We start from the raw sequence: 57671 nt of genomic DNA on the forward strand, positions 1-57671 counted from the left end.
CGTGGGTCCCGCCCGCCGAAGGCCTGGTCGAGGACGGCGTACTCGCCCCCGGCGTCGTCGCGTTCCGCACCCTCGACGACTGCGCCGAGATCGAGGCCAAGGCCCACCGGGGCGCTCCCGTGGTCGTCCTCGGCGGCGGCCTGCTCGGCATCGAGGCCGCCCGCGGCCTGGCCGGACGCGGCTGCCTCGTCACCGTCGTCCACCCCGTCGGCCACCTCATGGAACGCCAGCTCGACCCCGATGCGGGCCACGTCCTCGCCCGCACGCTGGGCGGCCTCGGCATCGAGTTCCGGCTCAACTCCACCGCCGCCAAGTACCTCCCCGGCGACGGCCTGGTCCTCGACGACGGCACCCACCTCCCCGCCGAGCTGGTCGTGGTCTCCGCCGGCGTGCGCGCCGAGACGTCGTTGGCGCGCAAGGCGGGCCTGACCGTCGACCGCGGCATCGTCGTGGACGACGCGTTGCGCACCAGCGACCCGCGCGTCCACGCGATCGGCGACTGCGCCCAGCACCCCGGAACGGTGTCGGGCCTGGTGCAGCCCGCGTGGGACCAGGCCGCCGTGCTCGCAGACCGCCTGACCGGCGCGAACCCCGCCGCGCGGTACCGGGGGACGTCCGTCGTCACGCGGTTGAAGGCGCGCGACGTGGACCTGGCGGCGCTGGGGGACGTGCACACCGGCGTCGACTGCCCCGACTCCGAGGTCCTGTGCTTCCAGGAACCCTCGCGCGGGCGGTACGCCAAGCTCGTGCTGCGCGACGACCGGGTCGCGGGGGCGATCGTGCTCGGCGCGCCCGACGCGGCGGCCACGATCACGCAGCTCTACGACCGCGGCATCCCCGCGCCGACCGACCGGCTCGCGCTGCTGCTCGGACGGGCGTTGCCGGCGGAGGCCGCGTCCCCCGCCGACCTGCCGTCCAGCGCGGTGATCTGCCGCTGCAACACCGTCTCCAAAGGACAGATCGTGTCGGCCTGGCGGGCGGGCGCGGAGTCGTTGCCGCAGCTCGCGGAGGCCACGCGGGCGACGACCGGGTGCGGTGGCTGCAAGGACGCGGTGTGCGGGCTGCTCGACTGGCTCGGCGCCTCACAGCCCGCCCCGGCGTGATGTGCGGCTTAGTTGCCTCCGCCGTCACGCGCCAGAACGCCCTGGTAATGCGCGGTTCCTAGGTTTTGCCGCAGTCGCCGAACCCTTGTGGAGGACTTTCATGAGCTGGATCGACCACTGGGAACCGGAGAAGCCCGAGTTCTGGGAGTCGACGGGCAAGCGGATCGCCCGCAAGAACCTCGCGCTCAGCATCTTCGCGGAGAACCTCGGGTTCAGCGTGTGGGTGCTGATGAGCATCGTGGTGGTGAGCCTGAGCTCGGTCGGGTTCGCCTTCAGCGTCGGCCAGCAGTTCTGGCTGCTGATCGTGCCGAACCTGGTCGGCGCCGTGCTGCGGGTGCCGTACACGTTCGCCGTGCCGCGCTTCGGTGGGCGGTTGTGGACGACGATCAGCGCCGGGTTGCTGCTGATCCCGTGCGCGATGCTCGCCTACGCCGTCTCCACGCCGGGCACGCCGTTCTGGTTCTTCCTGCTCACGTCGGCCGCGATGGGCCTCGGCGGCGGCAACTTCTCGTCCTCGATGGCGAACATCTCGTTCTTCTACCCGGAGGGCAAGAAGGGCCTGGCGCTCGGCATGAACGCGGCCGGCGGCAACCTCGGCGTCGCCGTCACGCAGCTCATCGTGCCGTTCGTGATCACCCTCGGCACCGGGATCCACCTCGCCTACGCGGCGCTGATCTGGATGCCGTTCATCGTGCTCGCGACCGCGCTCGCCTGGTTCTTCATGGACAGCCTCACGCAGGCCAAGCCCGACGGGCAGTCGTACCGGCTGGCGCTGTCGAACCAGCACACGTGGGTGATGTCGTTCCTGTACATCGGCACGTTCGGGTCGTTCATCGGGTACTCGTTCGCGTTCCCGTCGCTGATCAAGCTGAGCTTCGTCGACTACAAGGGCTGGGTGGCGCTCGCGTTCCTCGGCGCGCTGATCGGGTCGATCGCCCGCCCGTTCGGCGGCTGGCTGGCCGACCGGGTCGGTGGTGCGAAGGTCACGCTCTGGACGTTCCTCGGGCTCGCCGCCGGCACACTCGGCGTGATCGTCAGCGTGGACACCCGGAACTTCGCGCTGTTCTTCGGTTCCTTCATCGCGCTGTTCGTGCTGGCGGGCGTGGGCAACGGCTCCACGTACCGGATGATCCCGGCGATCTTCCGCACCCAGTCCGAGGACGACAAGTCCGCCAAGCGCCAGGCCGCCGCCGTGGTCGGCATCGCAGGAGCGATCGGCGCGGCCGGAGGCGTGCTGGTGAACCTGGTCTTCAAGTTCTCGCTGGAGGGCTCGAAGACCCTGACGCCCGCGCTGACCGCGATCCTCGTGTTCTACGCGCTCTGCCTCGGTACGACCTGGTGGTTCTACCTGAGGCGCACCGTGTTCGCCGCTCGTCCATCGCTCGCCTACGCAGGCGTTTAACACCGCGGACACGCGGCTGACCCAGGCACGACACACCGCCCGGTGACGATGCCGGGCGGAAGGAGGGGTTCCGATGACTCGAACGCTCGTCGTGATCGGCTACGGCATGGTCGGCCACCGGCTCACCGACCTCCTGCGCGACTCCGGGTGGCGGATCGTGGTGTTCGGCGAGGAGTCCCGCCCCGCCTACGACCGCGTCGCACTCTCGTCCTATGTGGACACGTGGAGTTCCGCCGACCTCGAACTGCCCGCGCTGACCGGGTGTGAGCTCCGCCTTGGCGAGAAGGTCGTGTCCGTGGACCGCGACCGCCGGGTCGTGGTCGGTGCCTCCGGCGTCGAGGTGACGTACGACGCGCTGGTGCTGGCCACGGGATCGGTGCCGTTCGTGCCCCCGGTCCCCGGCCGCGACCTGCCCGGCTGCCACGTCTACCGGACCATCGACGACCTCGACGAGATCCGGGCGACGGTCGAGGCGGCCTCACGTCCCGGCCGGAAGTCCGGCATGGTGCTCGGCGGCGGCCTGCTGGGGCTGGAGGCGGCCAACGCGTTGCGCGGCATGGGCGTCTCGCCGCACGTCGTCGAGCTCGCACCGCGGCTGATGCCCATCCAGGTCGACGAGGGCGGCGCCGGGCTGCTGAAGCGGCTGGTCGAGAAGCTCGACCTGACCGTGCACACCGGCACCTCCGCCTCCTCGATCGAACGCGACGGGTCGCGGTTGATCGCGAAGCTGGCGTCCGGACTCGAGCTCGACCTCGACGTGGTGGTGTTCAGCGCCGGCATCCGGCCGCGCACCGAGCTGGACCTCGGGCTCCCGCTCGGGCCACGCGGTGGGTACCTGGTCGACGAGGCCTGCCGGACGTCCGATCCGCACGTGTTCGCGATCGGCGAGTGCGCCGCGGTCGAGGGCGTGACGTACGGGCTCGTCGCTCCCGGCTACTCGATGGCCGAGGTGGTCGCGGACCAGCTCGCCGGTGGTGCGCGGGTGTTCCCGGGCGCCGACGTGTCCACCAAGCTGAAGCTGCTCGGGGTGGACGTGGCGTCGTTCGGCGACGCGCACGCCACCACCGAGGGCGCCTTGGAAGTGGTCGTGAACAACGCCGTCGCGGGCACCTACAGCAAGCTCGTGGTGTCGGACGACGCCCGGATCCTGCTGGGCGGTGTGCTCGTCGGCGACGCATCCTCGTACCTGTCGCTGCGGCCGTTGGTGGGCAAGGAGGTTCCCGCCGCCCTGCTGCAGCCCGGCGGTGCCGTGGACGTGGAAATGCCCGCTGACGCGCAGGTCTGCTCGTGTCTCGCGGTGACCAAGCAGACGATCACGGACGCGATCGTGTCCGGCGTGGCCTGCGACGTGGCCGAGCTGAAGGCGTGCACCAAGGCCGGCACGGGCTGCGGCTCGTGCGTGCCGATGCTGAAGAAGCTGCTGACGGAGTGCGGTGTCGAGCAGTCCAAGGCGTTGTGCGAGCACTTCACGCACTCCCGCGCGGAGCTGTTCGAGATCGTCCGGGCGACCCGCATCACGACGTTCTCCGCGCTCGTGGAGAAGCACGGCACCGGACGCGGCTGCGACATCTGCAAGCCCGCGGTGGCCTCGATCCTGGCGTCGCTCGGCAACGGGCACATCCTCGGCGCGGAGCAGGTGTCGTTGCAGGACACCAACGACAGGTTCCTGGCGAACCTGCAGCGCAACGGCACGTACTCGGTCGTGCCGCGCATCCCCGGCGGTGAGATCACGCCGGAGAAGCTGATCGTCATCGGTGAGGTGGCCCGCGACTACGGGCTCTACACGAAGATCACCGGTGGTCAGCGCATCGACCTGTTCGGCGCGACCGTCGACCAGCTGCCCGAGATCTGGCGCCGGCTCGTCGACGCCGGGTTCGAGTCCGGCCACGCGTACGGCAAGTCGTTGCGCACGGTGAAGTCCTGCGTCGGCACGACCTGGTGCCGTTACGGCGTGCAGGACTCCGTCGGCCTGGCGATCGAGCTGGAGCTGCGCTACCGGGGGCTGCGGTCACCGCACAAGCTCAAGTCGGCGGTGTCCGGTTGTGCGCGCGAGTGCGCCGAGGCGCGCAGCAAGGACTTCGGCATCATCGCCACCGAGAACGGCTGGAACCTCTACGTGGCCGGCAACGGCGGCTTCACCCCGCGTCACGCCGACCTGCTCGTGTCCGATGTGGACACCGAACAGCTGATCCGGGTGATCGACCGGTTCCTGATGTTCTACATCCGCACGGCCGACCGCCTGCAGCGCACCGCGGCGTGGCTGGAGGGGCTCGACGGCGGGCTCGACCACCTGCGCGAGGTCGTCGTGGACGACAAGCTCGGCATCTGCGCCGACCTGGAGGCCGCGATGGAGTCGCACGTCTCCGACTACGCCGACGAGTGGCGCGGTGTGCTGGAGGACCCGGAGAAGCTGGCGCGGTTCACGTCGTTCGTGAACGCGCCCGGCACCCCCGACCCCACGATCTCGTTCCGCGCTGAACGCGGTCAGCGCGTCCCCGTCTCCCTGGGCATCCCGGAGGTCGTCAGGTGATCGTCTGTGACTTCGACGTGTTGAGGCCGGAGCAGGGCGTCGCGGCGTTGCTGCCCGACGGCTCGCAGGTGGCGGTGTTCCTGACCGCCGACGGCTCGGTGCACGCGCTGGACAACATCGACCCGTTCAGCGGGGCGGCCGTGCTGTCGCGCGGCATAGTGGGCGACCGCGGCGGCGTTCCCGTGGTGGTGTCCCCGGTCTACAAGCAGGCGTTCGAGCTGGCGACCGGCAAGTGCCTGGACCAGCCGGACGTCGCCGTCACCGTGCACGGCGTGCGCGTGCGCGACGGTGTCGTGGAGCTGACGTGACGGGCCCGCTGGCGGGCTTCACCATCGGCGTCACCGCGGCCCGCCGCGCGGACGAGCTCATCGCGTTGCTGGAACGCAAGGGCGCCGCCGTCCTGCACGGCCCGGCCCTGCGGATCGTGCCGCTGCCCGACGACGCCACCCTGCACGCGGCGACGCTGGAGCTCGTGTCGTCCCCGGTCGACGTGGTCGTCGCCACGACCGCGATCGGCTTCCGCGGCTGGTTCGAGGCGGCCGAGGGGTGGGGACTCGCCTCGCGGCTGCACCGCGCGCTGGAAGGTGCGGTGGTCTTGCCACGCGGCCCCAAGGCGAAGGGCGCGGTGCGGGCGGCGGGGTTGACGGAGACCTGGTCGCCCTCGTCGGAGTCGAACGCCGAGCTGTTGCAGTACCTGCTGCGGATGGGCGTGTCCGGCAAGCGCGTGGCCGTTCAGCTGCACGGCGAACCGTTGCCGGACTTCGTGAACACCCTCGCCGCCGCCGGAGCCGATGTCGTCGAGATCCCCGTCTACCGGTGGGAGCCGCCTGCCGATCTCGGCCCGTTGCAGCGGTTGATCGACGCCGTGGTGGCCGGGCAGGTGGATGCCCTGACCTTCACGTCGGCGCCGGCGGCTGCCTCCGTGCTGCGGACCGCGCCGGATCACAGTGCGCTGGTGTCCTGCCTGAGGCGGGATGTCCTGGTGGTCGGGGTCGGAGCGATCACCGCCGGACCGTTGGTGGCGGCCGGGATCCCCGTGGTGCAGCCCGCCCGGTCGCGGATCGGGTCGATGGTGCGGGAGTTGGCCCTGGAGCTGCCTTCCCGTGCGCTGCGGTTGCGGATCGCCTCGCGGGACATGGAGATGCGGGCTCAGGCCGTGCTGATCGACGGCGAGCTCCGTCCTGTGGCTCCGGCTCCCATGGCCGTGTTGCGGACTTTGGTGGCCGCTCGCGGCCGGGTGGTGTCGCGGCAGGACCTGTTGGCCGCCTTGCCCTCCGGTGGGGAGGAGCACGCCGTCGAGACCGCTATCGGACGGCTGCGGACCGCCTTGGGGTCGCCGCAGATGGTGTGCACCGTGGTGAAGCGCGGGTACCGATTGGCGATGGAGCCCGTATGAAACTGGTGCTGGCGTTCCACGGGACGCGCGATCCCCGTGGTCTCGAGGTGTGTTCCGCGATCGCGTCCATGGTCGCTGCTTCGGTCGACGTGCCTGTCGACGTGGCCTACGCCGACGTGGTGCAGCCGGACGTGCGGTCCGTTGTGGACGGACCTTGTGTGGTGGTGCCGGTGTTCCTCGCCGCCGGCTATCACGTTCGAGTGGACATTCCCGCGCAGATCGGTGATCGCGACGGAGTGGTGCTGACGCCGCCCTTGGGGCTGGACGCGGTACCGGCCGTGCTCGACCGGCTGCGCGAGGCAGGTGTCCGCCGCGGTGACGCAGTAGTGCTTGCCGCGGCGGGATCTTCTGACGCGCGGGCGTTGGCGACCGTGCGGAGGGCGGCGGCTCTGGTGGGAGCCTCCGCCGTGGGGTACGTGGCCACCGCGACGCCCCGCGTGGCCGATGTCGTGGGTGCCTTGCGGGGGCGCCGGGTGGCCGTGGCCTCGTGGCTCCTGGCACCGGGGGCATTCCACGGGGTGCTGGCCGGGTGCGGCGCGGACGTCGTGTCCGAACCGGTCGGGGCACATCCTCTGGTGGTCGAGGCTTTGTTGCGCAGGTACTACGAGGCTCTCCGGGTGTTGCACCGGTCAGCTTGAGCCTCGGTGGTCGAGTTTCGCTCGCGGGTCGGGCTTGTGTGCGGGTCGGCCGCGGTTCCAGCGGGGTTGGTCGCGTTTGGTTGGGCGGGTCGCGTTGCGTGGCCTGGTTGCGCGGGTCTTGACGATTTTGGGGTGCGATTGGGGCTTGACCTTGAGCCTCTGGCGGGGTGCTGGGACGGCCGGAAAGGGCCGGGCTGAAAAGCGCCCGGCCGTGCCCAGAGGGGTAGCACCCCACCCCTCAAGGTAAAGCCCCAATCGCCAGTGCGGGTGTGCACCGCCTCTGAGAGCCCGAAAGGTCCAGACGGCTCGCTTCGCATCGCCACGCCAGGCTGCGTGCGTGGTTGGCCTTGTGCGGGTGGGCGCCGGTTGGCACCGCGCGCCTGGCCTGCGTGCGTGGTCGCCCTGCGAGGGCGACTGCGGTTGGTACCGCGCGCCTGGCCTGCGTGCGGGTCGCTTTGCGTGGCGAGTGCGGTTGGTACCGCGCGCCTGGCCTGCGTGCGGGTCGCTTTGCGTGGCGAGTGCGGTTGGTACCGCGTGCCGGGCCTGCGTGCGCGGTCGCCCTGCGAGGGCGAGTGCGGTCGTCACCGCTCCCTGTTCGCCCCGCCCGCGTCCCCGCGCTACCAGAGGCCCGGCGGCTCGGCCGGCTCCTCCTTGCGGGCGTCCTCCCAGCGGTAGTCCCGGAGGTTCACCTTGCCATCGAGGTTGGGCACGCCCTCCTCGTGCAGCATCTGGAGCTGCGTGTCGCGCAGGTGCGGCGCGCAGGTGCCGTCGGCCTTCAGAACTCGTTGCCACGGCAGGTCGTGGCCGTCCTCGTTGAGGATGCGGCCCACCAGGCGTGGCGACGGGGCCTTGGCGAGGTCCGCGATGTCGCCGTAGGTGGCGACTCGTCCGCGGGGGATGGCCTTGATGAGTTCACGGACTCGCTCGTGGATCTCCTCGTCCATCTCGCGAGTCTAGCCAGACGGTGCTCGGCCGCGGGGGAGGAGCGGGCGCTGCATCGGCCGCGTGGGTGCCGGTCTCCGTCGGGACGGGCGTCTCCTCGGCGATCGTGACCGCGAGCCGCCGCAGGTGGTCGTCGATGACGCGGATCTGGCCGGGGTGCCACCGCGCAGCCAGCGGAGCAGCAGCACGAGCCATCGTCGGGGCATGGGTTTCAAATCCGTTCGGGAGAGCTCGGACCGCTGCGGGACAGGAACTTCGTGAGTCGGCGAAGGACTCGTCACGAAGGCGGGCCGGTTGGGGACGGACCACCTCAGAGTCCGTTTGGGACGAGACGACAGTGCCTGAACGGGTGGATCGGCGTCACTCCGATGGTGCAGCGCGGTGGCTGAGCAACCGGACCTGCGGACTTCGCCGGCGAGGCGGCCCTGAGCGTGTTCTTGTACGCTTGCATTGGTCGTACGGACTGAAACCACGCTGTAGTGTCGGAGGATCACACGGTTGGCGCAATGGGTGTCGACCGCCGGTAGGTAAACTCCCGGACACTCTCCAACCCATACAGGGCAACGGGAATGACGAAACCGAGCCGAAGACCCGATGCCGCTCCACCCGCGGACACCGCCGCCGTCCGCGCGCGAGAAGCCTTGTCGCGCAAGTGGAGCTACCTGCTCAGCAGCGTAGTGGTGGTCGCGCTGAGCAGGGACGAGCTGGACGCCGAACTGGGCGCCCAGCTCGACGCGTTGTGCGCGGCGCTGCACCACGAGCCGTTCGACCCTGCCCCTTTCGAGGCGGTCGGTGAACGGCTCGTCGCTCTGGGTCACGTGAATGAGCCGGGCCTCAAGCGCACGGTCGACGTGCTCGGAAAGGGCTTGCTCGGGCTGGCCGAGTTCCGCTCGAACGACCAGCACACGGTGCGCGTCGTCGGCGGTATCGGGGCTCTGGCGTGCGGTTTCACCGCGGCGCGGGCGCGTTCGATCCTGGACCAGCAGGAGAGCATGCAGCGCTCGCTGCTCAAGGCCGCCCACGACGCGCAACGGGACCGGCGGCAGAGCGAGGCGAAGTTCGAAGGCATCGCGTCCTCGTCCACGAATGGCGTGCTGATCGTCGGTCTCGACGGCCGGCTCGCCTGGAGCAACGAGTCGATCCGCGCGATCGTCGGCCGCGAGCCGGAACCGGGCACGCGGCTGGTCGAGCTCATCGCGCCGACCTCGATCGTCGTGTTCCGCGAGATGATGGAACGAGTCCTCTCCGAGCGCGGCGAGTTCGAACGCGAGCCGATGCAGCTGGTGCGCGGCGACGGCGACTTCGCCAAGGTCACGCTCACCGCGTCCCTGCTGCGCGACGACGACGGCAAGGCGAGCCACGTCCTCGTGATGGCGGACGACGACACGGAACTCGCGCTGCTGCAAGGAGAACTGCGCCGCCAGTCACTGCACGACGTGCTGACCGGCCTGCCGAACAGGCAGTTCTTCACCACGCACCTCGAGACCGTGCTGCGCAGGGCGGACCCCGAGTTCGGCGTGACGCTCTTCCACCTCGACCTCGACGCGTTCGGCCTGGTGTGCAACAGCCTGGGCGCACGGGTCGGCGAACACCTGCTCCAGCACGTCGCCCGCAGGCTCAGGGCCGTGATGTCCCACGAGAAGGCCATGGTCGCCCGGTTCGACGGCGACGAGTTCGGCATCGTCGTCGAGAACACGTCGCTGACACCGGACGTCGCGACCACGATGGCGAGCATCAACGCGGACCTGGGCGAACCGACCTATGTGGACGATCACGGCCTCGCGGTCTCGGTGAGCGCGGGCGTCGTGCACAAACCGGCCCCCGACGTGGACCCGGTGGAACTGCTGCGCACCGCGGACATGGCCCTGCGCCAGGCGAAACGCGACCGCCGGGGCCAGTGGGAACTGTTCCACACCAACGAGGACTCCGCCGGCCGCCGGGACGCGGCACTGGCCGTCGTCATGCCGGGCGCCTGGGAACAGGGTGACATCGGCGTCGTCTACCGCCCGGTGCGGGAACTGGCGACCGGAGCCCTCGCGGGCGTGGAAGCCCTGCTGCACTGGGAACTCTCCGACCGCTGCGCCGCGCTGGCCGACGAGAGCGGCCTGATCCTGCCGATGGGCGAGTGGCTCATCAGGATCGCCGCGGGCCAAGCGCAGTGGTGGCGCCAGCGGGGTGAGATGGACCAGCAGTTCGGCATCCGCCTGACCCACCACCAGTCGACCGACGCGGACCTCGTGTCCCGGGTGGCGCAGGTGCTGGAGGAGACGGCGATGCCCGCCGCCAGGCTGACCCTGACCATGCCGGTGGGCGTCCTGGGCGTGGCCGACGCGGCCGACAACCTGGGCACCCTCGCCGACATGGGCGTCCGCATCGCGCTGGACGACTTCGGCCTCGGCCCGCGGGACCTGGCTTGGCTCTCCGAACTGCCGATCGTGTCCGTGCTCGTGCCGACGGACCTGGTGAAGCGCCAGGACCCCCGTTCGGCCGCGCTCATCCCGGCCGTGCACGAACTCGGCGTGAACCTCTGCGTCGACGGCATCGAGACCGCGCAGCAGGCGGCGTGGTGGCAGGAGAGGGGCGCCGACCTGGCGATCGGCCCCCTCTACGGCACGCCGCGCGACGCGGGCGAGTTCCTGCGCAAGCTCAGCTGAGAGAACGCCTGTGGCGCCTCGGGCGAGGCGCCACCCGTTCGCCCGCTAGAAGCCGCGCTGCCACCCGACGACCGCCGCGTGGTACTGGTTCGCGGTCCGCGTGTCGAAGTTGAACACGTGCCCGTACCCGTTGACGACGAACCCGTCCACACGAGGAGCCTTGGGGTAGAACGGCTTCTCCGACCGGACCAGCGCGTCCGCGGACGAGCAGTCGGCTCCGAGGGGCGGGGTGCCGCAGAAGTAGTCCGCCGACGTCTGGACGGTCATCACCGGTACGTTGATCAGCGCGCTGACGGGCAGGACCAGGTTCGACATCAACGTCGTCGTGACGAACTCGCCCGCCGAGACGACGTCCTTCGTGGCCTCGTCGAGGTTGATCACATCGGGGATGTTCGGCCCCGGCGCGTGGAACATGGTGTAGCGCGTGCCCGGCACCGTCGTCAGGTAGCCGACGTCGAGGCCGCGCAGGCTGAGCTTGGAGTCGAGCGGCGCGGGGATCAGGTTCGTCAGCGCGGGCACGGCCCGGACGTAGTCCCACTGGTGCGTCATCCCGGTGACCAGCACGCCGTCGACGTCGCGGTAGGTGCCGGCCTCCGCCATCGCGATGGCCGAGCCGATGGAATGCCCGCCCACCAACACCTTCGAGAACCGCGGCCGCAGGTTCTGGATGACCTGGTGCACGGCCTGGGCCTGGTTCGGCACGTCGACGAGGATGCTGAGCGGCTTCGAGCTCTTGCCGGAACCGATGCGGTCCACCGTCATCGTGGCGATGCCCGCGCTGTTCATGGCCTTGGTGACGGAACGGGTCCCGCCGTCCACCGGGATGTCCCAGTAGCCACTCGTGTACGTGCCGCCGGGGACGAGCACCTGGACGGTCCTGGCTCCCTGCGGGACGCAGAGCCTGCCGTACATCGTCTGCCGGATGAGCCCGAACTGAACGGGGGTGTAGACGTCCTCGCAGGTGGTCGGAGCGGCGGCGTTCGCGGGCGTGGGAACCGGCAGGAACGCTGCGAGCAGCACGGCGGCACAGAGCCGACGGAAACGCATGGGGGAACAACCTCCAGCTAGCGGGGGACGACCTTCATCATCAGGTCGTGGGGGTAGGCCGCGTTCGTGAACGTGGTGCGCACGGGCCGGTCGGGGACCAGCCGGTGGCGCGAGCAGACCGTCGCCACGACGATGGCGATCTCGGTCAGGGCGAAGTGGTTGCCGATGCACTGGTGGATGCCGCCGCCGAACGGGACGAACGCGCCCTTGGGCAGCTGCTTCGCGCGTTCGGGCAGCCAGCGGTCCGGGTCGAACCGCTCGGGGTCCGGGAAGTGCGCCGGGTCGTGGTGCACGGTGTGCGGGCTGACGATCACCTCGGTGCCCGGAGGCAGGACGGCGTCGCCGAGCCGCACCTCCTCGGCGGTGCGGCGCATGACGAGCCAGAGCGGGTACTTGCGCAGGACCTCCTGCGCGACACGGCCGATGTACGTCAGCCTCGGCACGTCGTCGACGGTGACCTGACGGCCCGCCAGCACCTCGTCGACCTCCGCCAGCACCCGTCGTTCGACCTCGGGGTCGGCGGCGATCTCGTGGAAGATCCAGGCGAGCGCGAGCGCGGTGGTCTCGATGCCCGCGGTCAGCAGCGTCACGACCTCGTCGAAGACCTGCTCGTCGGTCATCGGTTCGCCGGTCTCGGGATCCCTGGCCTGCAACAGGGTCGACAGCAGGTCGCCGTGGTCGGTGTCGTCGCCGCGGCGGCTCTCGACGACCTCGTGCACGATCGCGCGCATCCGGGCGATGGCCTCGTCGAACTCGCGGTTCGCGGGGATCGGCAGCTTCTCGACGAACCCCGGCGACAGCGCGCGCAGGATGCCGTTCTTGATGATCACGAACACCGAGCGGCGGGCCTCGGCGATCGCCTTCTGGCCGATCTCGGTGGAGAACAACGACTCGCCGACGATCGAGACGGCGAGGCCCTGCATGTCGGCCTCCAGCTGCCGCACCTCGCCGGGCCGCCAGCTCCCGGCGAGGTCGAGGGTCGCGCGGACCATCGTGGTCGCGTAGCCCGCGATCCGGTCCCGGTGGAACGCCGGCTGCATCATCCGGCGCTGGCGCAGGTGGAACGCGCCGCTGGAGACCGCCAGCCCGTTGCCGACGAACGCGCGGAACTTGTCGTACATCCGGCCTTTGTGGAACTTCGGCGCGTCCGTGACCAGCACCTGGTGCGTCAAACGGGCGCTGGCGACGAAATAGGCGCGCATCGGGCCGAGGTGGACTTCGACGAGTTCGCCCCGGTCCCGTAAATTCCCGGTGAAAGCGAATCTTTTCCTGAGCATCGGTAACGAATGCCCGAGAAATGGCAGCCGGCCGGGCGCCACCGGGACGGACATCATCGCTCCTCGTGAGCCGGAAAGAGACCGCGCCACCCTATGAGTCGTTCGGGCGACCGTAACAGTGCCCGATCGGGTGGTGCGCGTTCACACTAGCGGCGTAGTCGAGCGCGCTTTGTGCATGACTAAGCTAGTGTGTCCGCAACCTGAAGAGGTGGGTCGTCGTGTCCGACGGGCAGAACTGGATTCCGCAGAGCGTCGATGTTTCCGTGCCCAGTGCGGCGCGCGTGTACGACTACCTCCTCGGGGGCGCGCACAACTTCGCGGTCGACCGCCTGATGGGCGACAAGGCCGAGGAGATGATGCCGAACTCGCGCAACGCGGCCAGGCTGAACAGGGCGTTCCTGCGGCGTGCCGTGCGGTTCATGACCGATCAGGGCGTGCGCCAGTTCCTCGACATCGGTTCCGGCATCCCGACCGTGGCGAACGTGCACGAGGTCGCGCAGGACGAGGCGCCCGAGTGCCGGGTCGTGTACGTCGACCGCGATCCCGTCGCGGTGGCACACGGTGAGCTCATCGTCGCGGGCAACGACCGCGTCGGCGTGCTGCAGGCCGACATGCGCGACCCCGAGAGCATCCTGGCCAGCGGCGAGGTGAACCGGCTGCTCGACTTCGACCAGCCGATCGGGCTGCTGATGCTGTTCATGGTCCACTGGGTGCCGGACGAGGCGGACCCGCAGGGGCTGCTCAAGCGCTACCGCGAGGCGTTGCCGAGCGGGAGCTACCTCGCGATCTCGCACATGGCGGGCGACCACGTGAACGAGGACGCCAGGTCCGTGACGGACCGGATGTCGAAGTCGGGCGGTGGTGACGTCACCTATCGGGACCGCGCCGAACTCGAGTCGTTCTTCGGTGATTTCGAACTGGTCGAACCCGGTCTTGTCAAGTTCGCCGAATGGCGTCCGACAGGCCCCGGTGACATCTCGGACGACCCGGCTGTGAACAAGATCGCGTTCGCGGGTGTCGGTCGAAAGCCATAGGAGTTGTCGATAGGGTGAAGTCGATTCACGCTGCCGGTTGAGGTGGGATCGACTGTGCGTGGGTAAGCTCCCTGTCCTCAGAGCCGATGTGAGGCTGCCCCGAATGTCCAACCCGAGTCGAATACCCGGCGCATCGCCTTCGCCTCAGGACAATGCGCGGGCGCGGGACACACTTGCCCGGAAATGGTCGTATCGCCTGCTCGGAGCAGTCGCGATTCCGATGGGGCGAGAGGATCTGGACGCGGAACTGGGCGTCCGGCTGGACGCGTTGTGCTCGATGCTGCACGCGGAGCCGTTCGCCACGGCCCCGATCGAGGCGGCGGGCGCGGACTTCGCGACACTCGGTCACCTCGGCAGGCTCGGCCTGCGCTGCACCGCGGAGGTGCTCGGCAAGGGCCTGCTCGCGCTGCCGGAGTTCCAGCCGCTGCAGAAGTACGCCGAACGGATCGCGCTCGCCCTGGGCGCGCTCGGCGCCGGCTTCACCGCCGCCAACGCCGAGTCGGTGCTCGCGCAGCAGGAGAGCATGCAGAGGTCGCTGCTCAAGGCCGTGCGCGACGCGAACTGGAACCTGAAGGAGAGCGAGGCCCGCTTCAACGAGGTCGTGACGTCGTCCACCAACGGCGTGCTGATCGTCGACCTCGAAGGCCGCCTGCTGCAGGTGAACGCGGCCATCGGCCAGATCCTCGGCCGCACCCCGGAGGAGCTCACCGGCACACCCCTGCTCGACCTGATCGAGCCCTCCTTCACCGAGATGCTGCGGGAGGCGCTGACCGACCTCGCCGCGGGTGCCACGGACCGGGCCCAGCAGTCGCAGCGGCTGCGGCGCGACGACGGCGAGTCCGCGCGGGTGACGCTCACGGTGTCGTTGCTGCGCGGCGCTGACGACAAGCCGATGCACTTCGTCGTGGTGGTAGAGGACGGCACCGAGCTCGAGCTGCTGCAGAGCGAGCTCCAGCGGCAGGCGCTGCACGACCCGCTGACCGGCCTGCCGAACCGCCAGTTCTTCACCACCCAGCTGGAGATCGCGCTGCGCAAGGCCGATCCCGAGCACGGCATCACCGTCTTCCACCTCGACCTCGACGCGTTCGGCATGCTGCGCGACACGTTCGGCGGCCGGGTCGTCGAACGGTACCTGCAGCACGTCGCGGGCAGGCTGAAAGCGTTGCTGGCGGGCGAGAAGGTCATGATCGCGCGCTTCGGCGGAGACGAGTTCGGCGTCCTCGTGGAGAACTCGGCGACCACGCCCGGCATCGACACGATCATGAAGAGCATCAACGAGGACCTGATGTCCGAGCCGACCTTCGTGGACGGCCACGGGCTCGCGGCGTCGATGAGCGCGGGCGTCGTGCACCGGCCGCCAAGCGGTGTGGAACCGCTCGACGTGCTGCGCTCGGCGGAGAGGTCGTTGCGGCGCGCCAAGAAGGGCAGGCGCGGCCAGTGGGAGCTGTTCCACGCCGGCCAGGACGCCGAGGAACGCCGCGACGACGCGCTGGCCGTGGCGATGCCGGCCGCGTGGGAGGACGGCGAGATCACCGTGCGGTACCGGCCCGTCGTCCGGCTGTCCAGCGGTGAGGTCACCGGCGTCGAGGCCGAGTTGCACTGGGACAGGCCGGATTCCGGTGAGCTGGACCACGACCGGTGCGCGGGCCTCGCCGAGCAGACCGGGCTCATCCTGCCGCTCGGCGGGTGGCTGCTGAAGGTCGCGGGCGGCCAGGCGACGTGGTGGCGGCAGCGCGGCCAGTTCGACCTGCCACTGGCCGTGCGGCTCACCGCGCACCAGGCGTCCGACGCGGACCTGGTCTCGCGGGTGGTGGCGGTGCTCGACGAGATCGGCGTGCCCGCGGAGAAGCTGATGATCAGCGTCCCCGGCGGCGTGCTGGTGCTGGCCGACGCGGTGGACAACCTCGCGGTCCTGACCCGCATGGGCGTGCTGACGGCGATCGACGACTTCGGCATGGGACCGCTGGACTTCGGCCTGCTCGCGTCCGACGTGCCGGTGCGCGCCGTGCGGGTCGCCCGCGAGCTGGTGGCGTCGCGATCCCTTTACGTGGCGGCGTTGTTGCCGTTGCTGCGGGAGCGGGGCGTGCGGATCGCCGTCGAGGGCATCGACAGCGCCGAGCAGGCGTCGTGGTGGCGCGTCGCGGGCGCGGACTTCGCGACCGGTGACCACTTCGGGAAGGCGCGCACGCCGGGGGACTTCCTGCAGGCGTTGGAACCCCGGTGACCGGGCGGGGCCGGGGTCGCGTCCGGCCCACCGGCGCGGACCGTCCGCTCCGGAACTGATCACCGCATCACCGCGGCGACGTACGGTCGACCGCCCCACCGGTCCGGGGCGGCGGTGGGGTCTGGGGCCCCGCCTGGCTGGCGGTGATGTGCGTTCACGGCCCTGACCAGCGCCGACCCGCGTGCCGCGGCGGCCCGGAACGATCTTGTCGGTGCCGCGTGGTGCAATCGGTGCGTGGCACTTCCACCCCAGCTGGTCCGCCGGAAGCCGGAGACGCGCCCGCGTCCCCGGTGGGACGCCGCTGCCCAGCGGGTCTTCGAGCACGAGGGCTTCGTCCGCGTGCTCGGCGGCCCCGGCACCGGCAAGACGACGCTGCTCGCCGAACTGGCCGCGCACGTCGTGCTGGAGGGCGGGGCCGACCCGGAGAACGTGCTCGTGCTGACGGCGAACCGGCGCGCGTCGGTGGCGTTGCGCGCGCAGATCACGTCGTTGCTGACGGGGCACCTGTCGGCGATCCGCGAGCCGTTGGTGCGGACCGTGCACTCCTACGCGTTCGCGGTGCTGCGCAACCAGGCGGTGCTGCTGGGCGAGCCGCCACCGCGGCTGTTGTCCGGGCCGGATCAGGACGCGATGGTGCGCGAGCTGCTGGCCGGTGACGTCGAGATGGGCGCGGTGAAGTGGCCGGAGAGGCTGCGGCCCGCCCTGGAGCTGCCGGGCTTCGCGCACGAGCTGCGGGATCTGCTGCTGCGGGCGGCGGAACGCGGTCTCGGGCCGGAGGACCTGGTCGAGCTCGGCGAGCGGCACGGGCGTGACGAGTGGGTGGCGGCCGGGCGGTTCGGGGCGCAGTACGAGGCCGTGAACCTGTTGTCGGGCATGGACTCCGCGACGGCGTACGCCCCGGCCTACGACGCGGCGGAACTGGTGTCCTCGGCCTACGCGGCGTTCGTCAACGACGAGGACCTGCTGTTCGCCGAACGGCGGCGGGTGCGGTACCTGCTGGTCGACGACGCGCAGCACCTCGACCCGATGCAGTACTCGCTGGTCCGCACGCTCGGGTCCGGTGCCGCGCGGTTCGTCCTGGCGGGCGACCCTGACCAGGCGATCTTCACGTTCCGCGGCGCCGATCCGGAGATCCTGCGGGACGCCGGCGGCGAGACGGTGGTGCTGCGGCAGTCACACCGCATGATGCCGGAGATCCGGGACGCGGTGGCGCGGCTCGCGGCCCGGCTGCCCGGCGCCTCTCCCGCGCGCGTGGTGGACCCGGTCGACGGCGAGGGGTCCGTGCAGGTGCGGTTGCTCGCGTCGTCCGCGCAGGAGGCGACGTGGGTCGCGGACCAGTTGCGGCGCTCGCACCTGGCCGACGAGGTGCCGTGGTCGCGGATGGCCGTGGTGGTGCGGTCGGCGACGTTGTCCCTGCCCGTGCTGCAACGGGCTCTGCTCGCCGCGGGCATCCCGGTGTCCGTCTCGTCGGACGAGCTGCCGCTGGCACAGCAGCCCGCCGTGCGTCCGTTGCTCGCCCTGGTTCGCGCGGCCGCCGTGCCGGGCTCGTTGGACGAGGACACGGCGGCCATGCTGCTGTCCTCTTCGTACGGTGGCGCGGATCCGCTGGCGCTGCGGCGGTTGCGGCGGGGGCTCCGGCGGCTGGAGATGGCCGCCGGGGGTGACAGGCCGAGCGGTGAACTGCTGGTCGAGGTCGTCGAGACGGCGGACAGGCTGGCGGCGCTGGAGGACGCGGAGTCGTTGCCCGCGCGCCGGATCGGCCGCCTGCTGTCGCTGGCGCGCAAGGCGATCGAGGCCGGGAAGTCCGTCGAGGTCGTGCTGTGGGACCTGTGGACGGAGTCGGGCCTGCAGGAGCGCTGGGTCGGGCAGTCGGCCCGCCGTGGGATGCCCGGCATGCAGGCGGACCGCGACCTCGACGCGATCGTGGCGCTGTTCGAGGCCGCGGCGAAGTACGTCGACAGGCTGCCGGGGTCCGGTGTGGCCGGGTTCGCGGACTACCTGGAGTCCCAGCGGATCGTGGGCGACACGCTGGCCGCGTCGGCCCCGACCGGTGAGGCGGTGTCGGTGCTGACGGCGCACTCGGCGGCCGGGCGCGAGTGGGAGGTCGTCGCCGTGCCGGGCGTGCAGGAGGGCAGCTGGCCCGACCTGCGGCTGCGCGGCACGGTCCTGGGCGTGGAACGCATGGTGGACGTGCTGGCCGGGCTGGAGCCCTCGGTGTCGGCGGTGGCGCCCATTCTGGCCGAGGAACGCCGGCTGCTGCTGGTCGCGGCGTCGCGGGCGCGGTCGAAGCTGCTGATCAGCGCCGTGCGGGGCGAGGACGAGCAGCCGTCGCGCTTCCTCGACGAGATCGAGTCGTCCGCCGAGGACGAGCGCAAGCTGCACCGGCCGCAGCGCGGTCTGGTGCTCGGTGAGCTCGTCGGCGAGCTGCGCCGGGTGGTGTGCTCGGACTCCGAGGACCCGGACCGCCGGTCGCGGGCCGCCGTCCAGCTGGCGCGGCTGGCCGAGGCGGGCGTGCCCGGTGCACACCCGGAGTCCTGGTACGGCCTGGCCGAGGTGTCCGTCGACGCTCCACTGTGGACCGAAGACCAGAAGGTCAGCGTGACGCCGTCGACCATCGAGGTGATCACGAAGTGCCCGCTGCGCTGGGTCGTCGAGCGGCACGGCGGGCAGGACCCGGCGGAGCTCGCCTCGGTGACGGGCACCCTCGTGCACGCGCTGGCGCAGGCAGCCGCCTCGGGAGCCGATTCCGCGCAGCTGCGGGTGAAGCTCGACGAGGCGTGGGCCGCGGTCGACGCCGGAGCGCCGTGGTTCTCCCGCCGCGAACGGATGCGCGTGGAGAAGATGCTCGACACGTTCCTCGCGTGGCTGACGATGAGCCGCGGCCAGCTCACCCAGGTCGCGGTCGAGGAGGAGATGGTCGTCGAGGTCCCCAAGCGCGACGGAGGCCCGTGGCTCCAGGTCAGGGGCCGCGTCGACCGCCTCGAACGCGACGAGGACGGCCGCCCGATCGTGATCGACCTCAAGACCGGCAAGAGCCCGGTGTCGAAGGAGTCGGCGCAGGAACACCCGCAGCTGGCCGTCTACCAGCTCGCGTCGTCCCTGGGCGGCTTCACCCACATCGGACTGGGATCGGAGCCGGGCGGTGCCCGCCTGCTCTACGTGGCGAAGGAGGACAAGAAGACAGGAGCCGTCGAACGCACCCAGGCGCCCCTGGACGAACAGGGCGTGCAGGCGTGGCTGGAGGTCGTGCAGGGCGCCGCGGAGTCGGTGCTCGGCCCCGAGTACACGGCGCGCGAGAACGCGGACTGCGACCGGTGCCCGGCGCGCACGACGTGCCCGGTCCACCCGTCCGGGCGGCAGGTCAGCGAGTAAGTACTGTTGACCTGCGTGTTTCTCGCGTTGGAACTGTCGGCGAACACACCGTCCCGGGTGGTGCGGGCGCCGATGTGCCGGGTAGGAAGATGTACTGGTGACCGTCAGCCCGTTTGAGATCGCTGAGGCGCTCGGGCTGAACAAGCCGACCCCCGAGCAGGCCGAGGTGATCGCCGCACCCGCGCAACCCGCGCTGGTGGTGGCGGGCGCCGGCGCGGGCAAGACCGAGACCATGGCCGCGCGCGTCGTCTGGCTGGTCGCGAACGGGCTCGTGCAGCCCGACCGCGTGCTCGGCCTGACGTTCACGCGCAAGGCCGCGCGCCAGCTCGCGGACCGCGTGCGGGCCCGGCTGCGCAGGCTGGCGGGATCGTCCCTGCTGGACGAGCTCGACCCGTCCGGCGAGCGCAAGATGTCCGTGCTCACCGGCGAGCCCGTGGTGCTGACCTACCACGCCTACGCGGGGCGCCTGGTGACGGAGCACGGCCTCCGGCTGCCGGTGGAGCCCGGCGTGCGGCTGCTGACCGAGACGGCGTCCTGGCAGCTCGCGCACCGGGTGGTGTCGACGTGGGCGAAGGACCTCGACACGGACAAGGTGCCGGCGACGATCACCGGGTACCTGCTGTCGCTGGCCGGTGAGCTGGGCGAGCACCTCGTGACGCCCGAGGCGTTGGAAGCACACGCCCTGGAGTTCTGCGCGCTGGTCGAGAACGCGCCACGCGCACCCCGCCAGCGGGACGCGTTGCCGGAGAAGCTCCGCGAGATCGTTGCGGCACAACGGTTGCGGGTCGCGCTGCTGCCGTTGCTGGACGCCTACCAGCAGCGCAAGCGCAAGGAGGCGGCGCTGGACTTCGCGGACCAGATGTCGCTCGCCGCGCAGCTCGCCGCGTTCGACGAGGTGTCCTCGGGCGAACGCGAGCGGTACGGCGCGGTGCTGCTCGACGAGTACCAGGACACCGGGCACGCGCAACGCGTGCTGCTGAGGTCGTTGTTCGGTGACGGCGCACCGATGCCGGTGACGTCCGTGGGCGACCCGGCGCAGGCCATCTACGGCTGGCGCGGGGCGTCGGCCGCGAACCTGCCGCGCTTCGTCGACGACTTCCCGCCCGCGCGCAAGTACGGGCTGCTGACCAGCTTCCGCAACCCGCCGGAGGTCCTGGAGCTCGCGAACGCGGTGTCGCTGCCGTTGCGCGAGGCCGGTCTCGACGTCGAGGAGCTGCGGGCCCGCCCCGGCGCCGGCGCCGGTGACGTCCGCCTCGCGCTGCACGCCGACATCCGCGCCGAGCTCGACTGGATGGCGGACAACGTTGCGGCGCAATGGGAAGCGCACCTCGACGCCGAAGGAGCCCCGCCGACGGCAGCGGTGCTGGTGCGCCGCCGTTCGGACATGGCCGCCATCGCCGCCGCCCTGCGCGAACGAGGCCTGCCGGTCGAGGTCGTCGGCCTCGGCGGCCTGCTCGACGAACCCGAGGTGCGCGACCTCGTGTCGGCGCTGAGGGTCCTGGTCGACCCGCTCGCGGGCACGGCCGCCGCCCGCCTGCTCACCGGCTCGCGCTGGCGCCTGGCGGCGGTGGACCTCGCCGCACTGTGGTCGAGGGCGCGCGAACTGGCGGGTGTCGCACCGCGACAGTCCGTTGTGGACGATCCACTCATGGTGCTGGCGGACGCCCTGCCCGGCGAACACGCCGAACAGGCGGGCCTCGCCGACGCGCTCGACGATCCCGGCGACCCCGACGCGTACTCGGCCGACGGCTACCGGCGCATCCGCAGGCTCGGCGGCGAGCTCGCGGCGTTGCGGCGAAGGCTCGACCAGCCGCTGCCCGAACTGGTCGCCGACGTGGAACGCACCCTCCTGCTGGACATCGAGTCGATGTCCCGCCCCGGCATGGTCGGCCGCGCACACCTCGACGCCTTCTCCGACGTGGTCATGGACTTCGCCGCCGCCTCCCCGTCCGCGACGCTCCCGTCGTTGCTCGACTACCTCTACACCGCCGAGCACGCCGAGGACGGCCTGGAACCGGGCGAGGTCGAGGTCTCCGAGGACCGCGTGCAGATCCTGACCGTCCACTCCGCGAAGGGCCTGGAGTGGCGGATCGTCGCACTCCCGCACCTCGTCCGCGACGTGTTCCCGGGCCGCAAGAAGTCCTCCTGCTGGCTCAAGAACGTGACCGACCTCCCCGCCTCCCTGCGAGGCGACTCGGCCGACCTGCCGACGTTGAAACTGACCGCCGGCTACAACCGCAAGGAGGTCGACGAGGCCCTGACCGTCCACGCGGAGGAGTTCGAGGAGCGCCGCCTCGTCGAGGAACGCCGCCTCTTCTACGTGGGCGTCACGCGAGCCGAACACAGCCTGCTGATGTCCGGCCACTGGTGGGCCGAGGCAGGCGACAAGCCGAAGGGCCCGTCGGTCTTCCTGCAGGAGATGCACGAGGTCCTGCAACGCGACAACGCCCCCGGCGACATCTCGGTCTGGGCCCCGGAACCCGACCCCGACACCCCGAACCCGCTGGCCGAGGACGTGAAGTCGTCGATCTGGCCCTCCGACCCCCTGGGCAAGCGCCGCGACGCCGTGGTGGAAGGCGCCAGGATGGTGCTGACCGCCCTCGACGAGCTGCGCAACGCCCCACCCGAGCCGCTGGCACTGATCTTCGACGAGCCAGAACCAGAACTGGTGGACGAGGACTACCCGCCCCCCACCGAAGAGCCGCCGGACGACGACTTCCCACCAGAACCGGAACCACTCCCGGACGACGTCGTCCCGGACGACCCGGAAATGCCGCCGGACGAGGACCCGGAAGGCTGGGCCCGGGACGTCGACGTGCTCCTGGCAGAACGCGCCGCCTCCCAGACCCGCCGGGAACAGGTGGAACTCCCGGGCCACCTCTCGGTCTCACAACTGGTGGAACTGGCCAAGGACCCGGACCTCCTCGCCCGCCGCCTGCGCCGCCCTCTCCCGTTCCCCCCGAACCCGCTGGCCCGCAGGGGCACCGCCTTCCACACGTGGCTGGAGAACCGCTTCGGCGCCACCCGCCTCCTCGACATAGACGAGCTCCCAGGAGCAGGCGACGCGGACGCGGCCCCGGACGCGGACCTGGAACGCCTGAAGCAGGCGTTCCTCGCCAGCGCCTGGGCCGACCGCACACCACACGACGTGGAGGTGCCGTTCGAGGCGGAGTTCGACGGCATCTCGGTCCGAGGCCGCATGGACGCCGTCTACCGCGACCCGGACGGCTGGACCGTCGTGGACTGGAAAACCGGCGCCGTCCCGGACGCCGACGCCCTGCCGGCACTCTCGGTGCAGCTGGCGGCCTACCGCCTGGCGTGGGCAGCTCTGGTCGGCGCGCCTTTGGAGCAGGTGCGGGCCGCGTTCCACTACGTGCGGCACGACCACACGGTGCGGCCGGCGGACCTGTTGGAGGAGCAGGGCCTCAAGGACCTGATCCGGTCCGTCGAGTCGTGATCTTCGAGGTTGTGATCTTCGAGGTGCGGCCGCCCGGTCATGATCGCAAGTTGTCCACAGGGCTTGGCTTTCTGACCTGCGGTTATCGTTCGAGCGGTAACCTGTGGACAGCCGGGAACCTGAACGGTGGTTCGCTCGTTGCGTGACAAGGAAGCGCGCGGGGGCAGCGGCAGGCCAGGTCGTGGAGGCCCGCCGACCCGCCACCGACGCAAGACTGAGCTGCGAATGCGAGACCCAGCTGGATGCGAGACCCGCAGCCCGTGACCGCAGGGCTGGGACGCGAGACCCGCTGCGATGCAGGACCCCTGCGGCGTGAGACCTGCGGCGGCGCGAGACCGAGCGGCGACGCGAGGCACCTGTTGCGACGCGACCGGCTGCCACGCGAGACCCAGCTGCGGCGTGAGACTCAGCTGCGGTGCGAGACGAAGCGTGCGACCCAGCTGCCACGCGAGTCCCAGCTGCGGCGTGCGCCCCAGCTCAGCCCTGCGAGCCCGGGCTGCTGCCGGCCGGCGCGTGCGAGGCCTTCAGCACCCGCTCGTAGAGCACCTCGAGCAGCCACCGTCCGAACAGGGACGGCCCGAACTCCGGTGAGCGGTCCTCCGGCGGCACCATGAGGTCGGCCGAGGTGTCGTCGCCCACCACGACGCCGATGCCGTAGTAGTCGAGCTCGATGAACGACCACGCCTGGGACTCGTCGGTGCGGGGGAGCATGACGGCGCACGGGGCGAGGGTCAGGAGGGTGCCGCACGACTGGAGGGCCCGGTCCGTTGTGGACTCGCTCACGAGGACGCCGACCAGTTCCACCGCGGCGACCGGGAGGCGGTCGTGTGCGGCCGGCTCGAACCAGGAGCGGAACCACGACGGGTCGGCTCTCGGGGGCCAGCCGTTCTGGGTTCGCCACTCGTGCACGTCGGGCCGCAAACGCACCACCGCGGACACCTGCTGGCCCAGGACGGCGACGTCGGGAACGACGACTCCGTCCCAGCCGAGCGCTGTCGCGGCGCGCTGGAGAAGCGTTTGCACAGGGCGCATCCTAAGGTTCCTCGCGCGGGAAATGACAGCGTTTGCGGGATACTTGGTTAAGGATTACCCAGGGTGGTCGTTGGTGGCTTTCGCGACTTTCCACGCCCATGCGACAAGTGGGATCTGCAGCGGCAGGCGGCCGTAGGCGATGGCGCGGGCTTTGGGGGATTTGTCCCGGAAATCAAGAGCCATTTTCACGTTCGCCGGGAAGACGGCCACGAACAGCGCTGCGGCGGCGAGGCCGCCCAGGCGGCGCGTTCGGGGGGTGGCCACCGCGGCTGCCACGGCGAGTTCGGCCACACCTGACGCGTACGTCCACTGCCTCGGGGTGCCGGGGAGTGCGCGGGGGACGATCGCGTCGTAGTACTTCGGCCTGGCGAAGTGGGTGGCGCCCGCGAGGCCGAGCAGTGCGGCCAGTGCCAGCGCCGACCGCGTTCGGGAACGGGTTGGTTCCATGGAGTCACCCTGTCATGCCTACGCCACGTAGGCGAGGCGGGGCTGGCCTATTCTCCACGGGCGTGGCAGGTGATTCTCGTCATTCCGAACGTCCTGAGCGGTCCGTTCACGCCGAACGCACCGGATTCGGTGAGGGGACCGTTCACGCCGAACGGACCGCTCACGCCGAGCATGGTGAGCACGGCGCGGGGGCTGGTGCAGCTGGGCGCGCTGAGGGAGCGGTCGGCGCCGGGGGTGGTGAGCGGACCGATGACGCCGATGGTGTCGACGGGACCGCTGGTGCTGAGCATGCGGAGAGGCCGGTCGGCGCGGAGGGTGGTGACGGGACCGCTGGTGCTGAGCGTGCGGAGAGGCCGGCCGGCGCGGAGGACGGTGACGGGTCGGCTGGTGCTGAACGTGCCGAGCGGACCGTTGGCGCCGAGCGTGATGAGGCGGCTGGCTCCCAGGGTGCCGAACGGACCGTTGACGCCAAGCCCGCCCCCGAACGCGCGCAACAGCCCACCAACCCCGAAAGAGCCGCGATAACCGCCCTGACCGACTCCTTCGTGCCCACCCTCTGCGACTGGCTCAGGATCCCGAGCATCGGCGTCGACCCGGCCCACCACCCCGACGTGCGCAGATCCGCCGACTGGCTGGCGACCCAGCTCAAGCAGGACGGCTGGCCCGAGGTAGAGGTCTGGGACGAGGGCCCCGCGCTCCCGGCGGTGTTCGCGTGCTGGCCGGCGGAGGACCCGGACGCGCCGACCGTGCTCGTCTACGGGCACCACGACGTGCAGCCGGTCGATCCCGTCGGGAAGTGGGAGCACCCGCCGTTCGAGCCGCGGGTCGTCGGGGAGGAGATCCGGGGCCGGGGCGCCAGCGACGACAAGGGGCAGGTCGCGATGCACCTGCTCGCGGTCAAGGCCCATCTCGCGGCCACGAAGCAGAGCGCGCCGAGTGTCACGCTCAAGTTGTTCGTGGAAGGTGAAGAGGAATCGGGGTCGCCGCACTTCCGGAAGACGCTCGAAGATCGCGGAGAGCGACTCGAATGCGATCTTGTCGTGTTCACCGACACGGCATTGCACGAACGTGACGCGCCCACGGTCAACACCGGGCAACGGGGTGTTCTCGGCGCCGAGATCGTGTTCGAAGGCGGTACCGAGGACGTTCATTCCGGGCGCGCGGGTGGTGCCATTCCCAATCCCGCGACCGCCCTCGCCAAACTGATCGCCGCGCTGCACGACGACGACGGCAGGATCCAGCTCCCGCACTTCTACGACGACGTTCGCGAGCCGTCCGCGAAGGAGCGCGAGGACTACGGGTCGCTGCCGTTCGACGAGCGGGACTGGCTCAAGCGCAACGGTGGTGGCGCGCAGAAGACGCACGGCGAGCCCGGCTACACGACGTACGAACGGTTGTGGGTGCGGCCCACCGCCGAGGTCAACGGGATCAGCGGCGGCTACACCGGGCCCGGCTTCAAGACGATCATTCCCGCCAGTGCCACTGCGAAGATCAGCTTCCGGCTCGTGCCCGACCAGCACCCCGACAGGACCACGGCGCAGCTCCGGAGGTTCGTCGAGGACCACACGCCGGACGGCATCACCGCGACCGTCACCATTCGGGGTGAAGGGGTGCCGCCGTACGCGATCAGTCCGGACGACCCCGCCAACGCCACCGTCAAGAAGGCCGTGGAGATGGCTTTCGACCAGCCCGTCCGGTTCGCGCGGGCCGGTGGGTCCGGGCCCGCGGCGGTGCTCCAGCAGAAGCTCGGGGTGCCCCTCGTCTACCTCGGCGCGACGTTGCCGGATGATCGCGTCCACGCGCCGAACGAGCGCGTAGTGGTGCCGTTGCTCCTCAAAGGCGCGGAGGCGGCCGCTCACCTGTGGCGGATGCTCGCCGAAGCGGAGATCGCGAAGAGGGTGCCCTGATGAGCCTGACCGACGAAGCGTCGCACTCACTCGTCGGCGTGATCAGGATGCCGGACAAGGTCGAGAGCCCTGTCCGCGCGATCCTGAAACGCGTCATCGGCGCCATGGCGGCGCTGATGCTCGCGGTGTTGATCGTTTACCTGGATCGCGACGGGTATCGCGACGTCAACGAGGACGGCGTCAGTCTTCTCGACGCGTTCTACTACGCGACGGTGTCTCTCTCGACGACGGGCTACGGCGACATCACGCCCGCGTCGTCGTCGGCGCGGCTGGTCAACGTCCTGGTCATCACGCCGTTGCGGGTCCTGTTCCTGATCGTGCTGGTCGGCACGACACTCGAAGTTCTCACCGAGCGCTCCCGTCAGGCGTTGCGCATTCAAAAGTGGAGGCGGGTCGTGAGGGACCACGTCGTGGTCGTGGGGTACGGCACCAAGGGGCGGTCGGCTGTCGCCGCGCTGCTCGGTGACGGTGTCGAGCCCGGCTCGATCGTCGTCGTCGACACCGTGCAGGAGTCGCTCGACGCGGCCACCGCCAAGGGGCTCGTGGTCGTGCACGGGTCCGGTACGCGCAACGACGTGCTGAGGGTCGCCGGTGCGGCCCGTGCGCGCGCGATCGTCGTTGCGCCGAACCGGGACGACACGGCGGTGCTGGTGACGTTGACGGCCCGCGAGCTCGCCCCCAAGGCGCAGATCGTGGCGTCCGTGCGGGAACGCGAGAACGAGCACCTGCTGCGCCAGTCCGGCGCCGACTCGGTGGTCGTGTCGTCGGAGACGGCGGGGCGGCTGCTCGGCATGGCCACGGCCACGCCGTCCGTGGTGGCGATGGTCGAGGACCTGCTCACGCCCGACCAGGGTCTCGCGATCTCCGAACGGGACGTCGAGCCGTCCGAGATCGGTGGCTCGCCGCGGCACCTGCCCGACATAGTGCTCGGCGTGGTGCGGGGCGGGACGCTCTACCGGGTGGACGCCCCGGAGGCCGACGCGATCGAGCCGGGCGACCGGCTGCTCTACGTCAAGAAGGTGACTCCGCCCGGCGAGGAGTGACTTTCGCCCGTGCGGCCTGTCCAATGGCAGGTCGTGCGGGGGAACGCTCTTCGGGGGGATGCATGAGTTTTCCTGATGTCCTGATGGTGGCCGGCCTCGTCCTGCTGGTCGGGGTGGTGCTGGTGTCGATCACGAAGACCGGCGAGGAGGAGGCGAGGCTCCGCTCCTCCAAGGAGGCCACCGGCGCGGTCGACCGCTACGCGAAGACGGTCGGCTGGACGCACGTTCCCAAGGAGGAACACGTCCCGGCCGGGCTGCTGAAGGGCCTGCCCGACGTCGGGCCGAACGTGGCGGTGGCGGGAACTCACGAGGGACGGGCGGTCAGGGTCGCCGTCATCAGCTCGTACGCCCCCAGCAAGGCGGTCGGGGTGCAGAACGGCACGACCACCGTCGCGCTCGTGGTGGTGTTCGACGCGCCGGAACTCCCCGCGGACGCGACGGTCGACCCCGGGTCGCGGGTCGTCTCCGCGCTCAAGCCCTACCAGGTGCCCGTCCTGGAGATCGCCGACGGGCTCGCCTGCTTCACCTTCACCGACCTGGCCGTCGCCGACGAGCTCGACCACGTGGTCGGCCTGACGCACGACGTCGTCAAGGCGCTCGGAAGCGTCAGGAACGCGGAGTAGGCAGCACGGCCGGCGCGCGCAGAGGCGCGTAGCGGAACAGGAACGCGTAGAAGCCGCCCGCCAGCGCCGCCATGCACAGCAGCAGCGCGGTGAGGCGGCGCCCGACCGGGAGTCCGGCCGGGACGGACGCGGCGGACGACACCACCTCGCCGCCGGTGTTGACGATCTCGACGCTCTCGCCCTTGGTGTGGCCGCAGCCGTCGAGCTTCGCCTGCTTCTTCTGGCCGTCGGCGTCCCACTCCACCGTGTCCATGCCGGAGCCGCACGACCCGCTCTCGACGACTGTCGCCATCACGGGTCTGGGGGGTTCCTCGGCGCCCAACATCCTGGCGGGCACCAGAAGCGCGACCGCGACCCCGATCCCCACCAGTCCTACGACCAGCAGGATGAACACCCATCTGTCCGGGCTTCGCGGAACCGCCACACTGCGATGTTCGCAGACGCGGCGGCCCGCGTGGAGCCCAGGTTTTACTTCGGCAGCTGACGCAGCTTCTCGACCTTGATGGTCTTGCCGTCGGACACGGTGCCGGTCACCGCGACGAGGTCGCCGTTCTTCGGCTTCTCGCTCACGGCGGACAGGTCGAGCGGCGTCTGCAGGCCGTCGACCTGCACCAACGTCGCGTTGTTGCCGTTGACGTCCTTGACGGTGCCGCGCTCCTGCGCCTTCGCCAGCGCCACGTTGAGCGCCTTGCCGTCCTTCACGCGCACGGTCACGCGCTGGTCGGCCTTGAGGCCCGCGAGGTCGCCGCCGCGCAGCTTCGTCGAGCCGTCGGTGGTCAACGACACCTCGCCGCCGTCGTCCTTGGTGATCGTGAGCTTGCCGGACTCGACCGACTTGACCCGTCCGACGACGAGCGTGCTGTCCTTGAGCTTCGCCTTGCCGGGACCGCCCTTGCCAGGACCACCGGGGTGGCGTTCCGCGAACGCCGCGGGCGGGCCGTCGGGGCCCTCGGCCGCCGTCGCGACCGCGATGCCGCCGACGGTGAGGCCGACGGCCGCGACGATGGCGCCGGCCCACGCTGATTTCTTCGACATGCGCACCAGCGTGCGCGCCCATTCTGAGCGCGAGCTGAAGGCGAGTCGCCCGAAGTCCCGATGATCAGCAGAATGGACACGTGTCCGCCAGGGTGTTGGTGATCGAGGACGCCGAGGCGATCGGCGCCGCGGTGTCGTCCGCGTTGCGCGAGTCCGGGTACGAGGTGCAGCACCGCCTGGACGGGCGCCAGCTGGAGACCGACCTCGGCCGCTTCCGCCCCGACCTGGTCGTGCTCGACGTGATGCTGCCCGGCCGCGACGGCTTCCAGCTCCTCGAGGTCATCCGGCGCTCGTCCGGCGCCGGGGTCGTCATGCTGACCGCGCGCGACGGCGTCCCCGACCGGCTGCGCGGCCTCGCCGGCGGCGCCGACGACTACGTGGGCAAGCCGTTCGTGCTGGCCGAGCTCGTCGCGCGGGTGTCGGCGGTGCTGCGCCGCCTCGGCCGCACGCCGTCGACGGTCCAGGTCGGCGACCTGGTCGTGGACGCCGACGCGGGTGTCGTCATGCGCGCCGACCGGCCGATCGAACTGACGGCGACCGAGCTGCGCCTGCTGGTGTACCTGGCCGCGCAACGCGGGCGCGTCGTGTCGAAGACGCAGATTCTCACGGCCGTGTGGGGCTACGAGGACTACGACCCCAACCTGGTCGAGGTCCACGTCAGCGCGGTGCGCCGCAAGCTCGAGGAACACGGCACCCGGCTCGTGCACACCGTGCGCGGCCTTGGGTACGTGCTGCGGGCCGAAGAATGAACCTCCGCACGGTCTCGTTGCGGCGGCGGGTCGCGGTGTCCGTGCTGCTCGTGCTGTTCCTCGTGCTCGTGGCGCTGGTCATCTCGGTCGACCGGACGTTCGCCGGGCAGTCCTCGAAGGACGTCGACGGGGTGCTCGTCAGCTCCGGCAACCGCGCCGTGGAGATGCTGAAGAACGGCAGGCGCCCCGCCGAGGTCGTCGGCGCGCTGAGCAAGCGGAACATCCACGTCACCATCGACCTGCCCAACGGCACGAAGGTCGGCAGCGTGCCGGACGGCGGCGAGCTCGAGAGCAGGGTCCGCAACTTCGGCCGCAACAAGATCACCCTCTACGCCGACACCGAGGTGATCTCGCAGGCGCAGCACCGGTTGCGCAAGCTGCTGCTCATCCTCGGACTCGGGGCGATCGCCGTCACCGGCGTGCTGATCGTCGTGGTGGTGCGGCGCGCGTTGGCGCCGTTGGACGCCATGACGTCGTTGGCGCAGGCCATCGCGGCCGGGCACAGGGGCGGGCGGCTCAACCCGTCGCGGACCGACACCGAGCTCGGGCGCACCGCGGCCGCGTTCGACGGCATGCTCGACTCCCTGGAGGGCTCCGAGCAACGCACACGGCGGTTCGTCGCCGACGCCGCCCACGAACTGAGGACGCCCATCACCGGCGTGCAGGCCGTCGCCGAGGCCCTCGTGCAGGCGCCCGTCGACTCACCCGACCGCGACCAGATGTCGTTCCTGCTGGTCCGGGAGGCGCGGCGGGCCGGGCGGCTCGTCGACGACCTGCTCGCGCTGGCCCAGCTCGACGCCGGGTACGAGATGCAGCGCGAGTCGGTCGACCTGCTCGCGCTCGCGGAGGCCGAGGTGTCGCGGACCCGGTTCGTGGCGCCCGACTTCGACATCGCGGCCGAGGGCGTCCCGGTCGCGGTCGTCGGTGACGGGCAACGGCTCGCGCAGGTGCTCGCGAACCTCGTCGACAACGCCCGGCAGGCCACCGGCCCGTCCGGGACCGTGCGCATCCGGGTCGACCTGACCGGGTTCACCGTCTCCGACAACGGGCCGGGCGTCCCCGAGGCCGAACGGGAACGGATCTTCGACCGGCTGGTGCGCCTCGACGACGCCCGCGACCGGCGTTCGGGCGGCTCCGGGCTGGGCCTCGCCATCGCCCGCGGCGTGGTCCGTGCGCACGGCGGCGACCTGACCTGCGAGCGGTCCGCGGAAGGCGCCGTGTTCCGCGTCGTGCTGCCGGCCGTCAATCCGGTCGCCCAGCCGGGCCTCGTTTGATTCCATGACCGCGTGGACGTCGTCGTGCAGTGGGTGCGCACCGAGTGGACCAAGCAGTCCCGGGGTGAGCCCGAGGCGACCCGGCGCAACGCCGTGCCGGAGGCGTTCCCGCTGCCGCACCTGAGGCCCGCGGTGCACGAGGTGCGCCTGCTGCAGTGGCACGACTTCGCCCCGGACTGGGCCCCGGAGCGCGCCGAGCCCGACCGGATGGCCCTGAGCCTGCGCGAGGACGACGGGGTCCTCGCCGTGCAGCTGCAGGACACCATGATCGCCACACCACGCCGGCAGCACCGCCCGTCGCCGGTGCGGCTCGCCCGTGGCGAGTGGCTGCGCTGGCAGATCAACCACCGGTGGGCGCGTCCGCGCGACGGCGGCTGGAACTACCTGCTGGTCACGCTGAACCTCGCCTACGGGCCCGTCGGCGACGCGAAGCTGTTCCTCGGCACGCCCACGCGGTACGTGGACGAGCGGGCCCGGCTCCGTTAACCGACGGAGGGCGCCGGAGCGGCGAACGTGTTGCAGGCGTCCGTCGAATTCGCCTTGAAGCCCGCGGACGCCCACTGCGCCTGGTTCCTGGCGGAGCCGTGCGCGTTGTCCTCCGGCTTCTCCTCGACGGCGAACTGGAAGTCCTCCTGCGCCTGGCGCGCCAGGTTCGCCGTCACGGAACCACGGCCGGACGCCGAGTTCAGGAACATGCCCGCGAAGCAGTTCGCCTGCAGCTCGATCCGGCGCGACATCTCGAGACCCGCGGCGCTCTTCTCGCCCGCGTCGGTGATCTTCAGGTCCGCCGCCCGCAGCAGGCCGGTCAGCGCCTGGACGTGGTGGCCGTACTCGTGCGAGAGCGTGGCCAGGTGCGTCGCCGGGGCCTCACCGCCGCCGTTGTCGCGCAGGCGGGACGTGGGCATGTAGATCGTGCGGTTGCGGCCGCAGTAGTAGGCCACCGCGTGGTCCGACTGCGGCGCGGCGCCGCACGGGCCGTCCTTCAACGTCGGCGAGGCGTCCAGGACGGGCTTGTCGAACGGCAGGTTCGCGCCGGTCAGCACCGGGCCCCAGGCCGCGTCCAGGCACTCGACGCCCGCCGCGTAGTAGGCGGCGAGCTGTCCGTCCGAGACGCCGAACGGCGGCAGCGAGCAGGTGACCGGCGCCAGCGCGACCGGCTTCACCAGGAGCGGGTGGTCGGCCAGCCGGTAGACCGCGCGCGGCCGGATCGCCGTCGACGGCTCGGTCGACGGGGTCGTGGCCTGGCGTGAGTCCGCCAGCGCGTGACCCGTGACCACTCTGGGACGGCCCAGTTGACCGATCCCGAGGACGAACGCGACCACCAGCACGAAGACCCCGGCGAGCAGGACAGGGTTGTTCTGGGCCGGTCGGGTCACGCTCTCCCCTTCCTAGGAGACGGAACCTGGGTCGGCGGCCCAGGTGTTGCACTCGGACGCCTTGTTCGTCTTGTAGCCGCGGTCTACCCAGGTCGCGTTGTTCTGCGGTGTGCCGTGGTCCTTCGTCGGATAGATGTCGTAGTCTCCGCGGTTGCCCGCGTCGGTCAGGGCCACCCTGATCACGTCGATCGGGATGGCGCCGTGCGACAACGGGGCCAGCGACATGCCTCCGAAGCAGGTCGCCTGCAGCTCCATCCGGCGGTTCAGGTCGAGGCCCTTCGGAGTATCCCATCCGCCCGCGTCGTACTGCGCGCGGTCCGACGCTTTGAGCATCCCGGTGAGCCACTGGACGTGGTGGCCGTACTCGTGGGCGAGCTGGCCCAGGTACTTGCCGGGGTGGTTCGGGTTGTTCGGGTTGCGCTCGGCGGCGTACGCGTTCGCCGTCCAGTAGATGCCGCCCTGGCAGTACCGCGCCGTCTGGTCCGCGCGGACCGTGCCGCACGGGTACTGCGTGGTCTCGGTGATGACGTGCAGCTCAACGGGCTGGTACGGCAGGTTCGCGGCCTGCAGCGCCGGCTTCCACATGTTCTCGATGCACGGCAGGGCGGCGCGCAGGAAGCGGTCCTGGCCCGCCGGCGAGTAGTCCATCGCGGGCAGGCCGCAGCCGGAGATCGTGTTCGCGCCGAAGCCCGGCTTGAGGAACGGGTGGTCCGCCAGCGCGTAGACGGCCTTCGGGCCGGCCGGGGTCGCCGGGGCGGACGGGGTGCGCGAGGCCGAGGTGGGCGGCGCGGTCGTCGTCGCCGCGGCCTCCTCGGTCGTGCTCGGGAGCGTGAACGTCGGGCTGTACGTCGTGTAGTTCGAGTAGCCCGTGTCCTTCACCTTGCTGTTCAGCGTCGCCGCGAAGAGACCGACCGCGCCGAGGCCGAGGATCACGACACCGCCGAGGACCAGGGCGACGATCGCGCCGCTGTTCCTGCGCCGCGGCGGCGGTCCCCCCGGATGCGGTCCGTAACCGGGAGGTGGGCCCCACGCCGGCTGCGGCGGAGGCATGACCTGGCCGGGAGGCGGCGGGCCGTAGTAGCCCGGTGGCGGGCCCTGCGGCTGGACGTAGGGCGGCGGTGGGCCCTGGGGCGGACGCTGCCCGAGCGGTGCGGGCATCGGCGGCGGGCCGACCGGGCGCGGTGGCGGCCAGGTGCCCGGCGGTGGTTGCGTCATCGCCTGAGGTCCCCCCATTGGTCATCCTGGGTCGGGTACGAGCATAGGCGGACCGGGATCGCCCGTCCCCCGACCGGGCTAACACGTCCCCGTACTGGAGACGCGCGGGCCGGGCGTTCGGTTCACGAGACGTCCGCGGAACTCGCCGCCCCAGGTGTTGCACGCGTTGATCTTGTTCTGCTTGTGGCCGTGCATCACCCAACGTTCGTTGTTGGGCGCACTTCCGTGGTCGGGCCTGCGGTTGTAGTCACCGCGCTTGCCCGCGTCGCTCAGACCGGTGTTCACGACCTCCATCGGGATGACGTTCTTGTGCGAGAACGGCGCCAGCGTCATCCCGCCGAGGCACGTCGCCTGCAGCTCGAGCCTGCGGTTGAGCTCCAGGCCCTTCGGGGTGTCGAACCCGCCGACGTCGTACTGCGCCTGGTCGGCCGCGCGCAGCATGCCGGTCAGCCACTGGAGGTGGTGCCCGTACTCGTGGCTGAGCTGCCCCAGGTACACACCGGGGTGCCGGACCGTCGAGCCGCCCTCGTTCGCGTAGAACGTGCCGGGCCAGTAGATGACGCCCCGGCAGAACATCGCCGTCGTGTTGTTCTGCCGCGACCCGCACGGCGTCTGCACGGTGCCGGTGAACACCTGCAGCTCCGCCGGCTGGTACGGCAGGTTCGCGGCCTTGAGCGCCGGCTGCCACGCCTTCTCGATGCACGGCAGCGCGGCCTCGAGGAACCTGCGTTCCCCTGCCGGGCTGTACTCCATCCGCGGCAACGGACACGAGTCGAAGTCGTTCGCGCCGACGTTCGTCGCGAAGATCGGGTGGTCGGCGAGCTTGTAGACCGCCTTGGGACCGGCCGGGGTCGGCTGGGTGCTCGGCGTGCGGGTCGTGGTGGGGCGGGTGGTCGTGGTGGTCGGTTCCGCGGTGGTCGACGTGTAGGTGTAGGTCGGGCTGTACGTCGTGTAGTTCGAGTAGCCCGTGTCCTTGACCTTGCTGTTGAGGGCCGCCGCGAAGACGCCGATCGCGCCCAGGCCGAGGACGACCACTCCGCCCAGGACCAGGGCCACGATCGGGCCGCTGCTGCTGCGGCGCGGCGGGGCCATGGGGTAGGGCGGGGGTGCGTACGCACCGGGGTGGCCGTGGCCCCACGTCGGTTGCGGAGGGGGCATGACCGGACGCGGCGGCGGCATGACCGGGTGTGGTGGGGGGAGCGGGGCACGACCGGGAGGTGGGCCGTAAGGAGGAGGCGCGCCGTACGGCGGTGGCGGACCGATCGGCATGGGCGGCGGAAGCGGCGCACGGCCGGGCGGCGGCCTGTACGCGGGAGGCGCGCCGTACTGAGGTGGTGCGCCCACAGGCGGTCGACCCATCGGCGGACGCGACTGTCCCTGGATCGGACGAGGTGCCGGCGGCGGAACTGCCGGGCGTGGCGGCGGCCAGGTGCCCGGTGGCGGTGGTTGCGTCATCGCCGGAGATCCCCCAGGTGGCGTCCGTTCGAAAGTCCGCCGGAGCATATGAGGACTCCGCTATTGTCCGCAGCCGTGTTGAAGAACTGGGGTGCGGCGATCTTCGTCGCCGTCGCGCTGACGTCCGTCACGTCTCCGGGGACGGCTGCCGGCGCGCTCGCGCAGCCCCTTCCCGGCACCGTCAGCACCGAGGTGCGGCTGAAGCTGGAGCGCGACGCCCGGCTGTCCGTCACCGAGACGGTCCAGGTGCCCGAGGGCAGGACGGTGAAGCGGACCGTCCCCTTGCGACTCGCGGTCGGCAACGACCTCGAGCGCCTGTACGAGGTCACCGACGCGAAGGTCGAGGGCAAGGGCAGCACCTCCACGGGTGACGACACCTTCACCGTCACGCTCGAAGGCACCTCCACGCTGACCTACACGGTCGTCGGCGCGGTGGCGCCGGTCGGCGACGTGCTGGAGGTGCGCTGGCAGATCGCGGGCGGCTGGGACACCGAACTGGACAGGGTCGCGCTCTCGTTCTCCGCACCCGACTCACCGACGTCGGTGAACTGCCTCGCCGGTCCCGTCGGGTCGTCGCAGCCGTGCACGAGCGCGGACCTCGCGGACGGCAAGGGCGTGCGGGCGCAGGAGATCAAGCTCGGCGCCGGGGAACGCGTGGACGTCGCGATCGGACTGTCCGCCGGGGTCGTGCCCCCGAACGCCGTCGTGGTCGAGCAGTCCGGTCTCGCGGCCGCGTTCGCGCTCACGCCGGTCAGCGGTGCCGCGCTCGGTGCGCTGCTCGTGCTGCTGCTCGGTGGTGTGGCGCTGCTCTGGTACCTGCGCGGACGGGACGCCGCGGCGCTCGCCAGCGAGGTCGGGGCGGTGTCCGTGCTGGTCCGCGACCAGGACGGCCGCGTCGCGTTCGCCTCGCCCGACGGGGTGCTGCCGGGCCAGGTCGGCACGGTCGTCGACGAGCACGTGGACGTGGTCGACGTCACCGCCACGGTGATCGACCTCGCCGTCCGCAACTACCTCTGGATCACCGAGACCGAGGGTCACGACTGGCAGATCGTGCGCCGCAACCCCGTCGACGACTCGTTGTCCGGGTACGAGAAGGCCGTCTGCGAAGCCCTGCTGCCGCAGGGGACCGACGCGGTGAGCGTGTCCGAGCTGCGCGGCCGGCAGATCGACCTCGCGCACGTCCGCGACCGGCTCTACGCCGACGTCGTGGAGAAGCGCTGGTTCGCGCGCCGCCCGGACGCCGAGCGGAACCTGTTCTGGTGGGCTGGAATCGCGATCGCGGTGCTCGGCGTGGCCGCCACGGTCGTGCTCGCGCTGACGGTCGGCAACGCGCTGTTCGGGCTCGCGGTCGCGGTCGGTGGTGTGGCGCTCGCGTTCGGTGCGCGGTCGATGCCCGCGCGCACCAGGCGCGGCAGCGAGTTGCTCGAACACGTCCGGGGGTTGCGCGGGTACCTCCACGGGGTGACGCCCGCGGACGTCCCCGAGGCCGACCGCGAGCTCGTGTTCTCCCGGTCGCTGCCGTACGCGGTGGTGCTCGGCGCGACCGAGCACTGGCTCTCCACGTTCGGCCAGCAGGACCTTTACTGGTACGGCAACGCCACCGACTTCCGGCGCGGCTTCCCCGCGTTCCTCGGGGCGCTCGACGGCGTGCTCGCCCAGGCGGGCCACCTGCGATCGCTCCGGGCGCCGAACCCGTAGGCTTGCTCCATGGCCTCACCCGAACTGCACAGGTTCACGTTGCCCAACGGCCTGCGGGTGGTGCTCGCCCCCGACGCCAGCGCACCGGTCGTCGGCGTCAGCGTGCACTACGACGTCGGCTTCCGCTCCGAGCCCGAAGGGCGCACCGGGTTCGCGCACCTCTTCGAACATCTGATGTTCCAGGGCAGCGAGAGCCTCGAGAAGCTGGCGCACTTCCGGCACGTGCAGTCGTCGGGCGGCACGTTCAACGGGTCCACGCACCCCGACTACACCGACTACTACCAGGTGCTGCCGAGCGCGGCCCTGGAGCGGGCGCTGTTCCTCGAAGCCGACCGCATGCGCGCGCCGAAGCTCACCGAGGAGAACCTCCGCAACCAGATCGACGTGGTGAAGGAGGAGATCCGGCTCAACGTGCTGAACCGCCCGTACGGCGGGTTCCCCTGGATCCTGCTGCCCGCGGTGCTGTTCAAGACGTTCGCCAACGCGCACAACGGCTACGGCGACTTCGTCGACCTGGAGAGCGCGACGGTCGACGACTGCGCGGAGTTCTTCGACACCTACTACAGCCCCGCCAACGCGGTGCTGACCGTGGCGGGCGACCTCGACGTCGAGGCCACGAAGGCGTTGGTGGAGAAGCACTTCGGCGACGTGCCCGCGCGGCCGAAGCCCGAGCGCCCCTCGTTCGCCGAGCCCGCCCCGCAGGGCGAGGTCCGCCACGAGCACGGCGACGCGCTGGCCCCGCTGCCCGCGATCGCGATCGGCTACCGCGTGCCGGACCCGACCACCGACATCGACGGCTACCTCGCCTACCTGGTGCTCGCCGGCGTGCTCGCGGACGGCGACAGCTCGCGCCTGCAGCAGCGCCTCGTGCACCGCGAGGGCATCGTGATCGACCTGAACGCGGGCTGCGGCCTGTTCGGCCCGCTCGAAGCGCGCGACCCGGACACGTTCAGCATCACCGCGATCCACGCCGCCGAGGTCGAGGCCGCCCAGGTCGTCGCGGCCATCGACGAGGAGCTGCAGAAGCTCGCGCAGGAGCCGCCGTCGGCCGAGGAGCTCGCGAAGGTCACGGCCCGCTGGGCGTCGACCATGCACAAGGAGCACGACCGGCTCACGAACCGCACGCTGGGCCTCGGCTCCGCGGAGCTGCTGTTCGGCCGCGCCGAGCTGATCTACGAACTGCCGGAGCGGATCGCCTCGGTGACCGTCGACGAGGTGTCCGCCGCGGCCAAGGCGCTGCGTCCCGACTCCCGCGCCCTTCTTCTCGTCAAGCCCACCGGAGGAGCCCAGTGACCTCGGCAAAGACCCACCGCACCGCCGAGGAGATCGGGCGCACCGCAACGGGCCCGCGCCCGCTGCCGCCGCTGGGCGAGCAGAAGGCGGCCGCGGAGCTGTCCACTGTGGACACGACGCTGCCGAACGGCCTGCGCGTCATCGCCGTCCGCCGCGCCACCGTGCCGATGGTCGAGCTGCGCCTGCGGGTCCCGTTCGCGGACCCGTCCGGCACCAGCGCCGGCTCCCAGCACTCCGCGGCGGCCGAGATCCTCGCGAACACCGTGCTGACGGGCACGTCCACGCGTTCGCGCGTCGAGATCGACACCGAGCTGGCGCTGGTCGGCGGCGAGCTCGACGCCGTGGTCGACCCGGAGCGCCTGAGCTTCACCGGCAACGCACTGGCGAGCGGCCTCGGCACCGTGCTGGAGGTGCTGGCCGACGTCCTGACCGGCGCCGCCTACCCGGCCGACGAGGTCGAGCGCGAGCGCGCCCGCCTGGTCGAGCGCATCACGCTCGCCCGGTCGCAGCCGAGCGTCATCGCCCGCGAGGCGCTGCAGAAGCTGCTCTACGGCGACCACCCGTACGCCAAGGAGATGCCGGAGGCCGACGAGGTCGCCGCCGTCTCCCGTGAGGACGTGGTGGCCCTGCACGGCAAGGCGCTGCTGCCGCGTGGCTCGGTGCTGGTCGTCGTCGGTGACGTCGAGCCCGCCGAGGCCGTGTCCCAGATCGGCGACGCCCTCGGTGCGTGGCAGGGCGACGGCGAGGCCGTCCAGCTGCCGCCGCTGCCGAAGGTGTCCGGTGGCGACGTGGCGCTGGTGCACCGCGCCGGTGCCGTTCAGTCGCAGATCCGCCTCGCCGCACAGGCGATCCCGCGCACCGACGAGCGCTACCCGGCGCTGCAGCTCGCGAACCTGGTCTACGGCGGGTTCTTCTCGTCGCGCCTGGTCGAGAACATCCGCGAGGACAAGGGCTACACCTACAGCGCCCGGTCGCACCCCGAGTTCACCGTGCACGGCGCGACGTTGCTGATCGACGCCGACACGGCGTCGGACGTGACGGCGGCGGCGCTGCTGGAGACCCGCTACGAACTGGCGCGCCTCGGCCTCGTGCCGCCGTCGGAGTCCGAAGTGGACACCGCGCGCAGCTACGCCGTCGGCACGTTGCTCACCAGCACGTCCTCGCAGGGCGGCCTGGCGTCGTTCCTCGTGAACCTCGTCGCGCTGGGCCTCGGCCTCGACTGGCTGGTCGCGCACCCGCAGCGACTGGCGGCCGTCACGCCCGAGCAGGTGGCCGCGGCCGCGCTGGAGTTCTTCGCGCCGGCCAACTTCACCGGTGTGCTCGTCGGTGACGCCGACCTGCTCAAGCCGAAGCTGTCCGCACTGGGTGGAGTCTCGTTCCAGTGAGCTTCGACCTGATCGGGCTACCGGCGCTGTCGCGGTCCGCGATCGACCGGGGCGAGCCGTTGCGCGGCGACGACGAGAAGCTCGCCGCGCTCTGGCCCAAGGCCCGGATGATCGTCGTGGACACGCGCGGCCGCACCCTGGTCGCCGACCGCGGCACGAGGCTCGCCGACCGGCCGGCCGTCGAGTTCGGCGACCTGCCCCCGGTCAACGCCGTCCTGCTGGGTGAGCAGGACGGCGTGGCGTACTTCGCCGTGCTGATGCCCGCCGAGGAGGGCGAGGCGACACCGCCGAGCCGCGCCTGGGGCCCGCCCGAGCTCACGGACGAGCCGCAGTGGCTCGACCTGCGCCAGGCGGGCGCGACGCTGGACGACACGTCGGCCGGGCTGTTCACGACGGCCGCCGCGCTGTTCCAGTGGCACCGCCTCGGCAAGTACTGCGCGAAGTGCGGCGCCAGGACCGTGCTCGAGAAGTCCGGCTGGACGTCGGTCTGCTCGGGGTGCGGGCGCGAGGAGTACCCGCGCACCGACGCGGCCGTGATCTGCCTCGTGCACGACGGCGCGGACCAGGTGCTCGTCGCGCGCGGCCCGGAGTGGCCCGAGGGCCGGTTCTCCGTGCTCGCCGGGTTCGTCGAGGCCGGCGAGTCGCTCGAAGCCTGCGTGGCGCGGGAGATCTGCGAGGAGGTCGGCGTCACCGTCCGGGACATCCGCTACCTCGGCTCGCAGCCGTGGCCGTTCCCCCGGTCGTTGATGATCGGGTTCGAGGCCGTGGCCGACCCAGCCGACCCGTTGACGCTCGCCGAGGGCGAGATCGCGGAGGCGAAGTGGGTGTCGCGGGCCGACGTGCGGCGGTCGATCGAGGAACCGGGCAGCGTCCCGGGGCTCGGGCTCGCTGGTGGCGCGTCGATCGCTTTCCGGATGTTGCAGAGCTGGTCAGGCGCTCAGTCAGAGCAGTGACGGCAGCACGTGCTCCTCGGTGACCACGAGCCCGGTCGTGGCCATGGTGTCCGCCAGGTGCGGGTCCCAGCTCGCGGTCTCCGGCCGGCTGTTCAGCGTCGGCAGCTCCACGCCGCGGGCGACCAGCGTGGCCACGGCGTCGCGGTAGTCCTGCGCTGACATCCGCCACGCCGTGCCACCGGTCCAGGCGAGCACCTCGTTGGTGACGCGGAGGCCGTCCGGCGTGAAGTCGTTGTGGCACTTCACCGTCTTGCCGTCGAGGTGGTGCTTCGCCTGCGGCGTCAGGCCGCGCGGGAGCACCACCAGCGTGCCGGGCAGACCGGACTCGAGCAGGCGCGGGCTGCGGACGACGGTGACCTCCCGCGCTTCCAGGGTGTCGTTCAGCGTCAGGTAGCCCTGTGAGGTGAGGACCGGGTCGCTGTAGGCGTCGGGCAGGACACCCGCGCGCTCCCAGTCGAGCCCGGCCAGCGCCAGTGCTTTGTGGACGATCCGGGTGAGCGGGCGGCCGTCGTCGAGGTCGTTGCCCGCCAACGCGAACCGCGTGGTCCAGCGGCGGGGCTCGGCGTGCAGCCGCGCGAGGATCGACGCGGCCTGGTTCGCGATCATCGGCAGCGCGGGCTGCGGGATCTTGCCGTACCGGCGGACGTGTTCGATCCACTCGCCGGTCCACGGCTCGTGCAGCAACCCGTTCTCGCGCAACGCGAACTTCAGCACCGCGTCCGCCGTGGAGGCCTCTTCGGACGTGGACAGGCCGATCGGCTTGCCGTGCACCGATTCGAGCACCTCGGGCAACGTGCTGCCGTGCGCGCGGATGTGCTCGTCCAGGCGTGCCAGCGAGATCTGGCGGCGGGCGGGGTGCGCGATCGGCTTGCGCAGCAGCTCACCGAGGACGGTCGCGGTGCCCGCGTCCTCGACGCGGAAGCTGAACGCCGAGCGGCCACCACCCTCCATCGTCTCGCGCGCGAGGCGCCAGAACTCGGCCAGTTCGGGGCGGTCGTACTCGGTCACGGCACCAACCTAGGCCTTGACAGAACGACCCGGTGAGCGGAGGCTGCCTAACCATGAGCGCCGCGCCTAATCGTGATAGGCAAGCCGAACGCCGTGAGGCGACCCGCCGGGAGATCGTCGACGCCGCGTGGGAGATCGCGCGCCGCGACGGCCTGGCCGCCGTCACGTTGCGCGAGGTCGCGGCCATGATCGGCATGCGGTCGCCGTCGCTGTACTCGCACTTCGACTCGAAGAACGCGATCTACGACGCCATGTTCGGGCAGGCCTGGACCCTCTTCCTGGACGAGATGAGGCAGCAGGACCTGCCCGCGGCGCCGAGGGAGGCGTTGCTCGCGATCGCCGAGCACTTCTTCGCCTTCTCGATCACCGACGTCGCCCGCTACCAACTGCTGAACCAGCGCTCGATCCCCGGTTTCGTCCCGTCCGAGGCCGCCTACGCGCCGTCGGTCGAGGTGATCGGCCTGCTGCACGAGACGTTCGACCGGCTCGGCGTCCCCGACCGCGCGGACGCCGACCTCTTCCTCGCCCTGTGCGGAGGCCTGCTCGAACGACAGCTCGCGAACGAGCCCGGCGGCGACCGCTGGACCCGCCAACTGCCCCGCGTGATCGACATGTTCGCCGACGAGGTCGGCCTGCCAGGACCATCCCTGAGGAGCTCCCGATGACCACAGCACTCGCCGCCAGACCCCGCACGTCACCGTTGGACCGCTCGGTCGCGATGCGTCTCGCCGCGACCGAGTACGACCGGGTCGCCGCCCTGCTCGCCGGCCTCGCCCCGCACGACTGGGACAGGCCCACCTCGTGCCCGGGATGGGACGTGCGCGCGATGGCCACGCACGTCCTCGGCATGGCCGAGATGTCCGCGTCGATGCGCGAGAGCCTGCGCCAGGCCAGGGCCGCCCAGGCGCGCGACGGCGTGTTCATCGACGAGCTGACCGCCCTGCAGGTGGACGAACGCGCCGGCATGACCCCGGCCGCCATCGTCGCCCGGTTCGCCGAGGTGGCCCCGAAAGCGGCGAAGGCACGTCGTCGCATGCCGAGTTTCGTGCGTGCGCGCCGCATGCCCGGGACCCAGCACGTGAACGGGCGCGACGAGACGTGGACGCTCGGGTTCCTCTCCGACGTGATCATGACCCGCGACCCGTGGATGCACCGCACCGACCTCGCCCTGGCCACCGGGGCCGCGGTGGAGCTGACGGCCGAGCACGACGGCGTGCTGGTCGACGACGTGGTGCGCGAGTGGTTCGACCGGGTCGGCCGGGTGGTGTCGTTGCGGCTCACCGGGCCCGCGGGTGGCGTGTGGGGTGAGGGGGAGCCGGAGGTGGAGCTCGACGCGGTCGAGTTCTGCCGGGCGCTCGCGGGGCGCGGGGCCGCGCCGCTGGGCACCGAGGTGCCGTTCTGAGGCTTGGGAGAAGAACAACAGGTGGCCCTCTCGTACAGCCTCGACATCGCGACCCCGCTGCCGGCGGACCAGGTCGCGCGCCGTCTGCCCGTGCTGCCGGGCGACCCCGAGATCACGCTGGGCCAGCTCCTCGACGGGGTGGCCGTCGCCGGCGGCACGTGGGTCAGGGTCGGCCAGGCCAAGCCCCGCCCGTGGAGCGTCGTGGAGTCCGACCTCGGGTTCACACCGACGGTCTGGGTCGCGTTCCGGCTCGACAAGGAGACCGACACCGCCCGGCAGCTCGACGACGTGGTCCGGCGGACGGTCGCGCTGCTCGACGAGGTGCCCGGCGACGCGGTGCTGCACTTCGACTACGAGGTCGTGTGGCTGCTGCGCCGCGGTGGTGAGCTGAGCCTGAACGACCGCGACGACATCTGGACGCCGGCGCGGCTCGCGGCGGTGGGAGCACGTCCGCACCGCCGCGGCACACCGGCGTTCGGCTAGGGGCCGCGGCGGAGTTTCCCGCCCGTCAGGGGTCGATGCGGTCCAGCGCCGCCCCGTCCCACGTCGTCTGCGTGCACGCCACACCCCGGCCGTTCTTCGGCCGCAGCACGTCGTAGATGTGCATGCGCGGGATCTTGTCCGACACGCCCCAGCCGGACGGCCAGGTGATCACCCAGTCCATGTCGAGGTCGACCAGCAGGCCGAGCATGCGCGCGATGGTCGGGTCGTCGAGGCGTTCGAAGGCCTCGTCGAGCAGCACCAGGCGCAGCGGGTCGAACTCGTCGCTCACGGCGTCGTAGAAGCTCGCGGCCGCCGCGAACAGCGTCACGTACGAGATCAGGCGGGTCTCGCCCGACGACAGCTGCTTCAGGCGCCGTTCGCGCGGGCCGCCGTCCGGGCCCGTGTCGGCGACGGTCACGGTGAACTGGTGCCACGTGCGGTAGTCGAGGGCGCGGGACAGGATCTCGGCGTAGCCGCCGGAGTGCGTGTCGCGCTCGTTCTCGATCCGCTCGGTGAAGACGCGGCGCAGCGTGGCGTCCTGCTCGGGGGTGCGTTCGCCGAACGGCAGGCGCACCAGCGCAAGCGCTTGCCGCGTCGCGTCGTCCAGCGCGCTCGACGACTTCCAGGCCAGCTTGACGTGCACGCCCTGGCTGGAGCGTGCCTGGCCGAGCACCTCGTTCATGCGCTTGGTCAGGTCCTCCGCGACGGTGATCTGGCCGCGCAGCCACTCGGCCAGGTCGCGGATCAGGTAGTCGGCGAAGATGCCCTGGTACTGCTCGTCGAGGAACCCGCGCTGCTCGGCCAGCTTCGTCGTCACGGTGCGGGCGGCGACGGCGACGGGCTTCGCGCCCTCCTCGCCGGTCACGGTGACGGTGAGCAGGCCCGCGTGCTGTTCGGCGGCGATGTCGTGGCTGCCCGCCAGGGAGGTCTGCAACGCCTGCAGCTTCGCGATCACGGTGGCCTCGGTGCCGCCGCGGCGGTCGCCGGTCTCCGCGATCAGCGCGCGGACCGAGACCTCGTCGGACGCACCGTCGTGGTCCGGGAACGCGGCCACCACCAGGCCCGGCGCGCGGACCGTGGCGCCGAAGTTCGCGGACGCCCGCGCCAGCGCCTCCTCGGACTCGGCGACCTGCGTGGAGTTGGTCTCCAGCAACGCTTCCAGCTTCGCCGCCTGCTCGCGCGCGGTCGTGATGCTCTCCCGCACGCCCTTGAGGTCCTCGCGCATCTTCTTGCGCGACTTCTCCAGCGACGTGAGCTGCTCGCTGATCTCCTTGGCCTCGCCGCCGACCGCGTCGGTCAGCTCGGCCAGGGTTCCTGCCTGGGCGGAGTAGTCGACGCACCGGCTGTCGGCGTCGGCCTCGGCGGTCCGCCGGTCGGCGACGGCCTCGTGGTAGCGGTGCGAGGCGTCCGCGAGGTCGGAGATCGTGCCCTGGCACCGCCTCTTCACCGCGTCCCCGAGCAGGTCGGCGGTCCGCTGGGCGTCGCCGGCGGCCGCGCGGGCCTGGCGGAGCGCCTCGGTGTCCGGCGGCAGCCCGGCGTCCCCGGCCTGGCGGGTCAGTTCCGACCTCGCCGCCTCCAGCCGGGACTGGGCGTCCTCCAACGCCTCCCGCAGCTCGAACGTGCGTTGCCGCGCGCGCACCGCCGACTCCTCGGCCGCCTGGACGCGGCTGTGCTTCGCGATCAGCTCACCGTCGCCGGGGAACGCCGCGAGGTGCGCCTCCCACGTGGCGACGTGCTCGTGGGCGCGCGCCAGTTCGTCCTCGGCGGTGCCGAGCCGGGCCCGCAGGTCGGCCAGTTCCTCTTCCAGCGCGGCGATGCGACGGCCACGCGCCGCCTGCCGCGCACCCGCGCCGATGAACTCGGCCTCGGGCTTGGTGAAGCGGCCGGTCAGCACGCCGGAGCGCCACACGCCGTCCGTGGTGAGGCTCAGCGTGTCCTGGTCGTCCAGCGACACCGCGCGCAGCAGGTCCGCGACGAACCCCTCCGGCACGGGCGAGCCCTCGACCGCGGGCACGAGCACGTCCGCGAGGGTGCGGCCGCCGACCGGGGAGCTCGCGACGGCCAGCACGTCGTTCAGTTCGGTGTCGGCCAGCGTGACCCAGGCGTCGAGCAGGCCGCTCGCCTGCAAGGCCGCCTCGAGCCCGGCCCGTTCCTCGTCGGTGAGCGACGGCGCGAAGTCCACGAGCCGGTAGAACGGCGCGCCCTGAGAGGCATCGCGGTTCGCCGACACGTACCGGCCCGGCACCGGCACGCGCTCGTTGCCGGAACGCAGGCCGACGAGCTCCTCGTCCAGCGCGTCGAGGCGGGCGCGCAGGTCGGCGCGCTGCTGGGTGAACGCGTGCGCGGCGTCGCGGGCCGTCTGCACGAGCGGCCCCGCCCACTCGCGGGCGGTGGTGCTCAACGTCCTCGCGGCGGCCGGGTCGGCGGTCTGCGGCAGCTCCAACGCCTCCGCCGGGCGCTCGTCGAGCAACGGACCGCTCGACGTCCACACCTCGACCTGCTCCAGCCAGGCCTGCACGACCTCGGCCAGTTCCTGCGCCTCCTGGTTGCGCAGCGACGTCGACTCGGTCGCGCCGAGCTGGGCGTCACGGGCCTTCTGCCGCAACGACTCCACCTCGCGCTGCTGCGCGTCCAGCGCCAGCGCCTGCTCGTGCAGCGCCATCGCGAGCGCACCCCGTTGCCGCGCGAGGGAAGCGATGCCCGCGGTCTGGTCGGTCACCGACGCCAGCGCGGTCAGCACGTCCTCGGTCGCGGCGGCGGGCGGCACGCGGCGTTCGATCGGCAGCGGTCCCGCCTCGGGATCGGGCTTGGCGCGCACGGAGTCCGTGGTCACCGCGGCCTCGACGGCCGGGACCTGCGGCACGTCCGGCGCGAGGTCCGGGTCCATGCCCGCGAGGCGCAGGTTCTCGCGCAACGGCTCGCTCAGCGCGTCGGCGGCCTGGAGGTCCTCCGCGAGGCGCTTCAGCAGGCGCAGCACGGTGTCGACGGCCGCGTCCTCCTGCGCGCGCTGCCGGTGGGCCGTCTCCAGGGCGGCCACGGCGGAGGAACGCATCTGCGCCACCAGGTTCTCGCGCGTCTTGAGGTCCTGCAGGTCGCGGAACGCCGGCAGCTCCTTCAGCGCCGCGATCGTCTCCTCGGCCTGCTGCTCCCCGGTCTCCATGTCGACCAGCGCCTGCTCGGACGCCGAGCGCTCCATGCGCGTGAGGTCGAGCTCCTGCGAGAGCTTCGCCTGCTCGCGCCGCAGCTTCGCCACCGACTTCTCGGCGGACTCCAGCCGTTCGGACGCACCGCGCAGCCCGCCGAACGCGTAGTCCCGGTAGGTCTTGAGGAACGTCGACAGCGCACTGTCCGCAGAGGACAGTCGCACGATGTTCTCGCGGATCGACTCCAGGTCGTCGAACGACGTCGCGAGCTGCTCGACCATCGCCTGGTCGAGCGGCGGCAGGGCGTCGGACAGGATCTGTTCGAGCTGGCCCTCCAGCACCTTCAGGCCGACGTCCGGGTTGCGCAGCGTCCGCTGGAGGTGCAGCAGGTCGCCGTACCGCGCCGCGGGCACGCCGTAGACCGTCTCGGCGATCTTCGCGCGGAACGCCGGCTCCTCGAACATGCAGTCCGCGCCGATGAGGTCGCGCAGCTGCGCCGGGCCGTGCGGAACGCGTTCCGGGCCCGCGAGCTGCAGTTCAGTGCCGACGCGCTGGGGCGTGACGAACCGCCACGAGTCCGTGATGGCCTGCGAGGTCTTCGACGCCTTCACGCCGAGACCGCACGTCAGGTACTCGTTGCCGGAGTGGTCGGCGGCCTCGCGGATCAGCTCGACCCACGCGTAGCCGATGCGGTTCGGGCCGCCGTCGTAGTCGTCCAGCATGAGGCGCCGCAGGCTGACGGTGTCGAAGCCCTTCGAGCCGAGCTGGCGCAGGTCGCCGTCGAGGCACAGCGGGAGCAGCAGCTCGAGCGTGCGGGACTTGCCGGACCCGTTGGTGCCCTGGAAGATCGCGCGGCCACCGGAGAAGTCGAACGTCTGCTCGGTGTACTGCCAGATGTTGACCACGCCGCCGCGGTGCAGCCGCCACCTGCTCATGAAACGTTCTCCTCGTCGAACAGGGACCAGCTCGGCACTTCGCGCACCACAACGGGTTCGGGTTGTTGCTCTCGTTCGGGATCGCCGTCGGGGGACGGCAGCCAGCGGTGCGCGGCCGCGCTGACCGACCAGGCGCCGTCTTCGGTGCGCGCGGCCAAACCCATGCGGCGCAACAACTCCGTCACCTCGGCGACCAGCCGGTCGAGGTCGTCGGTGAACTGCTTCGACCACGCCGCGGGGTAGTCCTCGACCAGCCCGGCGCAGACCTCGCGCAGGCGTTCGGTGGTGACCGCGTACCGGGCCGGCGCGTCCTCGTCCTCGCCGTCGAGCAGCTCCGGCAGCGCCAGCAACGTGATGCGCGCGACCGTCGAGACGCCGGGGAACGACAGGTCGGTCAGGAAGTCCTCGGGGTCGGCGGCCAGCACGCCCTCGACGCGGCACTCGGTGTGCAGGCCGAAGGCCTGCTCCAGCAACGCCGTCTCCTTGCGCTGGTTGCGCCGCAACCAGTCCGCCTGCTCGTCCGGCAGGTCCGCGTAGAGCACCAGCGGCGTCTCGACGAGCCTGCGCCGCACGGCGTGCTCGATGCCGCGCGGACCGGGGCGCGCGGCCAGTTCGACGAGGTGGGCGGGGCTCTGCGCCTCGCCGACCGGACCCGTCACGAGCTGGCCCAGCAGGTCGGTGTCGATCGTGATCAGCGCTTCCTGGGGCAGCACGTCCTGCGCGACCGAGCCCTCGGTCTCGTGCAGCACCCCCAGGGAAACGAGGTGCCGGAGCGCCGCGGTGAGCGCACGCCGTTCGGAGATGTCGTCCGGCGCGTCGATGCCCGCTTCCACCGCGGCGGAACGGATGTCGGCCACGAGCCGGGACAGCAGGGTCTGCCGACCGATGCCGGTGAGCACCGCGAGGGTCAGCGCCAGGTACGCGTAACCGCGCGGGGACATGCTGAGCACGCCGCGCGTGTCGTCGTTGCCGGGGCCCGACTTGTACAGGCGCGCGAACCGCCGTTCGACGACGAGCCGGTAGCCGAGCAGGCCCGCGAACAGGTCCTGCAGCGTCGCCCGGTGCCGGTAGACGAGGCCGAGCAGCTCCCCGTCGGGACCGTCGGAACGCAGCAAAGGCCTGCGCAGCAACGTTCGCGCGCACCGCACCACGTTGGCGGCGTCGATGTCGGAGAGGGTGTCCAAGTGGTTCATCGCTTCAGTGCCACCGTCGCGTCGTGCAGGGTGAGGGTGCCGGCGGCCGACTTGATCTGCGTCGTGGTGCCGTGGGCGATCTCGAGTTTGAGGCCGCGCACGGGGTCGCTCGCGGAGCCGCTGTCGTTCGGCGAGTCGCGCTGGGCCATCGCGAGCGTCAGCAGCTCGCAGAAGACCTCCAACGCGCCGTGCGTGAGCGTCGTGTTCTCCAGGTTCCCGGCGGCCTGCGTCAGCTCGGCGACGTGCCGTGCGCGGATCTCGTCCGCCTCGCGGGCCTCCGCCAGCAGCGACTGCTCGGTCATCGGGTCGTCGAGGATCCGCGACGGCCTGCCGCGCCCGCCCCGGTCGCCCCGCGTGCGGACGCTCACGGTGACGTCGCAGACCGGGCCGTCGCGCCACGGCGTGCGCTCGTTGTCCGAGTCGTGCTCGGGCGCGGGGGAGAGGTGCCGGGCGCTGTAGAGGCCGAACGCCGAGGCGTAGATCTCGTGCGCCTCCTCGCGGGTCGAACTGTCGAACCAGGCGGCGAGCTTGAGCAGCTCGGCACGCCGGCCGGGGAGCAGGCCGCCGCCGGACGTCGCGCGCTTCACGCTCGCGAGGAGGCTGCCGATGGCGCGCGCGGTGGCCTCTCTGAGGGCCGTGACCTGGCTCGGGCGGCCGGGGCGGTCGACGAACCAGTCCGTCAGCTCCTGCCAGTCCTCCGGCGTGCGGCCGCGAGCGCGTTCGACGTTGTGGCCGAGGTCGGTGCCGAGGAGCCGGAGCAGTTCGGCGCGGGCCTTCGTGAGCCCGGCGAGGGCCGTGGCGATCGGGGGCGTGAACTTGAGGACGTCCTCGACGACCCGCTGGATGTACTCGACCAGCAGGTTCCGGAAGCCCGCGATCTCCTCGGGCGCCAGGTGGTTCCGCGTGACGACCTGACCGAGGTAGGCGTAGAAGTCGCGGACCGTCGCCGCGAGCTCGGCGTGCTGCAGGAACAGGGTGGTGACGCGTTCGGCCAGCAGCTCCTTGGTGCGGTCGCCCTCGTTGAGCAGCGCGACGCTCAGGGACCCGCCCAGCTCGTTGAGGCCGCGTTCGATCGCGGGGAGCAGCTCGCGGGAGACCTCGCGGGCGCCCTCGGGGACCCGCAGCAGCTCGTCGACGTCGCGCTGGACGCGGACGGCGAGCTTGGAGACCTGGTAGCGGACGCTGCCGTGCTGGAACTCGGCGATGCTGGCCGCGACGACCTCGCGCCGGCCCTGGACGAGGTTGCCCCACTCGACCAGCTGCCGGAGGCGGTTGATGACGTTCTCGATGCGGGACTCGCCCTGCTCGACGCGGCCCTCGCGCTCCTGCCCGGCCAGTGCTCCGGCGACCTCGCCCGCGGACAGGTCGGCCAGCAGCGTGGAGGTGAACAGGCGCATGATCGCCAGGTACGTGCGCTGGTGATCGCGCGCGTCCAGGTAGGCGTACAGCTTCAGCCGCTTGTGCTCCACGACCGGCCACCCTAATGCGCTCGCCGGAGCGACGCGGCGCTACCGTGCTTTCGACGAACTGGGGAGGAAGCCGTGGGTGCGGGTCGCGCGTTGGGGTTGTTGCTGGGCGTGGCGGCGGACGCGGTGTTCGGTGATCCACGCCGATTTCACCCGGTAGCGGCATTCGGGACGTCCGCGGCGGCCCTGGAGAAGCGCCTTTACGCGAACTCCGAGGCGGCCGGTGTGGCGTACACGGCCGTGCTCGTCGGTGGGACCGTGGCGCTCGGTGTGGCCGTGGAACGGGCCACGCGCCGCAACTGGCTGACGCAGGCCCTCGCGACCGGCGCGGCGACGTGGGTGGTGCTCGGCGGTCACTCGCTGGCCACCGAGGGCACGTCGATGGGCCGCGAACTCGCCGACGGTGATCTCGACGCGGCTCGGTCGCGCCTGCCCAACCTGTGCGGCCGCGACGCCGCCCGCCTCGACACGACGGGCCTGGCGCGCGCGACCGTGGAGTCCGTGGCCGAGAACACGTCGGACGCCGTGGTGGCGCCGCTGTTCTGGGGCGCGGTGTCGGGCGTGCCGGGCCTGCTGGCGTACCGCGCGGCCAACACCCTCGACGCGATGGTCGGCCACAAGTCCCCGCGCTACCTGCGCTTCGGCTGGGCCTCGGCGCGGTTGGACGACCTGCTGAACCTGATCCCGTCGCGGCTGGCGGCGTTGCTGACGGTCGGCGGCGCCCCCGTCGTCGGCGGCTCGGCCCCGCAGGCCCTGGAGACCTGGCGTCGCGACGCGGCCGCGCACCCGTCCCCCAACGCGGGCCAGGTGGAAGCGGCCTTCGCGGGCGCCCTGGAGATCAGGCTCGGCGGCCGCACCGCCTACTCACACGGCGTCGAGGAACGCCCGGTGCTCGGCCACGGCCGCAACCCGGACTCAGGTCACGTGACGCGAGCCGTGGAGCTGTCCCGCGTCGTCGGCTTCGGCGCGGGCCTGGTCAGCGCCTTCATCGCCCTCTTCCGCAAGTAGCTCGGCGATCGACTTCTTCTTCGTGCGGCCCTCGTAGAGAACGCCGCCCGGCCGCGCCTCGCGGATCGTGAAGTACAGCCAGCCACCGACCGCCATCACCCCGAACGCGATCCACTGCAGCGCGTAGGAGAAGAACGGCCCGGACTCGAGCCGGGGCAGCGGCAGCGTGTCGAGCGCGCCCGGCTGGTTCTCGATCAGCTGGTAGTAGCCGGGCTCGATGTTCTCGCCGACGGCCTTGTTGTTGATCGAGTAGATCTGGCGGCGGCCGTCCTGCTGGAACGCCGGCTGCTCGTTCGACTCGTTGGGCCGGGCGAGCCCGATGAGCGTGACCTCGTTCGTGGGGGGCGCCGCGAAGTCCGGCGGCTTGATGCCGTTGACCGGCCGCACGTACCCGCGGTCGATCAGGATCCGTTGGCCCGTGGTGGTCTCGAACGGCGTGATGACCTCGAACGCCGCCTCGCCCTGGACGGTCCTCAGTCGTGCGAGCGCTTCCAGTTCCGGCAGGTAGCGGCCCTTGATCTCGACCTTCTGCCACTCGTCGTGCCGTGCGCCGAACGGGGCCGGGTCGCTCTTCAGCGACTTGGTGATGGCGGAGTTCTGCTGCTGCCGTTCGTCGTTGCGGCCGAACTGCCACGGCGACAGGAAGTAGATGCAGGCACCCGCGAACACCCAGACGGCCAGGGTCAGCGCCAGCCAGCCCGGCTTGAGGAGGAACTTGAACCGCACGTCCTCACGGTAGATGACCGTTCAGAGCGCCCTGAGTGCGGCCACTGACTGCACCAGCCCGCAGCGCTCCAGCGAGGCGAGGACGTCCCCGATCGTGCCGGGTGGGTTGCGCCAGGAGTGGGCGATCTGCTGGACGCAGCTCCACACGACCTTGGCATCCAGCCCGATCTGGTCGCTCACGAAGTCGTCGGCGTCCTTGGGATCGACGTCCCACTGGCGCAGGACCTGGGCGGGGAAGTCCTTCAGGTTGTCGGTGACGATCACCTGTGCTCGCGCCCTGATCGCCGCCGCGAGCACGTGGCGGTCGTCCGGATCCGGGAGGTCCACTGCGGGGATCAGCGGTTCGTACCCGGTGACCAGGCAGTCCCGGACCGCCGTGAGCATCAGCGACCGCGTCCGCGTGAGCTGTGCCTCGGACAGGTCCGGCCGGTTCTCGCGGATGTTGCGGAACACCTCGTCGAGGATCTGCTCAGTTCACTTGGCCTGCACGAGACCCGCTGCCGCGATCCGGATCAGCAGGTCCCGCAGAGTGCTCGGGTAGAGCACGTTGGCGTCGTAGAGGACGACGAAACTCACTCAGGCCATGCCCATCTCTTGCGTGAGCGCCGACAACTCGTCGGCCGCGCGCCGCCGGCGTTGGTCGTCGTTGCGCATGTACTGCACCAGCGACGCCGCCTTGATGCGGCGGTGTTTGCCGACCTTGCGGTACTCGATCTCGTCAGCTTCGAGCAGGCCGATCAGGTAGGGGCGTGACACGTTCAACATGTCCGCCGCCTGCTGGGTGGTCAGTTCGGCGTCGGCGGGCACGACGGACACGCCGTGGCCGGCGGCCATGTAGGCGAGGATCTGGGCGAAGAGCTCGACGGCGGCGCGGGGCAGGACCAGCACGTCGTCCTCGCCCTCGGCCCTGACGCGGACATCGGCGCCGGCCTCGTCGTGGTCGTGCAGGTACGTCTTCACCCTCGTCAGCGCGGCGCTCGCGGTGACGACGTCGTCGTCGTTCGGCTGAACAGCCCGCAATGCTGCGGAACTCATCGTTCTCCTCCTTCCCTCCAGTCGAAGTATCCGCAGCATTCGAAGCAAACGCAACGCGCTATCGGGTGATCCCGACCTCGTGGAACTGGGTCACGAACCCCTCGCCCTCCGGGCTCGCCGCCATGATCCCGGCCAGCACCTCGACGTCGGGCGGGAAGTACGCCTTGCGCAGCAGGTTCATGGGCTCCTGACCGTCCAGGCCGTAGCGGACCCAGACCGCGTCACCCTTGCGCTCGGCACTGACGGTGAACCGCTCGAACGACCCGGTGAGCGCCAGGTTCCAGTCCGAGAACCCGCGGGTGACGACCGTGCTGGCCTGCGGTTTCCCGTCGAACAGCTCGACCCCGGCCTTGATCCAGTTCTCGCCGTCGAGCAGCAGCCCGACGCCCGCGTGGTCGTACTGCGCCGCGTACTCGCCGCTGAAGGTCGCCGTGACCGTGAAGTCGCCGGTGACGCTCATGCCGTAGAGGTGGCCGTTGTCGCGGACGACGCCGTTGCCGGTGAGGCGCCAGAAGTCGCTGCCCGGGTCGGCGCGCACGGTCAGCGGGGTGGGCGACCACTCACGCGGTTCGTTGAGCCAGGTCCAGCCGGTGACGTCCATGGACTTCATCCAAGCAAAGCGGCCCTGGCCGCGCTGATCGCCTGCGCGCGGTAGCCGCCGCCGAACAGGACGGCGTGCACGAGCAGCGGGAACAGCTGGTGCAGCGGCACGCGGGCCTGCCAGCCGTCGGCCAGCGGCGCGACCTCCTGGTACGCGCCCAGCACGTGGTCGAGGAACGGGCAGCCGAAGAGCTGGAGCATCGCGAGGTCGCTCTCGCGGTGGCCGCCGTGGGCCGCGGGGTCGATGAGCCACACCTGGCCGTCGGCGCCCCACAGCACGTTGCCGCTCCACAGGTCGCCATGCAGCCGTGCGGGAGGTTCGGGCGGGCCGGCGAGTTCGTCGATACGCGCGAACACCTCGCTCACGTCGATGCCCGCTTCCCGCGCGTACGGCTCGATGCGGTGTGACGCGAACCACGACGGCCACTCCGGTGCGGGCTCGTTGAGCATCGAGGCCATGCCGATCGTGGCCTCGCGCGGACCGCCGGGCGGGGGAGCGCCGAACGCCGGGGCTCCGGTGAGGTGCAGGGCGGCCAGGCGGCGTCCGAAGGTCACGGCCGCCTGAAGATTCGGCTCGCCGTGCGGGATCTCGTCGATCACCAGCTCGCCCTTGTGCGCACTGTGGACGAACGGGACCGGCGGGCCGCCCTCGACGCGCAGCCACCGCAGGCCGGCCGCCTCGGCGGTGGTGGCCCGAGGTGACTGGTGCTTGCGCCTCAGAGCCGCTCGCGGACCCACGCGATCAACCCCGGCATCGCCGCCTCCGTCATGACCAGCACCTCGGCGAACCCGGCGTCGTCGCCGTAGTACGGGTCCGGCACGTCCACGCCGTCGGCGTCCGGGTCGAACGAACGGAGCAGTCGCACGCGGTCGGGATCGACCATCCGGCGCAACGCGCGGGCGTGGCCGGAGTCGAGCGCCACCAGCAGGTCGGCGTCCAGGTGTTCGGCGCCGACCTGCGCGGCCACGTGGTCGACGGGATATCCGTTGTCCGCCAGGGACTTCAACGCGCGCGGATCGGCGGGGTCACCGACGTGCCATCCGCCCGTTCCGGCACTGGACACCCGGACCTGGTGCGACAATCCTTCCCGCGACAACCACTCTCGGAACACGAGCGCTGCCACGGGGGACCGGCAGATGTTGCCGGTGCAGACGAACGAGACGTGCATGGAACGCAGCCTATGTGGTGCCGCCGCACGGTAACGCTCAAGCACTGTCGCAAGATGTACGGACAAACGACATGGAGGCCGCCCATGCAGACAGGTACCGACGTGCCCCCGCAACGGGAGATCATCGGGTGCACCGACGCCCTCGGGCGCCGTCGTGCGTTCGAGGTGTACCTCAACGAGAAGGGTCGCGTCTGCTTCCGCACCCCGCCCGGTGAGTCCGCGCAGCTCGACGCGTTCCAGCTGGACGAGCTGATCAGCCACCTCACCGAGCTCCGCCGCTACATGCAGTGACGTGGTGCTCTGGGCCGGTCGCCTAGAATCCGCGCGATGACCAGCCCAGACCTGCGCCACCACGGTGACGTCGACGCCGCACCGGGCCTCGCCGACTTCGCCGTCAACGTGCGGGTGCCGCACCCGCCCGATTGGCTGCGCGAACGGCTGGCCGCGGCGCTCGGCGAGCTCGGACGTTATCCCTCGGTACCGGCTGAAGAGCGCGCCCGTGAGGCGGTCGCACGCCGTCACGGGCGCTCGCCGGACGAGGTCCTCCTGCTCAACGGTGCCGCCGAGGGCTTCGCGCTGCTGCCGAAGCTCGCGCCGCGCCGTGCCGCGATCGTCCACCCCGGCTTCACCGAGCCCGAGGTGGCGTTCCGCGACGCCGGCATCCCCGTCGAGCACGTGCTGCTCGACGGCGACTTCCGGCTGCGTCCGATCACGACCGACGCCGACCTGGTCGTCATCGGCAACCCCACGAACCCGACGTCCGTGCTGCACGAGGCCGCCGCGCTCAAGGAGCTGCCCGGCAGGCTGGTCGTCGACGAGGCGTTCATGGACGCCGTGCCCGGCGAGCCCGAGTCGCTCGCGCACGACCCGGACGTGCTGGTGCTGCGCAGCCTGACCAAGACCTGGGGCCTCGCGGGCCTGCGCGCCGGCTACTTCCTCGGCGACCCGGAGACGCTGCGACGGCTGGCGCACGGCCGTCCGCATTGGCCCGTGGGCAGTCTCACGCTCGAAGCGATCACGGCGTGCTGCGAGCCGTTCGCGCTGGAGGAGTCCGCGCGGTTCGCGCTGGAGGCCGAACAGCACGCCGCGTACGCGTTGGAGCAGCTCCAAGACCTCGTCGTCGTTGCCCCGAAAGGGCCGTTCCTGCTGATCAGGGCGCCGCGCGGCACGCGAGAGGCGTTGCGGGACAAGGGGATCGCGGTCCGCCGCTGCGACACGTTCCCCGGACTGGACGACACGTACCTGCGGGTGGCGATCCGGCCGCCGGAGGAGTTCGCGGTGTTCGTGGACGCGCTGCGGGTAGTGATGGAGGAACTGGCGTGAAGCTCGCCGACGTGATCGCGGTCCTGGAGTCCGCGTATCCGCCGAAGACCGCCGAGTCGTGGGACGCGGTCGGCCTGGTCTGCGGTGACCCCGGGGAGGAGGTCACCAGGGTCCTGGTCTGCGTCGACCCCACGTCGTCCACAGTGGACGAGGCGCTGGAGGGCGGCGCGCAGCTCCTGCTCGCGCACCACCCGCTGCTCCTGCGCGGTGTCAACGGGGTTCCGGCCGACGAGCCCAAGGGGGCGTTGGTGCACAGGCTGATCCGGGGCGGCGCCGCGCTGTACTGCGCGCACACCAACGCCGACAGCGCGTTGCCCGGCGTCTCGGACGCTCTCGCGCAGGCCATCGGCCTCACGGTCACCGGCCCGCTCGAAGCAGGCGAGGAGGGTGGCACCGGCATCGGCCGCATCGGCGAGCTCGCGGCCCCCGAGCCGCTCAGCGCGTTCGCCCAGCGGGTGGCCGACGCCCTGCCCGCGACCGTGCAGGGCGTGCGGGCCGCGGGAGACCCGGACCGCCCGATCAGGCGCGTCGCGGTGTGCGGCGGAGCGGGCGACAGCTACCTGGCGACGGCGAAGCGAGCCGGCGTCGACGCCTACGTGACGGCCGACCTGAGGCACCACCCGGCCAGCGAGCACATCGAGTCCGGCGGGCCCGCGTTGGTCGACGTCGCGCACTGGGCCAGCGAGTGGCCGTGGTGCGAGCAGGCGGCGGAGATCCTGCGGTCGGCCTTCGGCGGTAGGGTCGACGTACTCGTCTCCACTCGCCGGACCGATCCGTGGACCGTCGGTGCGACGAGCACAGCAGCAGGAGGACTTGCGTGAAAGCCGATCCCGCAGTGCAGCGCAGGCTGCTCGACCTGGCCGAGGTCGACGCCGAACTGGCGCGCGTCACCCACCGTCGCCGCACGCTGCCCGAGATCGCGGAGATCACCGAGGTCGAGCAGCTGGTGCGCACCAAGCAGGACGCGCTGGTGGCCGTCGAGACGACGCTCACCGACCTCGACCGCGACGTGAAGCGCCAGGAGACCGAGATCGACCAGGTCCGCGCCCGCGGCGAGCGCGACCGCAAGCTGCTGCAGTCCGGCTCCGTCGGCGCCAAGCAGCTCACCGACCTCGAGCACGAGCTCGCCACCATCCAGCGCCGCCAGGGCATCCTCGAGGACGACCTCCTGGAGCTCATGGAACGCCGCGAGGCCGTCGAGGCCGACGTCTCCTTCGCGAGGGTCGAGCTCGACAAGGCCAGCGAGAAGCTCGAAGACGCCAAGGGCCGCCGCGACGCCGCCCTCGCCGACCTCGAGGCCGTCGAGACCAGGCGCACCACCGACCGCTCGACGATGGCCAAGGGCTTCCCCGACGACCTGCTGAAGCTCTACGACCGCCAGCGCGAGCAGCGGGGCATCGGCGCCGCGCTGATCCAGTCCCGCCGCTGCGGCGCGTGCCGGATCGAGCTCGACCGCAGCGCCGTCGCGAAGGTCAAGGAGGCGGCGGCCGACGAGGTCGTGCGCTGCGAGGAGTGCGGCGCGATCATGGTCCGCACCACGGAGTCCGGCCTGTAGGACGTTCCGGGGATGAGGGGCTGCCCGCGGTGAACTGGATTCCCAGTCCGACTTCCGGGGACCA

At 71.4% G+C, this 57671-nt stretch carries 50 protein-coding genes (1 of these 50 cut by a window edge); 29 read left to right on the forward strand and 21 right to left on the reverse strand.

The window, feature by feature from the left end; translation table 11 throughout:
- The 6 genes from BMY74_RS04995 to BMY74_RS05020 all read left to right on the forward strand — a co-directional run.
- Positions 1-1103, forward strand: the 3' portion of a protein-coding gene (locus BMY74_RS04995) for an FAD-dependent oxidoreductase (protein ID WP_089909923.1). The gene continues 328 nt to the left of window position 1, outside the view; only the last 1103 of its 1431 coding nucleotides appear in the window; its start codon lies off the left edge, out of view; the stop codon is at positions 1101-1103.
- Positions 1104-1203: 100 nt separating this feature from the next.
- Entirely contained in the window at positions 1204-2505 is a 1302-nt protein-coding gene (locus tag BMY74_RS05000) for an MFS transporter (protein WP_089909927.1), read from the forward strand.
- A gap of 73 nt (positions 2506-2578) precedes the next feature.
- Positions 2579-5035: a nitrite reductase large subunit NirB gene (gene nirB / locus BMY74_RS05005; protein WP_089909930.1), complete on the forward strand. Its 2457-nt coding sequence runs from the start codon at positions 2579-2581 to the stop codon at positions 5033-5035.
- Entirely contained in the window at positions 5032-5343 is a 312-nt protein-coding gene (gene nirD / locus BMY74_RS05010) for a nitrite reductase small subunit NirD (protein ID WP_089909933.1), read from the forward strand. Before nirB ends, nirD begins: the two co-directional genes overlap by 4 nt.
- Positions 5340-6431 (forward strand): uroporphyrinogen-III synthase, encoded by a 1092-nt coding sequence (locus BMY74_RS05015; RefSeq protein ID WP_089909936.1) that lies wholly within the window; start codon positions 5340-5342, stop codon positions 6429-6431. Before nirD ends, BMY74_RS05015 begins: the two co-directional genes overlap by 4 nt.
- The gene (locus BMY74_RS05020) at positions 6428-7069 is read left to right on the forward strand and encodes a sirohydrochlorin chelatase (RefSeq protein WP_089909939.1); all 642 of its coding nucleotides are present in this window, start codon (positions 6428-6430) and stop codon (positions 7067-7069) included. Before BMY74_RS05015 ends, BMY74_RS05020 begins: the two co-directional genes overlap by 4 nt.
- 617 nt (positions 7070-7686) lie before the next feature.
- Here the strand turns inward: BMY74_RS05020 and BMY74_RS05025 are convergent.
- On the reverse strand, positions 7687-8013 hold the full coding sequence (locus BMY74_RS05025; RefSeq protein ID WP_089909942.1) for an MGMT family protein: 327 nt from the start codon (positions 8011-8013) through the stop codon (positions 7687-7689).
- 639 nt (positions 8014-8652) lie between these two features.
- On the opposite strand from BMY74_RS05025, the gene BMY74_RS05030 reads away from it, so the two are divergent.
- Positions 8653-10665, forward strand: coding sequence for a putative bifunctional diguanylate cyclase/phosphodiesterase (locus BMY74_RS05030; RefSeq protein WP_245785889.1), 2013 nt, complete (start codon positions 8653-8655; stop codon positions 10663-10665).
- A gap of 45 nt (positions 10666-10710) precedes the next feature.
- Here the strand turns inward: BMY74_RS05030 and BMY74_RS05035 are convergent, their stop codons facing one another.
- A complete protein-coding gene (locus BMY74_RS05035) occupies positions 10711-11712 on the reverse strand; it encodes an alpha/beta hydrolase (protein ID WP_089909948.1) in 1002 nt (333 codons plus the stop codon).
- Positions 11713-11729: 17 nt separating this feature from the next.
- Complete coding sequence (locus BMY74_RS05040) at positions 11730-13043, reverse strand: cytochrome P450 (RefSeq protein ID WP_089910562.1); 1314 nt, start codon at positions 13041-13043, stop codon at positions 11730-11732.
- Between the two features lie 164 nt (positions 13044-13207).
- On the opposite strand from BMY74_RS05040, the gene BMY74_RS05045 reads away from it, so the two are divergent.
- The 4 genes from BMY74_RS05045 to BMY74_RS05060 all read left to right on the forward strand — a co-directional run bounded on the left by BMY74_RS05045 (position 13208) and on the right by BMY74_RS05060 (position 23076).
- Positions 13208-14023: an SAM-dependent methyltransferase gene (locus tag BMY74_RS05045; RefSeq protein WP_089909950.1), complete on the forward strand. Its 816-nt coding sequence runs from the start codon at positions 13208-13210 to the stop codon at positions 14021-14023.
- A 220-nt stretch (positions 14024-14243) separates the two neighbouring features.
- Positions 14244-16247, forward strand: a complete 2004-nt coding sequence (locus BMY74_RS05050) for a putative bifunctional diguanylate cyclase/phosphodiesterase (RefSeq protein WP_245785890.1) — start codon at positions 14244-14246, stop codon at positions 16245-16247.
- Positions 16248-16481: 234 nt separating this feature from the next.
- Positions 16482-19619, forward strand: a complete 3138-nt coding sequence (locus BMY74_RS05055; protein WP_089909956.1) for an ATP-dependent helicase — start codon at positions 16482-16484, stop codon at positions 19617-19619.
- A gap of 97 nt (positions 19620-19716) precedes the next feature.
- Positions 19717-23076: an ATP-dependent helicase gene (locus tag BMY74_RS05060; protein WP_089909958.1), complete on the forward strand. Its 3360-nt coding sequence runs from the start codon at positions 19717-19719 to the stop codon at positions 23074-23076.
- 477 nt (positions 23077-23553) lie between these two features.
- On the opposite strand, the gene BMY74_RS05065 is transcribed toward BMY74_RS05060, so the two are convergent.
- From BMY74_RS05065 to BMY74_RS46040, 3 genes are all read right to left on the reverse strand, one after another.
- A complete protein-coding gene (locus BMY74_RS05065) occupies positions 23554-24099 on the reverse strand; it encodes a hypothetical protein (protein ID WP_177229564.1) in 546 nt (181 codons plus the stop codon).
- Between the two features lie 63 nt (positions 24100-24162).
- Positions 24163-24555, reverse strand: a complete 393-nt coding sequence (locus tag BMY74_RS05070; RefSeq protein WP_089909964.1) for a DoxX family protein — start codon at positions 24553-24555, stop codon at positions 24163-24165.
- Positions 24556-24602: 47 nt separating this feature from the next.
- A complete protein-coding gene (locus BMY74_RS46040) occupies positions 24603-25049 on the reverse strand; it encodes a hypothetical protein (protein WP_245785891.1) in 447 nt (148 codons plus the stop codon).
- A 51-nt stretch (positions 25050-25100) separates the two neighbouring features.
- Between BMY74_RS46040 and BMY74_RS05075 the strand changes: the two genes are divergently transcribed.
- From BMY74_RS05075 to BMY74_RS05085, 3 genes are all read left to right on the forward strand, one after another.
- Entirely contained in the window at positions 25101-26462 is a 1362-nt protein-coding gene (locus BMY74_RS05075) for a M20/M25/M40 family metallo-hydrolase (RefSeq protein WP_245785892.1), read from the forward strand.
- The gene (locus BMY74_RS05080) at positions 26462-27505 is read left to right on the forward strand and encodes a potassium channel family protein (RefSeq protein WP_089909971.1); all 1044 of its coding nucleotides are present in this window, start codon (positions 26462-26464) and stop codon (positions 27503-27505) included. The genes BMY74_RS05075 and BMY74_RS05080 overlap by 1 nt, the downstream gene beginning before the upstream one ends.
- Before the next feature lie 62 nt (positions 27506-27567).
- Positions 27568-28128 (forward strand): hypothetical protein, encoded by a 561-nt coding sequence (locus tag BMY74_RS05085; RefSeq protein WP_143091446.1) that lies wholly within the window; start codon positions 27568-27570, stop codon positions 28126-28128.
- Here the strand turns inward: BMY74_RS05085 and BMY74_RS05090 are convergent.
- Positions 28112-28552 carry a hypothetical protein gene (locus BMY74_RS05090; protein ID WP_143091447.1) on the reverse strand — a complete coding sequence of 147 codons (441 nt, stop codon included), beginning with the start codon at positions 28550-28552 and terminating at the stop codon, positions 28112-28114. The genes BMY74_RS05085 and BMY74_RS05090 overlap by 17 nt on opposite strands.
- Positions 28553-28596: 44 nt before the next feature.
- Complete coding sequence (locus tag BMY74_RS05095; protein ID WP_089909979.1) at positions 28597-29163, reverse strand: single stranded DNA-binding domain-containing protein; 567 nt, start codon at positions 29161-29163, stop codon at positions 28597-28599.
- 80 nt (positions 29164-29243) lie between these two features.
- Here BMY74_RS05095 and BMY74_RS05100 point away from each other — a divergent pair, with 80 nt between their 5' ends.
- From BMY74_RS05100 to BMY74_RS05110, 3 genes are read left to right on the forward strand one after another with little or no spacing between them, the layout of a single operon-like run.
- Complete coding sequence (locus tag BMY74_RS05100) at positions 29244-29912, forward strand: response regulator transcription factor (RefSeq protein WP_089909982.1); 669 nt, start codon at positions 29244-29246, stop codon at positions 29910-29912.
- The gene (locus tag BMY74_RS05105; RefSeq protein WP_089909984.1) at positions 29909-31186 is read left to right on the forward strand and encodes a sensor histidine kinase; all 1278 of its coding nucleotides are present in this window, start codon (positions 29909-29911) and stop codon (positions 31184-31186) included. Before BMY74_RS05100 ends, BMY74_RS05105 begins: the two co-directional genes overlap by 4 nt.
- 12 nt (positions 31187-31198) lie before the next feature.
- Positions 31199-31672, forward strand: a complete 474-nt coding sequence (locus BMY74_RS05110) for a hypothetical protein (protein WP_089909987.1) — start codon at positions 31199-31201, stop codon at positions 31670-31672.
- On the opposite strand, the gene BMY74_RS05115 is transcribed toward BMY74_RS05110, so the two are convergent.
- From BMY74_RS05115 to BMY74_RS05125, 3 genes are read right to left on the reverse strand one after another with little or no spacing between them, the layout of a single operon-like run.
- A complete protein-coding gene (locus tag BMY74_RS05115) occupies positions 31669-32562 on the reverse strand; it encodes a neutral zinc metallopeptidase (protein ID WP_089909990.1) in 894 nt (297 codons plus the stop codon). The genes BMY74_RS05110 and BMY74_RS05115 overlap by 4 nt on opposite strands.
- A 12-nt stretch (positions 32563-32574) precedes the next feature.
- Complete coding sequence (locus BMY74_RS05120) at positions 32575-33795, reverse strand: neutral zinc metallopeptidase (RefSeq protein WP_245785893.1); 1221 nt, start codon at positions 33793-33795, stop codon at positions 32575-32577.
- 60 nt (positions 33796-33855) lie between these two features.
- Positions 33856-34935 (reverse strand): neutral zinc metallopeptidase, encoded by a 1080-nt coding sequence (locus BMY74_RS05125; RefSeq protein WP_245785918.1) that lies wholly within the window; start codon positions 34933-34935, stop codon positions 33856-33858.
- A gap of 372 nt (positions 34936-35307) precedes the next feature.
- Between BMY74_RS05125 and BMY74_RS05130 the strand changes: the two genes are divergently transcribed.
- From BMY74_RS05130 to nudC, 4 genes are read left to right on the forward strand one after another with little or no spacing between them, the layout of a single operon-like run.
- A complete protein-coding gene (locus BMY74_RS05130) occupies positions 35308-36930 on the forward strand; it encodes a DUF2207 domain-containing protein (protein ID WP_089909996.1) in 1623 nt (540 codons plus the stop codon).
- 9 nt (positions 36931-36939) lie between these two features.
- Complete coding sequence (locus BMY74_RS05135; protein WP_089909999.1) at positions 36940-38223, forward strand: M16 family metallopeptidase; 1284 nt, start codon at positions 36940-36942, stop codon at positions 38221-38223.
- Positions 38220-39608, forward strand: coding sequence for a M16 family metallopeptidase (locus tag BMY74_RS05140; RefSeq protein WP_089910002.1), 1389 nt, complete (start codon positions 38220-38222; stop codon positions 39606-39608). The genes BMY74_RS05135 and BMY74_RS05140 overlap by 4 nt, the downstream gene beginning before the upstream one ends.
- Positions 39605-40561 carry an NAD(+) diphosphatase gene (gene nudC / locus BMY74_RS05145; protein WP_089910005.1) on the forward strand — a complete coding sequence of 319 codons (957 nt, stop codon included), beginning with the start codon at positions 39605-39607 and terminating at the stop codon, positions 40559-40561. The genes BMY74_RS05140 and nudC overlap by 4 nt, the downstream gene beginning before the upstream one ends.
- On the opposite strand, the gene BMY74_RS05150 is transcribed toward nudC, so the two are convergent.
- A complete protein-coding gene (locus BMY74_RS05150) occupies positions 40550-41569 on the reverse strand; it encodes a DUF2399 domain-containing protein (RefSeq protein WP_089910008.1) in 1020 nt (339 codons plus the stop codon). The genes nudC and BMY74_RS05150 overlap by 12 nt on opposite strands.
- Before the next feature lie 53 nt (positions 41570-41622).
- Here BMY74_RS05150 and BMY74_RS05155 point away from each other — a divergent pair, with 53 nt between their 5' ends.
- The 3 genes from BMY74_RS05155 to BMY74_RS05165 are packed head-to-tail and all read left to right on the forward strand — an operon-like array spanning position 41623 to position 43454.
- Positions 41623-42234, forward strand: coding sequence for a TetR/AcrR family transcriptional regulator (locus BMY74_RS05155; RefSeq protein ID WP_089910010.1), 612 nt, complete (start codon positions 41623-41625; stop codon positions 42232-42234).
- Positions 42231-42971, forward strand: coding sequence for a maleylpyruvate isomerase family mycothiol-dependent enzyme (locus BMY74_RS05160; RefSeq protein WP_218159509.1), 741 nt, complete (start codon positions 42231-42233; stop codon positions 42969-42971). The genes BMY74_RS05155 and BMY74_RS05160 overlap by 4 nt, the downstream gene beginning before the upstream one ends.
- Before the next feature lie 21 nt (positions 42972-42992).
- A complete protein-coding gene (locus BMY74_RS05165) occupies positions 42993-43454 on the forward strand; it encodes a SitI3 family protein (protein ID WP_089910013.1) in 462 nt (153 codons plus the stop codon).
- Between the two features lie 25 nt (positions 43455-43479).
- Here BMY74_RS05165 and BMY74_RS05170 read toward each other — a convergent pair whose 3' ends face one another.
- Genes BMY74_RS05170 through BMY74_RS05180 form a run of 3 tightly spaced genes read right to left on the reverse strand, consistent with a single transcriptional unit; the run spans position 43480 to position 50194 of the window.
- Entirely contained in the window at positions 43480-47532 is a 4053-nt protein-coding gene (locus tag BMY74_RS05170) for a TIGR02680 family protein (RefSeq protein WP_089910016.1), read from the reverse strand.
- Positions 47529-48725: a TIGR02678 family protein gene (locus tag BMY74_RS05175; protein ID WP_089910018.1), complete on the reverse strand. Its 1197-nt coding sequence runs from the start codon at positions 48723-48725 to the stop codon at positions 47529-47531. The genes BMY74_RS05170 and BMY74_RS05175 overlap by 4 nt, the downstream gene beginning before the upstream one ends.
- Entirely contained in the window at positions 48722-50194 is a 1473-nt protein-coding gene (locus tag BMY74_RS05180; protein WP_089910022.1) for a DUF2397 domain-containing protein, read from the reverse strand. Before BMY74_RS05180 ends, BMY74_RS05175 begins: the two co-directional genes overlap by 4 nt.
- 72 nt (positions 50195-50266) lie before the next feature.
- Here BMY74_RS05180 and BMY74_RS05185 point away from each other — a divergent pair, with 72 nt between their 5' ends.
- Positions 50267-51199 (forward strand): cobalamin biosynthesis protein, encoded by a 933-nt coding sequence (locus BMY74_RS05185; RefSeq protein ID WP_089910025.1) that lies wholly within the window; start codon positions 50267-50269, stop codon positions 51197-51199.
- Here BMY74_RS05185 and BMY74_RS05190 read toward each other — a convergent pair.
- The 6 genes from BMY74_RS05190 to BMY74_RS05215 all read right to left on the reverse strand — a co-directional run bounded on the left by BMY74_RS05190 (position 51107) and on the right by BMY74_RS05215 (position 54729).
- The gene (locus BMY74_RS05190) at positions 51107-51925 is read right to left on the reverse strand and encodes an SURF1 family cytochrome oxidase biogenesis protein (protein ID WP_089910028.1); all 819 of its coding nucleotides are present in this window, start codon (positions 51923-51925) and stop codon (positions 51107-51109) included. The two genes, BMY74_RS05185 and BMY74_RS05190, sit on opposite strands and share 93 nt — an antisense overlap.
- A gap of 21 nt (positions 51926-51946) precedes the next feature.
- Complete coding sequence (locus tag BMY74_RS05195) at positions 51947-52390, reverse strand: VapC50 family PIN domain-containing toxin (protein ID WP_281244952.1); 444 nt, start codon at positions 52388-52390, stop codon at positions 51947-51949.
- 111 nt (positions 52391-52501) lie between these two features.
- Entirely contained in the window at positions 52502-52960 is a 459-nt protein-coding gene (locus BMY74_RS05200) for a helix-turn-helix domain-containing protein (RefSeq protein ID WP_089910032.1), read from the reverse strand.
- A 58-nt stretch (positions 52961-53018) separates the two neighbouring features.
- Positions 53019-53570: a DUF1349 domain-containing protein gene (locus BMY74_RS05205; protein WP_089910036.1), complete on the reverse strand. Its 552-nt coding sequence runs from the start codon at positions 53568-53570 to the stop codon at positions 53019-53021.
- Entirely contained in the window at positions 53567-54298 is a 732-nt protein-coding gene (locus BMY74_RS05210) for a fructosamine kinase family protein (RefSeq protein WP_089910040.1), read from the reverse strand. The genes BMY74_RS05205 and BMY74_RS05210 overlap by 4 nt, the downstream gene beginning before the upstream one ends.
- Positions 54277-54729, reverse strand: a complete 453-nt coding sequence (locus BMY74_RS05215; RefSeq protein ID WP_089910043.1) for a low molecular weight protein-tyrosine-phosphatase — start codon at positions 54727-54729, stop codon at positions 54277-54279. Before BMY74_RS05215 ends, BMY74_RS05210 begins: the two co-directional genes overlap by 22 nt.
- 84 nt (positions 54730-54813) lie before the next feature.
- Here BMY74_RS05215 and BMY74_RS05220 point away from each other — a divergent pair, with 84 nt between their 5' ends.
- Genes BMY74_RS05220 through BMY74_RS05235 form a run of 4 tightly spaced genes read left to right on the forward strand, consistent with a single transcriptional unit; the run spans position 54814 to position 57607 of the window.
- Complete coding sequence (locus BMY74_RS05220; protein ID WP_030472678.1) at positions 54814-55020, forward strand: hypothetical protein; 207 nt, start codon at positions 54814-54816, stop codon at positions 55018-55020.
- 36 nt (positions 55021-55056) lie between these two features.
- Positions 55057-56052, forward strand: coding sequence for an Rv2231c family histidinol phosphate aminotransferase CobC (gene cobC, locus BMY74_RS05225; RefSeq protein WP_089910046.1), 996 nt, complete (start codon positions 55057-55059; stop codon positions 56050-56052).
- The gene (locus BMY74_RS05230) at positions 56049-56873 is read left to right on the forward strand and encodes a Nif3-like dinuclear metal center hexameric protein (RefSeq protein ID WP_245785895.1); all 825 of its coding nucleotides are present in this window, start codon (positions 56049-56051) and stop codon (positions 56871-56873) included. The genes cobC and BMY74_RS05230 overlap by 4 nt, the downstream gene beginning before the upstream one ends.
- Positions 56870-57607 (forward strand): zinc ribbon domain-containing protein, encoded by a 738-nt coding sequence (locus BMY74_RS05235; protein WP_089910049.1) that lies wholly within the window; start codon positions 56870-56872, stop codon positions 57605-57607. Before BMY74_RS05230 ends, BMY74_RS05235 begins: the two co-directional genes overlap by 4 nt.
- Positions 57608-57671: the final 64 nt, after the last annotated feature.

Source organism: Lentzea albida (assembly GCF_900111005.1).
Taxonomy (GTDB): domain Bacteria; phylum Actinomycetota; class Actinomycetes; order Mycobacteriales; family Pseudonocardiaceae; genus Lentzea; species Lentzea albida.

Coding starts and splice junctions, on each gene's coding strand:
- BMY74_RS05000 (WP_089909927.1), top strand. CDS start 1,204: ATGAGCTGGATCGACCACTGGGAACCGGAGAAGCCCGAGTTCTGGGAG.
- nirB (WP_089909930.1), top strand. CDS start 2,579: ATGACTCGAACGCTCGTCGTGATCGGCTACGGCATGGTCGGCCACCGG.
- BMY74_RS05020 (WP_089909939.1), top strand. CDS start 6,428: ATGAAACTGGTGCTGGCGTTCCACGGGACGCGCGATCCCCGTGGTCTC.
- BMY74_RS05025 (WP_089909942.1), bottom strand. CDS start 8,013: ATGGACGAGGAGATCCACGAGCGAGTCCGTGAACTCATCAAGGCCATC.
- BMY74_RS05035 (WP_089909948.1), bottom strand. CDS start 11,712: ATGCGTTTCCGTCGGCTCTGTGCCGCCGTGCTGCTCGCAGCGTTCCTG.
- BMY74_RS05040 (WP_089910562.1), bottom strand. CDS start 13,043: ATGTCCGTCCCGGTGGCGCCCGGCCGGCTGCCATTTCTCGGGCATTCG.
- BMY74_RS05050 (WP_245785890.1), top strand. CDS start 14,244: ATGGGGCGAGAGGATCTGGACGCGGAACTGGGCGTCCGGCTGGACGCG.
- BMY74_RS05070 (WP_089909964.1), bottom strand. CDS start 24,555: ATGGAACCAACCCGTTCCCGAACGCGGTCGGCGCTGGCACTGGCCGCA.
- BMY74_RS05080 (WP_089909971.1), top strand. CDS start 26,462: ATGAGCCTGACCGACGAAGCGTCGCACTCACTCGTCGGCGTGATCAGG.
- BMY74_RS05085 (WP_143091446.1), top strand. CDS start 27,568: ATGAGTTTTCCTGATGTCCTGATGGTGGCCGGCCTCGTCCTGCTGGTC.
- BMY74_RS05095 (WP_089909979.1), bottom strand. CDS start 29,163: ATGTCGAAGAAATCAGCGTGGGCCGGCGCCATCGTCGCGGCCGTCGGC.
- BMY74_RS05105 (WP_089909984.1), top strand. CDS start 29,909: ATGAACCTCCGCACGGTCTCGTTGCGGCGGCGGGTCGCGGTGTCCGTG.
- BMY74_RS05120 (WP_245785893.1), bottom strand. CDS start 33,795: ATGGGGGGACCTCAGGCGATGACGCAACCACCGCCGGGCACCTGGCCG.
- BMY74_RS05125 (WP_245785918.1), bottom strand. CDS start 34,935: ATGCCCCCTCCGCAACCGACGTGGGGCCACGGCCACCCCGGTGCGTAC.
- BMY74_RS05135 (WP_089909999.1), top strand. CDS start 36,940: ATGGCCTCACCCGAACTGCACAGGTTCACGTTGCCCAACGGCCTGCGG.
- BMY74_RS05155 (WP_089910010.1), top strand. CDS start 41,623: ATGAGCGCCGCGCCTAATCGTGATAGGCAAGCCGAACGCCGTGAGGCG.
- BMY74_RS05160 (WP_218159509.1), top strand. CDS start 42,231: ATGACCACAGCACTCGCCGCCAGACCCCGCACGTCACCGTTGGACCGC.
- BMY74_RS05170 (WP_089910016.1), bottom strand. CDS start 47,532: ATGAGCAGGTGGCGGCTGCACCGCGGCGGCGTGGTCAACATCTGGCAG.
- BMY74_RS05175 (WP_089910018.1), bottom strand. CDS start 48,725: ATGAACCACTTGGACACCCTCTCCGACATCGACGCCGCCAACGTGGTG.
- BMY74_RS05200 (WP_089910032.1), bottom strand. CDS start 52,960: ATGAGTTCCGCAGCATTGCGGGCTGTTCAGCCGAACGACGACGACGTC.
- BMY74_RS05205 (WP_089910036.1), bottom strand. CDS start 53,570: ATGAAGTCCATGGACGTCACCGGCTGGACCTGGCTCAACGAACCGCGT.
- BMY74_RS05215 (WP_089910043.1), bottom strand. CDS start 54,729: ATGCACGTCTCGTTCGTCTGCACCGGCAACATCTGCCGGTCCCCCGTG.
- BMY74_RS05220 (WP_030472678.1), top strand. CDS start 54,814: ATGCAGACAGGTACCGACGTGCCCCCGCAACGGGAGATCATCGGGTGC.
- cobC (WP_089910046.1), top strand. CDS start 55,057: ATGACCAGCCCAGACCTGCGCCACCACGGTGACGTCGACGCCGCACCG.